This window comes from Bradyrhizobium sp. CCBAU 11434 (genome assembly GCF_028128895.1).
GTDB classification, from domain to species: Bacteria; Pseudomonadota; Alphaproteobacteria; order Rhizobiales; family Xanthobacteraceae; genus Bradyrhizobium; species Bradyrhizobium zhengyangense.
The window spans coordinates 285017-340369 of sequence record NZ_LBJX01000099.1 but is presented as its reverse complement, the minus strand read 5'-3'; the positions used below and the strand labels follow the sequence as shown (position 1 = coordinate 340369).

General features: G+C 62.4%; 59 protein-coding genes (2 of these 59 only partly in view). 26 read left to right on the top strand and 33 right to left on the bottom strand.

The window, feature by feature from the left end; genetic code table 11:
* The 3 genes from dctP to XI06_RS32435 all read left to right on the top strand — a co-directional run.
* A protein-coding gene (dctP, locus tag XI06_RS32445; RefSeq protein WP_237872889.1) for a TRAP transporter substrate-binding protein crosses the window boundary here: on the top strand, positions 1–709 show its 3' portion. 284 nt of this gene lie to the left of the window's left edge; 709 of the gene's 993 nt are visible here — the last part of the coding sequence; the start codon falls outside the window, past its left edge; the stop codon is at positions 707–709.
* An 88-nt stretch (positions 710–797) separates the two neighbouring features.
* The gene (locus XI06_RS32440) at positions 798–1313 is read left to right on the top strand and encodes a TRAP transporter small permease (protein WP_237872890.1); all 516 of its coding nucleotides are present in this window, start codon (positions 798–800) and stop codon (positions 1311–1313) included.
* A gap of 16 nt (positions 1314–1329) precedes the next feature.
* A complete protein-coding gene (locus tag XI06_RS32435) occupies positions 1330–2619 on the top strand; it encodes a TRAP transporter large permease (RefSeq protein WP_237872892.1) in 1290 nt (429 codons plus the stop codon).
* Between the two features lie 50 nt (positions 2620–2669).
* On the opposite strand, the gene XI06_RS32430 is transcribed toward XI06_RS32435, so the two are convergent.
* Complete coding sequence (locus tag XI06_RS32430; RefSeq protein WP_237866807.1) at positions 2670–3398, bottom strand: Crp/Fnr family transcriptional regulator; 729 nt, start codon at positions 3396–3398, stop codon at positions 2670–2672.
* Positions 3399–3881: 483 nt separating this feature from the next.
* On the bottom strand, positions 3882–4595 hold the full coding sequence (locus XI06_RS32425) for a helix-turn-helix domain-containing protein (protein ID WP_237866809.1): 714 nt from the start codon (positions 4593–4595) through the stop codon (positions 3882–3884).
* Positions 4596–4751: 156 nt separating this feature from the next.
* On the opposite strand from XI06_RS32425, the gene XI06_RS32420 reads away from it, so the two are divergent.
* Entirely contained in the window at positions 4752–5069 is a 318-nt protein-coding gene (locus XI06_RS32420; RefSeq protein ID WP_237866810.1) for a c-type cytochrome, read from the top strand.
* 2 nt (positions 5070–5071) lie between these two features.
* On the opposite strand, the gene XI06_RS32415 is transcribed toward XI06_RS32420, so the two are convergent.
* Genes XI06_RS32415 through XI06_RS32405 form a run of 3 tightly spaced genes read right to left on the bottom strand, consistent with a single transcriptional unit; the run spans position 5072 to position 8088 of the window.
* Positions 5072–6175 carry an ABC-type transport auxiliary lipoprotein family protein gene (locus XI06_RS32415; protein ID WP_237872893.1) on the bottom strand — a complete coding sequence of 368 codons (1104 nt, stop codon included), beginning with the start codon at positions 6173–6175 and terminating at the stop codon, positions 5072–5074.
* Between the two features lie 3 nt (positions 6176–6178).
* A complete protein-coding gene (locus XI06_RS32410; RefSeq protein WP_237866814.1) occupies positions 6179–6949 on the bottom strand; it encodes an ABC transporter ATP-binding protein in 771 nt (256 codons plus the stop codon).
* Positions 6950–6951: 2 nt separating this feature from the next.
* Positions 6952–8088: an ABC transporter permease gene (locus tag XI06_RS32405; RefSeq protein WP_237872894.1), complete on the bottom strand. Its 1137-nt coding sequence runs from the start codon at positions 8086–8088 to the stop codon at positions 6952–6954.
* Between the two features lie 174 nt (positions 8089–8262).
* Between XI06_RS32405 and XI06_RS32400 the strand changes: the two genes are divergently transcribed.
* Both XI06_RS32400 and XI06_RS32395 read left to right on the top strand, forming a co-directional pair.
* Positions 8263–8538: a hypothetical protein gene (locus XI06_RS32400; protein WP_237866818.1), complete on the top strand. Its 276-nt coding sequence runs from the start codon at positions 8263–8265 to the stop codon at positions 8536–8538.
* Positions 8539–9027 (top strand): phage holin family protein, encoded by a 489-nt coding sequence (locus XI06_RS32395; RefSeq protein WP_237872895.1) that lies wholly within the window; start codon positions 8539–8541, stop codon positions 9025–9027.
* A gap of 9 nt (positions 9028–9036) precedes the next feature.
* Here the strand turns inward: XI06_RS32395 and XI06_RS32390 are convergent, their stop codons facing one another.
* Positions 9037–11727 (bottom strand): bifunctional acetate--CoA ligase family protein/GNAT family N-acetyltransferase, encoded by a 2691-nt coding sequence (locus tag XI06_RS32390; protein ID WP_237872896.1) that lies wholly within the window; start codon positions 11725–11727, stop codon positions 9037–9039.
* 71 nt (positions 11728–11798) lie between these two features.
* A complete protein-coding gene (locus XI06_RS32385) occupies positions 11799–12638 on the bottom strand; it encodes a universal stress protein (RefSeq protein ID WP_237872897.1) in 840 nt (279 codons plus the stop codon).
* Positions 12639–12840: 202 nt separating this feature from the next.
* Between XI06_RS32385 and XI06_RS32380 the strand changes: the two genes are divergently transcribed.
* Together XI06_RS32380 and XI06_RS32375 are read left to right on the top strand one after the other, a co-directional pair.
* Positions 12841–14364, top strand: coding sequence for a bifunctional aminoglycoside phosphotransferase/ATP-binding protein (locus XI06_RS32380; protein WP_237872898.1), 1524 nt, complete (start codon positions 12841–12843; stop codon positions 14362–14364).
* Between the two features lie 25 nt (positions 14365–14389).
* Positions 14390–15364 carry a CHAD domain-containing protein gene (locus XI06_RS32375; RefSeq protein WP_237866826.1) on the top strand — a complete coding sequence of 325 codons (975 nt, stop codon included), beginning with the start codon at positions 14390–14392 and terminating at the stop codon, positions 15362–15364.
* On the opposite strand, the gene XI06_RS32370 is transcribed toward XI06_RS32375, so the two are convergent.
* Positions 15361–17205 carry a PHA/PHB synthase family protein gene (locus XI06_RS32370; protein ID WP_237873011.1) on the bottom strand — a complete coding sequence of 615 codons (1845 nt, stop codon included), beginning with the start codon at positions 17203–17205 and terminating at the stop codon, positions 15361–15363. The genes XI06_RS32375 and XI06_RS32370 overlap by 4 nt on opposite strands.
* Before the next feature lie 207 nt (positions 17206–17412).
* Between XI06_RS32370 and XI06_RS32365 the strand changes: the two genes are divergently transcribed.
* Positions 17413–18141: a CBS domain-containing protein gene (locus XI06_RS32365; RefSeq protein WP_237872900.1), complete on the top strand. Its 729-nt coding sequence runs from the start codon at positions 17413–17415 to the stop codon at positions 18139–18141.
* Between the two features lie 27 nt (positions 18142–18168).
* On the opposite strand, the gene XI06_RS32360 is transcribed toward XI06_RS32365, so the two are convergent.
* The 3 genes from XI06_RS32360 to XI06_RS32350 form a co-directional block, all read right to left on the bottom strand.
* Positions 18169–18627 (bottom strand): RidA family protein, encoded by a 459-nt coding sequence (locus tag XI06_RS32360; protein ID WP_237872902.1) that lies wholly within the window; start codon positions 18625–18627, stop codon positions 18169–18171.
* Between the two features lie 21 nt (positions 18628–18648).
* Entirely contained in the window at positions 18649–20340 is a 1692-nt protein-coding gene (locus XI06_RS32355) for a benzoate-CoA ligase family protein (RefSeq protein WP_237872903.1), read from the bottom strand.
* 149 nt (positions 20341–20489) lie between these two features.
* Positions 20490–20981 carry a MarR family winged helix-turn-helix transcriptional regulator gene (locus XI06_RS32350; RefSeq protein WP_128954804.1) on the bottom strand — a complete coding sequence of 164 codons (492 nt, stop codon included), beginning with the start codon at positions 20979–20981 and terminating at the stop codon, positions 20490–20492.
* A gap of 277 nt (positions 20982–21258) precedes the next feature.
* Here XI06_RS32350 and XI06_RS32345 point away from each other — a divergent pair, with 277 nt between their 5' ends.
* Both XI06_RS32345 and XI06_RS32340 read left to right on the top strand, forming a co-directional pair.
* Positions 21259–22434 carry an ABC transporter substrate-binding protein gene (locus XI06_RS32345; RefSeq protein WP_271607232.1) on the top strand — a complete coding sequence of 392 codons (1176 nt, stop codon included), beginning with the start codon at positions 21259–21261 and terminating at the stop codon, positions 22432–22434.
* Between the two features lie 30 nt (positions 22435–22464).
* Complete coding sequence (locus XI06_RS32340; protein ID WP_128950646.1) at positions 22465–22923, top strand: cupin domain-containing protein; 459 nt, start codon at positions 22465–22467, stop codon at positions 22921–22923.
* Positions 22924–22986: 63 nt separating this feature from the next.
* On the opposite strand, the gene XI06_RS32335 is transcribed toward XI06_RS32340, so the two are convergent.
* The 3 genes from XI06_RS32335 to XI06_RS32325 form a co-directional block, all read right to left on the bottom strand.
* The gene (locus tag XI06_RS32335; RefSeq protein ID WP_271607231.1) at positions 22987–24237 is read right to left on the bottom strand and encodes a flavin-dependent oxidoreductase; all 1251 of its coding nucleotides are present in this window, start codon (positions 24235–24237) and stop codon (positions 22987–22989) included.
* Between the two features lie 140 nt (positions 24238–24377).
* Entirely contained in the window at positions 24378–25214 is an 837-nt protein-coding gene (locus XI06_RS32330) for an enoyl-CoA hydratase family protein (protein WP_237866836.1), read from the bottom strand.
* A gap of 40 nt (positions 25215–25254) precedes the next feature.
* Entirely contained in the window at positions 25255–26016 is a 762-nt protein-coding gene (locus tag XI06_RS32325) for an SDR family NAD(P)-dependent oxidoreductase (protein WP_237873013.1), read from the bottom strand.
* Positions 26017–26229: 213 nt separating this feature from the next.
* Here XI06_RS32325 and XI06_RS32320 point away from each other — a divergent pair, with 213 nt between their 5' ends.
* From XI06_RS32320 to XI06_RS32300, 5 genes are read left to right on the top strand one after another with little or no spacing between them, the layout of a single operon-like run.
* Positions 26230–27039, top strand: coding sequence for an alpha/beta fold hydrolase (locus XI06_RS32320; RefSeq protein ID WP_237872906.1), 810 nt, complete (start codon positions 26230–26232; stop codon positions 27037–27039).
* A complete protein-coding gene (locus XI06_RS32315) occupies positions 27036–28325 on the top strand; it encodes an acyl-CoA dehydrogenase family protein (protein ID WP_237872907.1) in 1290 nt (429 codons plus the stop codon). Before XI06_RS32320 ends, XI06_RS32315 begins: the two co-directional genes overlap by 4 nt.
* Before the next feature lie 2 nt (positions 28326–28327).
* Complete coding sequence (locus XI06_RS32310; protein ID WP_237872908.1) at positions 28328–29854, top strand: class I adenylate-forming enzyme family protein; 1527 nt, start codon at positions 28328–28330, stop codon at positions 29852–29854.
* On the top strand, positions 29851–30939 hold the full coding sequence (locus tag XI06_RS32305) for an NAD/NADP-dependent octopine/nopaline dehydrogenase family protein (RefSeq protein WP_237872910.1): 1089 nt from the start codon (positions 29851–29853) through the stop codon (positions 30937–30939). The genes XI06_RS32310 and XI06_RS32305 overlap by 4 nt, the downstream gene beginning before the upstream one ends.
* A gap of 3 nt (positions 30940–30942) precedes the next feature.
* A complete protein-coding gene (locus tag XI06_RS32300; RefSeq protein WP_237872911.1) occupies positions 30943–31935 on the top strand; it encodes a 3-hydroxybutyryl-CoA dehydrogenase in 993 nt (330 codons plus the stop codon).
* On the opposite strand, the gene XI06_RS32295 is transcribed toward XI06_RS32300, so the two are convergent.
* The 6 genes from XI06_RS32295 to XI06_RS32270 form a co-directional block, all read right to left on the bottom strand.
* On the bottom strand, positions 31932–32978 hold the full coding sequence (locus tag XI06_RS32295) for a peptidase M29 (protein ID WP_271607230.1): 1047 nt from the start codon (positions 32976–32978) through the stop codon (positions 31932–31934). The two genes, XI06_RS32300 and XI06_RS32295, sit on opposite strands and share 4 nt — an antisense overlap.
* 35 nt (positions 32979–33013) lie before the next feature.
* On the bottom strand, positions 33014–33775 hold the full coding sequence (locus XI06_RS32290) for an ABC transporter permease (RefSeq protein WP_237872915.1): 762 nt from the start codon (positions 33773–33775) through the stop codon (positions 33014–33016).
* Positions 33772–34557: an ABC transporter permease gene (locus tag XI06_RS32285; RefSeq protein WP_237872916.1), complete on the bottom strand. Its 786-nt coding sequence runs from the start codon at positions 34555–34557 to the stop codon at positions 33772–33774. The genes XI06_RS32290 and XI06_RS32285 overlap by 4 nt, the downstream gene beginning before the upstream one ends.
* A complete protein-coding gene (locus tag XI06_RS32280; protein ID WP_271607229.1) occupies positions 34554–35399 on the bottom strand; it encodes an ABC transporter ATP-binding protein in 846 nt (281 codons plus the stop codon). Before XI06_RS32280 ends, XI06_RS32285 begins: the two co-directional genes overlap by 4 nt.
* 123 nt (positions 35400–35522) lie before the next feature.
* Complete coding sequence (ilvD, locus tag XI06_RS32275) at positions 35523–37217, bottom strand: dihydroxy-acid dehydratase (RefSeq protein ID WP_271607228.1); 1695 nt, start codon at positions 37215–37217, stop codon at positions 35523–35525.
* A gap of 78 nt (positions 37218–37295) precedes the next feature.
* The gene (locus XI06_RS32270; protein ID WP_237866847.1) at positions 37296–38279 is read right to left on the bottom strand and encodes an ABC transporter substrate-binding protein; all 984 of its coding nucleotides are present in this window, start codon (positions 38277–38279) and stop codon (positions 37296–37298) included.
* Positions 38280–38457: 178 nt separating this feature from the next.
* Here XI06_RS32270 and XI06_RS32265 point away from each other — a divergent pair, with 178 nt between their 5' ends.
* Entirely contained in the window at positions 38458–39366 is a 909-nt protein-coding gene (locus tag XI06_RS32265) for an NAD(P)-dependent oxidoreductase (protein ID WP_237866848.1), read from the top strand.
* A gap of 24 nt (positions 39367–39390) precedes the next feature.
* Here the strand turns inward: XI06_RS32265 and XI06_RS32260 are convergent, their stop codons facing one another.
* The 6 genes from XI06_RS32260 to XI06_RS32235 form a co-directional block, all read right to left on the bottom strand.
* Positions 39391–39954, bottom strand: coding sequence for a flavin reductase family protein (locus XI06_RS32260; protein ID WP_271607227.1), 564 nt, complete (start codon positions 39952–39954; stop codon positions 39391–39393).
* Between the two features lie 9 nt (positions 39955–39963).
* Positions 39964–41193, bottom strand: coding sequence for an acyl-CoA dehydrogenase family protein (locus XI06_RS32255; RefSeq protein ID WP_271607226.1), 1230 nt, complete (start codon positions 41191–41193; stop codon positions 39964–39966).
* A gap of 64 nt (positions 41194–41257) precedes the next feature.
* Positions 41258–42526 carry a CaiB/BaiF CoA transferase family protein gene (locus XI06_RS32250; protein ID WP_237866851.1) on the bottom strand — a complete coding sequence of 423 codons (1269 nt, stop codon included), beginning with the start codon at positions 42524–42526 and terminating at the stop codon, positions 41258–41260.
* A 618-nt stretch (positions 42527–43144) separates the two neighbouring features.
* Positions 43145–43465 (bottom strand): hypothetical protein, encoded by a 321-nt coding sequence (locus XI06_RS32245; protein ID WP_237866853.1) that lies wholly within the window; start codon positions 43463–43465, stop codon positions 43145–43147.
* A gap of 482 nt (positions 43466–43947) precedes the next feature.
* Positions 43948–44106, bottom strand: a complete 159-nt coding sequence (locus tag XI06_RS32240) for a hypothetical protein (RefSeq protein WP_237866855.1) — start codon at positions 44104–44106, stop codon at positions 43948–43950.
* Between the two features lie 74 nt (positions 44107–44180).
* The gene (locus XI06_RS32235; RefSeq protein WP_237866857.1) at positions 44181–44318 is read right to left on the bottom strand and encodes a clathrin light chain; all 138 of its coding nucleotides are present in this window, start codon (positions 44316–44318) and stop codon (positions 44181–44183) included.
* Positions 44319–44455: 137 nt separating this feature from the next.
* On the opposite strand from XI06_RS32235, the gene XI06_RS32230 reads away from it, so the two are divergent.
* Complete coding sequence (locus XI06_RS32230; protein ID WP_237872925.1) at positions 44456–44800, top strand: response regulator; 345 nt, start codon at positions 44456–44458, stop codon at positions 44798–44800.
* Between the two features lie 135 nt (positions 44801–44935).
* Here XI06_RS32230 and XI06_RS32225 read toward each other — a convergent pair whose 3' ends face one another.
* Positions 44936–45079, bottom strand: coding sequence for a hypothetical protein (locus XI06_RS32225; protein WP_237866861.1), 144 nt, complete (start codon positions 45077–45079; stop codon positions 44936–44938).
* Between the two features lie 183 nt (positions 45080–45262).
* Between XI06_RS32225 and XI06_RS32220 the strand changes: the two genes are divergently transcribed.
* The 3 genes from XI06_RS32220 to XI06_RS32210 all read left to right on the top strand — a co-directional run bounded on the left by XI06_RS32220 (position 45263) and on the right by XI06_RS32210 (position 47465).
* A complete protein-coding gene (locus tag XI06_RS32220; RefSeq protein WP_271607225.1) occupies positions 45263–46777 on the top strand; it encodes an FAD-dependent monooxygenase in 1515 nt (504 codons plus the stop codon).
* A gap of 275 nt (positions 46778–47052) precedes the next feature.
* The gene (locus tag XI06_RS32215; protein WP_237866863.1) at positions 47053–47253 is read left to right on the top strand and encodes a hypothetical protein; all 201 of its coding nucleotides are present in this window, start codon (positions 47053–47055) and stop codon (positions 47251–47253) included.
* Positions 47250–47465 carry a hypothetical protein gene (locus XI06_RS32210; protein ID WP_237866865.1) on the top strand — a complete coding sequence of 72 codons (216 nt, stop codon included), beginning with the start codon at positions 47250–47252 and terminating at the stop codon, positions 47463–47465. The genes XI06_RS32215 and XI06_RS32210 overlap by 4 nt, the downstream gene beginning before the upstream one ends.
* 128 nt (positions 47466–47593) lie before the next feature.
* Here the strand turns inward: XI06_RS32210 and XI06_RS32205 are convergent, their stop codons facing one another.
* The 4 genes from XI06_RS32205 to XI06_RS32190 form a co-directional block, all read right to left on the bottom strand.
* Positions 47594–47779, bottom strand: coding sequence for a hypothetical protein (locus tag XI06_RS32205; protein ID WP_237866867.1), 186 nt, complete (start codon positions 47777–47779; stop codon positions 47594–47596).
* A 336-nt stretch (positions 47780–48115) separates the two neighbouring features.
* Entirely contained in the window at positions 48116–48373 is a 258-nt protein-coding gene (locus XI06_RS32200) for a hypothetical protein (protein ID WP_271607224.1), read from the bottom strand.
* A gap of 107 nt (positions 48374–48480) precedes the next feature.
* Positions 48481–48729, bottom strand: coding sequence for a hypothetical protein (locus XI06_RS32195; protein WP_237866870.1), 249 nt, complete (start codon positions 48727–48729; stop codon positions 48481–48483).
* Between the two features lie 236 nt (positions 48730–48965).
* A complete protein-coding gene (locus tag XI06_RS32190) occupies positions 48966–49226 on the bottom strand; it encodes a hypothetical protein (RefSeq protein ID WP_237872928.1) in 261 nt (86 codons plus the stop codon).
* Positions 49227–49566: 340 nt separating this feature from the next.
* On the opposite strand from XI06_RS32190, the gene XI06_RS32185 reads away from it, so the two are divergent.
* Positions 49567–49767, top strand: coding sequence for a hypothetical protein (locus XI06_RS32185; protein WP_237864666.1), 201 nt, complete (start codon positions 49567–49569; stop codon positions 49765–49767).
* Between the two features lie 658 nt (positions 49768–50425).
* A complete protein-coding gene (locus XI06_RS32180; RefSeq protein WP_237872930.1) occupies positions 50426–50611 on the top strand; it encodes a hypothetical protein in 186 nt (61 codons plus the stop codon).
* 46 nt (positions 50612–50657) lie between these two features.
* On the opposite strand, the gene XI06_RS32175 is transcribed toward XI06_RS32180, so the two are convergent.
* Positions 50658–50831: a DUF3606 domain-containing protein gene (locus XI06_RS32175; RefSeq protein ID WP_237864669.1), complete on the bottom strand. Its 174-nt coding sequence runs from the start codon at positions 50829–50831 to the stop codon at positions 50658–50660.
* A 344-nt stretch (positions 50832–51175) separates the two neighbouring features.
* Between XI06_RS32175 and XI06_RS32170 the strand changes: the two genes are divergently transcribed.
* Positions 51176–51907, top strand: a complete 732-nt coding sequence (locus XI06_RS32170) for a Crp/Fnr family transcriptional regulator (protein ID WP_271607223.1) — start codon at positions 51176–51178, stop codon at positions 51905–51907.
* Positions 51908–51943: 36 nt separating this feature from the next.
* On the opposite strand, the gene XI06_RS32165 is transcribed toward XI06_RS32170, so the two are convergent.
* Positions 51944–52552 carry a phytanoyl-CoA dioxygenase family protein gene (locus XI06_RS32165; protein WP_333909380.1) on the bottom strand — a complete coding sequence of 203 codons (609 nt, stop codon included), beginning with the start codon at positions 52550–52552 and terminating at the stop codon, positions 51944–51946.
* 310 nt (positions 52553–52862) lie between these two features.
* On the opposite strand from XI06_RS32165, the gene XI06_RS32160 reads away from it, so the two are divergent.
* On the top strand, positions 52863–54182 hold the full coding sequence (locus XI06_RS32160; protein ID WP_442869482.1) for an NRAMP family divalent metal transporter: 1320 nt from the start codon (positions 52863–52865) through the stop codon (positions 54180–54182).
* Between the two features lie 500 nt (positions 54183–54682).
* Positions 54683–55353, top strand: the 5' portion of a protein-coding gene (locus XI06_RS32155) for a mandelate racemase/muconate lactonizing enzyme family protein (protein WP_271607221.1). It continues 544 nt past the right edge of the window; only the first 671 of its 1215 coding nucleotides appear in the window; it begins with the start codon at positions 54683–54685; the stop codon falls past the right edge of the window.

The window sequence follows — 55353 nt, the reverse complement described above, 5'->3', positions numbered from 1 at the left end:
CGGCGCGGTTGGCCCGATCGTCGACGACATCAACGTCGTCAACATGCCGTTCCTGTTCAAGAATGTGGCCCAATCCTGGAAGATGATGGACGGCGACGTCGGCCAGGAGCTGCTCGAAAAGATCACGGCGAGCCCGAACGCCAATCTGGTCGGTTTGTGCTGGATGGATTCCGGCGCGCGCAGCTTCTACAACACCAAACACCCGATCAAATCGATCGCCGACATCCACGGGCTGAAGCTTCGCGTGATCGGCAATCCGATCTTCATCGACATGGTCAACGCGCTTGGCGGCAACGGCATCGCGATGGGCTATGACCAGGTGTTCTCATCGCTCCAGACCGGCGTGATCGACGGCGCGGAGAACAACCCGCCGAGTTACGTGTTCAGCAACCACTACACCGCGGCGAAATACTACTCGCTGACCGAGCACCTGATCATCCCCGAGATCCTCTGCTTCTCCAAGCGATCCTGGAACGCGCTGTCTGCCGACGACCAGGCGCTGATCAAGAAGTTTGCGCGCGAGGCCCAGCTCGAGGAGCGCGAGCTCTGGAAGAAGTATGAGACGACGGCGATGGAGAAGGCCAAGGCCGCCGGCTGCGAGATCGTGGAGATCGCCGACAAGAAGCCATTCCAGGATGCGGTCAAGCCGGTCTGGGACAAGTATGGCCCGAAATACCAGGCCATGATCCAGCGCATCCAGGCGCTCTAAGCTTGCTCAAACAGGAGCCAAAGCGCGGCGATCACTCACCGCGCTTTGGCCTTCACAATCCGGACCACCGACAGAGCAGGAAACGAGGATGGCCGCACTGTTTCGCCGAGCGATGGACTTTCTCTACCTGTTGTGCGTGATCGTCGGCTGCATCGCACTGGTGCTGATCTCCGCGGTGATCCCGTGGGCGGTGTTCACGCGTTACGTGCTCAACAGCGCGGCTTCATGGCCGGAGCCAATGGCGGTGCTGCTGACGATCGTGCTGACCTTCATCGGCGCCGCCGCCGGCTATCGGCTCAACCTGCACATGAGTGTCAACTATTTCGCCAAGAAGCTGCCTCCGCTGCTGCAGCGGGCGACGGACATTCTGGTCCAGCTTCTGATGGCGCTGATCGCACTGTTCATGGTGATCTGGGGCGAGAGCCTGGTCGAGGTCACCTGGCACAACAGCATCGCCGACTTTCCCTCGCTGTCGGTCGGCGTCACCTATCTGCCGATCCCGATCGGCGGCGTCTGTCTGCTCCTGTTCGTGATCGAACGGATTTTCCTCGGCGTGCCGCCCGACCCGATCGGCAAGCATTCCGAAACCGCCCCCTTCGAGTGAGCCGGGAGTCATCGCAATGGACATCTTCATCCTCCTCGGCACGATGATCGTATGCTTCCTGATCGGCATGCCGATCGCCTATTCGCTGGCAATGGCGGCGATCGCCGGTGCGCTGTCGGTCGGTATCCCCCTGGAAGCGTTGATGCTGAAAATCTCGGACGGCGTCAGCAAGGTTGCGATGCTGACGATTCCATTCTTCGTGCTCGCCGGTGCCATCATGGCCGAAGGCGGCATGGCGCGGCGGCTGGTTGCCTTTGCCGACGTGCTGGTCGGCTTGACGCGCCTGCGCGGCGGCCTGTCGATCGTCAACGTGCTGGCGACCACGTTCCTCAGCGGCATCTCCGGCTCGGCGGTGGCCGATACGTCGGCGATCGGCTCGGTGATGATCCCGCAGATGGAGAAGAACGGCTATCCGCGCGTCTTCGCCACCAACCTCACCATCTCGTCCTCGGTGCAGGCGCTGCTGGTGCCGCCGAGCCACAACGCCGTGCTCTATTCGCTTGCCACCGGCGGCACGATCTCGATCAGCGCGCTGTTCATGGCGGGCGTTTTCCCGGGACTGCTGATCGGCTTCTCCCTGATCATGCTGTGCCTGGTGATTGCCTATCGTGAGGGCCACCCGCAGGGCCGCACCGTGCCGGCCAAGGATGCCATCAGGATCACGATCGATGCGGCCTGGGGCCTGATCACGCTCGTCATCATCCTCGGCGGCATTCTGGGCGGCATCTTCACCGCGATCGAAGCCGGCGCGGTCGCCTGCATCTGGGCGTTCTTCGTCACCATGTTCGTCTACCGCGACTACAAATGGCGCGACCTGCCGGTGCTGCTGCACCGGACCTTGCGCACCGTCGCGATGGTGATGACGCTGATCGCCTGTGCTTCCGCCGTCGGTTACATCATGGCGCTGACGCAGATGCCGGCGAAGATGACGGCGTTCTTCCTGTCGATCTCCAGCAACAAATACGTCATCCTGTTGCTGCTCAACGTCCTATTGCTGCTGCTTGGCACGCTGCTCGACATGGCGCCGTCGATCCTCATCGCCACGCCGATCCTGCTGCCGGTGATGCAGAATTTCGGCGTCGATCCCGTGCACTTCGGCATGATCATGCTGCTCAATCTCGGCATCGGCCTGTGCCATCCGCCGGTCGGCGCGATCCTGTTCGTCGGCTGCGCCGTCGGCAAGGTCTCGCTCGAGGAGGTCATGCGCAAGATCTGGCCGTTCTACGGCGTCATGCTGTTCGTGCTGATGCTCGTCACCTACCTGCCGGAGATCTCGCTCTGGCTGCCGCGTCACATCCTGCACTGAAGCGGACCGCGCCGGCTTGACGTCGCCGGCGCGTCCCTCGATCGGCAGGATCACTCGCCGTCGAGACCGCTCTCGGCAAGCTCGCGCAGCGCCTCGGTATCGAGCACGACGATGGCGCCATGCTCAAGGCGGACCCAGTTACGGCCGGCCCACGCGCGTAATTGCTTGTTGATGCTCTCGCGCGTCATCCCCACCATTTCGCTGATCTCCTGCTGGGTGATCGCGAGGGTGCCGCTGCCGGAATCGAACTTACGCTCCTCGGTGAGGCCGAGCAGCGCACTCGCAAGCCGCCCCGGCAGATTCTGCAAGATCACCTGCTCGACCTGCTGGCTGGTCCAGCGCAACCGCGCGCAAAGCAATTCGATGAATTTCATCGCGAGTGCCGGCTGACTCTTCACGAACGGAAGGAAGTCGCGGCGGTCGATAATGTAGAGCTCGCAATTGGTGTTCGCGGTCGCATCGGCCGACCGTGGTGCGCCATCGAGCACCGCGATCTCGCCGAAGATCTCTCCGGGACCGATCAGATTGAGAATGGCGTTCCGGCCATCGGGGGATGAGGAGGAAATTTTCACTGTTCCCGTGATCACCGCGAACAGATTGTTTCCGGGATCGCCCTTGGCGGCGATCGTCGCTCCGCGCTTGACCGTGGTGTGCTTGGCGTAGCGGCAGAGTTGATCGAGCGCGTCCGGCTCCAGATCTGCGAAGATCGGATGCTTGCGCAGGACCGACAGTTTGTTACCCGACGACTGCCGGGGGTCGCCGGTCTTGTCCTGAGGCACGCCGGGACTCCTAAGACTGCGAGCGCTGGAGTTCCTGCGTAGTCAGTGTTGCCCGTCTTTTCAACCGGAAAGCGGGGGACAGTTTGAGGCAAGTGCCGTTAAAATGCCGCGGTCGCGCCACGAGTCTGCACCTGCAGGGTGCGTCGCTGCGATCCAAACCATGCAGAGTTGCAGAGAAGGCAGATAGCGATTAGTCGCGAGCACCGCGGAACAGGCCGACGGCCACCTGGAAGACGCATCCAAGTGATCTCGGGAACTTCAGCCCTTCGTATTTGAACCGCGCCTGCCAGCACTGGTCTGTCGGTCCGCCCAAGCCAGCGCCCAGGCAAATGCGACAAAGACGGCCACAACGGCCATGGTCACCAGCAGCGCGTCAGTCGGCATCATGCCCTCCCGAACTTTGTTGTGGGCATTATTGGCGAGGCACGATTGCCGTCATTGATCCGGATCAAAAATCAGCGGAGGCCCGGGCAAGGCCGGGATTCAGGCTGCGGCCAAAGCTTCGACCCGGGCGGGGTCGCGCAGGCTGATTCCACCATGGATGATCTCGATCGCACCGTGCCGTTCCAGCTTGGTGAAGGTGCGGCTGACGGTTTCGATGGTCAGGCCAAGATAGTCCGCAATGTCCTGCCGGCTCATCGGCAAGGGGACCGTATTCGACGCGCCCTTGAGCGAGACCAGTCGCTCCCGCCAGCCGAGCAGAAAGGTCGCGACTTTTTCATCCGCCGAGCGACGGCCGAGCAGGACCATGTGGTCGCGCGCCTGGCTCAGCTCGCGGATCGCCAGCTCGTTGATCCGCTTGAGGAGATGGGGTCGGTCCTCGATGAAGCGGCCGAACGGTGCCTTGGCGAATTGGCACACGGTCACAGCACCGATCGCATCGGCCGAAAAATTGTGGCGGCCGGATAAGTTCATCCCAAGGAAATCACCGGGCAAGGCAAAGCCCACGATCTGCCGCCGACCGTCAGGCAGCAGCTTGTAGAGCCGCATCACGCCTTCGAGGAGGTTGTAGAACGAGGTCGTGATATCCTCCTCGGAAAACACGGTCTCGCCCGCCCCGAAATGAACGCGGCGCCCGAGATGCTCGAACTCCCTGAGCTCGGCCGGGTCCATCGACGCACAAACCGCGATACCGCGGACCGCGCAGTCGCTGCAAAAATGACCGTTTGGCTCAATCATCGTCACGGAAGCCTTCATCCCACCGCTCCAGGCGTCACCGAATCTCCGCCCCTGACAGAGATCCACCGCGCCAAGTGCATTTTACTGCAACCTGCCAAAGCCGATTGACGCAGATCAAATTTGACGCCCACCCCCGCCCTACTCTGCGCCGAGAATTCAACGGGACCAATTTCCATGCTGCATACCGCGTTGCGCCACGGCCTGATTGGGCTGCTTCTGGTCACTCCCGCCCTCGGCGCGCCGACCGCCGAACAACGCGGCAAGGCCTATGCGCGCGCCAATTGCGCGCGCTGCCACGCGATCGACCGTCGCTCAGAAAGCCCGCTTAAGATCGCTCCGCCGTTCAGGACCTTGCACCAGCGTTACGCGATCGATTCCCTCGAGGAAGCGCTCGCCGAAGGCATCTATACCGGCCACGCCGACATGCCCGCTTTCGAGCTCGAGCCTGACCAGATCCATGATCTGCTGTCCTATCTCAAGACGCTCGAGTAGCTTTACACCGCCTGCACGGTCCAGCCGATCAGCTCCCTGGCGACGCGCGCGAAAGCTGCGTCGAACGCCGTGACCGCGGCAGCTGGCTCGACCTTGTCCAGTTTCTCGCTGGTCTCGATCAGGCGTGATGCGATCACCTTGCCATTCTTGTCGACGAGCCGTGCCGACAGTCCGATTTCGGCCCGCGGCTCCCCCTCCGTGGCAATGCGGAAGCGCCTGATGTCGATCAATAGCTGATAGTCCGCCTGCCCCAAGTCTGTCGTCCGCAACGGGGCGTGCGCGATATCGTAATTCTCGAAGCTATCGATCAGCCGCGCCTGCACCAGCTTTGGAATGCTGTCGGCCCACAGGAAGTCGGCGAAGCCCTTAATATCGCCAACCGGCGAGAACAGCATGCGCTGCGTCTGAAGCATCGCCACCGCGGTCGGCTCCGGAATAGCCAGCGATGCCGAGAGTGTCTTGCCGACCTGTCCAAGCTCCAGCGGCGTGCGGAGATCATAGGTGATCTTCTGCGCGGGTGCGCCGCCGCCCGTCATTTTCTCGAGGCCCGCCAGGATGCCGTCAATCTTGCCCGTGTTGCGCGCGAGGCCATCCGAGAACGTCTTGAAATTGGCGATGGTGTCCTTGAGTGGACCGGAATTGTCCTCAAGCACGGAATCGACGCGGCGCAGCGCATCGCGTGCTGCCTGCGTCATGCTCTGGCCCGCGCCGGCCTCGGCGATCAAAGTCAGGGGTTCGCCGGACTTCGCGACGATCATGCCGCCCTCCAGCGTCACCACCGGCACGCCCGTCAGCCCTTGGAACTCAAGCCCGACCTTGGTGTCGGTCCGCACCGGCGTTGCCGAAGCGACCGAGATCGTCGCGTTGACAAAGCGCGGGTTGTCGGGCGCGAGGCCAAGCTGCGTCACCTCACCGACGCGGATGCCGTTGAATAGCACCCCGGCACCAACCAGAAGACCTGGCACCGGTCCCTGGAATTGTACATGGTAGTTCGCGCGCGGCCCGATGCCACCGCTGTTGTTCAGCCAATAGACGAAGCCGAATACCGCGAGGATCGCGGCCAGCACGAAGGCGCCGATCAGCACATAGGGAGCGCGGGTTTCCATGTCTCATCTCATCTGTGGTTGCAGCATCTGCGAGCGCTTGCCGTGGAAATAGGCCCGCACCCAAGGATGCTCGGATTGCAGCAGGTCGCGCATCGGTCCGATCGCCACGATCCTGCCGTCGGCAAGCGCAGCGACGCGGTCGCAGACCGTGGTGAGGCTTGCGAGATCATGGGTGACCATGAAGACGGTGAGCCCCAGGGTCTTTTGCAACGTCCGGATTAGCGTATCGAAATCGCCTGCGGCGATCGGGTCGAGGCCGGACGTCGGCTCGTCGAGGAAGAGGATTGGTGGATCGAGCGCGAGCGCGCGCGCCAGCGCCACGCGTTTGGTCATTCCGCCCGAAAGTTCGGAGGGATATTTGTCGCCGTCCTGCGCGCGTAGTCCAACCATCTCGAGCTTGGCGATCGCGATCTCGTCCATCAGCTCCTGCGACAACACGAGATTTTCGCGAAGCGGAAATTGTACGTTCTGCCTGACGGTGAGCGAAGAGAACAGCGCGCCCTGCTGGAACAGGATGCCCCATGTCGCTGCGCGGCTGCCACCATGCGGGCCGCCAATCGGCTGTCCCATGACTTCGATGGTGCCGCTGCGACGCGGGATAAGACCGATGATGGTACGCATCAGCACCGACTTGCCGCCACCAGACGCGCCCACCAGCCCGAGGATCTCGCCGCGGCGGACATCGAGCGATAGATGGTCGAGCACGGTCTGACGGCCAAAACCGACCACGAGGTCACGGACCCGGATCGCGAACTCTGCTTGCGGCTCGGGCATCGTCACATTCCGATCGACGCGAAGAAGATCGCGAACAGGCCGTCGAGCACGATCACCAGGAAGATCGACTTGACCACCGATGTCGTCGTCTGGCGCCCAAGGGATTCAGCGCTCCCTTTGACGCGCAATCCTTCGCTGCAGGCGACGATCCCGATGACCAGAGCCATGAACGGCGCCTTCAGGATCCCGACCTCGAAATGAGTGACGGAAATGGCCTCGTGCAGGCGCGCGACGTAGATCGCAGGCCCCATGTCGCCGTAGAATTGTGCAACCAGACCGCCGCCATAGAGCGCGGCCATCGATCCGATGAAGGCGAGAATTGGCAGCGCGATGACGAGGGCGGCCACGCGCGGCAAGATCAGGACGTCGACGGGATCGAGCCCCATGGTCGAGAGCGCGTCGATCTCTTCACGCATTTTCATCGAGCCGAGCTCGGCGGTATAGGCGCTTCCCGAACGTCCTGCGACCATGATGGCCACGATGAGCACGCCGAGCTCACGCAAGACGAGGATGCCGACCATGTCGACTGTGTAGGACTCCGCGCCGAACCTGCGAAAATGAAAGAATCCCTGCTGGGCGATGATGGCGCCGATCAGGAAGGTGATCAGTACGACGATGGGAATCGCCTGCAACCCGATCCGGTTGAGCTGGTAGACCAGCGACGTCAGCCGCAGCGAGCGAGGCCGCCGCAAGACGCCGACCATCGCCATGAACAGGGCGCCCAGCATTTGCAGAAAGATCGCGATATCTTCACGGGCACCGATCGTGGCCTTGCCGAGGTCATTCAGCCTCTGCAGGACCGGGTTGGAGGCAGCCACTGGCGGCGGCGTGTGACGATTGACCTGCCGCACCTCTTCCAGCAGCCCACTGAAGTGATCGGCCACGCCCACGACCTCGGCTGGCCTGCCAGATGACGCAGCCTTGCGCGAGAGCTTCTCCAGGATCCAGGCACCGAGCGTATCGAGCGCGCTGATGCCCGACATGTCCAGGGTCACGGCTCTGGATCGATCGACCTCAGCGCCGACCGAGCGGGACAATGTCTCCAACGTCGTCACATTCGCCGCAGTCCAGGGCCCTTCCGGGCGCAATTTTAGCACATCGCCAGACGGCGTCGCCAGCAACAGCGGTTCTGGGTTCACGCTTCCACCTCATCGGGACAATTGGGTCCCATTCAGCCGCCATTTCTAGGCCAGCATGTGGCGGCGGGTTTGACCTGTCTCAAGACTGCGACTACCCGGCCCGCTTGACGCAAATCAAGCGCGGGCACACCGGCGCGACTTAGGTTTGGTCCATTCAATGGAGACATCAAATCCATGTTCGACAGCGACAGGATGAGCGAAGAATTGCGGACGCTGAAGGTGGACGTCGCCCGGCTGCTGAGCACGGCTGGCGAGGAGATGTTCGAGAGTTCAAAGGACCGGGCCGAGATCCTCGCCGATCAGATCAAGGCGGCACTGGCCGAACTCGGCGAAACCGTCAGCGAGGAACAGGAGCAGCTTCATGACTTTATCACGGAGCGCCCCGTAGCCTCGCTCGCTTCCGCATTTGCGCTCGGCGTGGTCGTCGGCTTCATGCTGAGGAGGCATTAGGTGAATACCGAGAATGTGGTCAAGCATCTGCGCGTCTTGTGGCGCACTGACAGGATCATCGCGGATATCCGGCTGCGCCACTTGCTGGTCGGGCTTGGACTGCGGGCCTTCGCGGCACTGATCGCCGCATTCGGTCTGTTGATGCTGGAGCTGTCGGCCTACTTCGCCCTGGTCCAGATCTGGAGTGCGATCGCCGCGGCGGCCGTCCTTGGAGCGATCAACTTCGCCATCGCGGCGATCCTGTTCATCGTCGCCGGGCGCCCGCCGTCCGGCCGCGACATCGAGCTCGCCAATGAAATCCACGGCACTTCAATCGAGGCGCTTCAAATCGAAGCCCGGGCGTTTCAGACCGAATTGAACGGCGCGGTCCACCATCCGCTCAGCACGATCGTGCCGGTGCTGGTGCCGCTCATCGCGATCATCGTCAAGAACATGCGGAGGACCGCCAGAGAGAGTGGAGCAGACGTAACGTCCGAGGCGCGTTCGTAGCGACGCGCCTCAGAGCTTCAGCCGGACGTCGCAGATGTCTGGCTCGGTAGGATCCGGCTTGATTTCGAAGCCGAGCTGGCGGCACATCTCGAGCATGACGACGTTTTCCTTGAGCACGTCGCCCGAGATGGTCTTGAGGCCTTCCGATTTGGCGTATTCGATGATCAGCTGCATCAGGGCCCAGCCGAGACCCCTGCCCTTGAGGTCGGACCGCAGCAGGATCGCGTATTCGCCTCTCTCGTAGATCGAGTCGGAGTGCAACCGCACCACACCAACCATCTCGTTGCTGTCGTCGAACGCAATGAACGCCATGGCCCGCGCATAGTCGAGCTGGGTCAGGCGCGCGATGAACTCGTGGGTAAACTCCTTCATCGGCGCGAAGAATCGCAGGCGAAGATCGTGAGGCGTGACGTGACGCAGAAATTCGTGGATGGTCGGCTCGTCCTCGGGGCGCAGGGGACGCACCGAGATGTGCCAGCCGTCCTTGAGCGTAAGGCGGCGCTCCCATTGCGACGGATAGGCACGAACGGCGAAATTTGCAGGGCCGGAGCCCGCGAATTTCCGCTGCGGCGGCCCCACGGCCACGCGGGCATCGACGGCCGTTACGCCGGTTTCGTCTGCGAGCAGCGGGTTGATATCGAACTCGCGGATTTCGGGAATGTCCGCCGCGATCTGCGCCAGCTTGACCAGGACCAGAGCGACTGCGTCCTGCTTGACGGCCGGCACGTCCCGGTAGGCAGGCAGCAACCGCGACACGCGCGTGCGCTCGATCAGATCGCGGGCGAGCTGCAAATCAAGCGGCGGCAGCCCCAGGGCCTTGTCATTGATGATCTCCACCGCCGTCCCACCGCGGCCGAACACGACGACGGTGCCGAAAGTCGGATCATCGGCGAGACCCATGATCAGCTCGCGCGCCTTGGCCTTGACGACCATTGCCTGCACAATGATGCCATCAATGCGGGCTTCGGGCCGCAATGTCTTCGCCCGTGTCAGAATATCAGCGGCGGCCGCGCGTACCGCGGCCGGTGTCGTCAGATTGAGCACGACGCCTCCGACATCGGACTTGTGAACGATGTCGCGCGACAGGATCTTGAGCACGACGGTGGCGCCTTGCGCGAATATCTCGTCCGCGTAACCGACCGCCTGCTCGACATCTTCAGCCGCATAAGTCGGTACCATGGCGATGTCATAGCACCCAAGCAGATGCTTGATCTCGACAGGCTCGAGCCATTTGCGTCCGTCAGCGAGGGCCGTCGAGACGATCTGCTTCGCAGCGGCGACGTCGGGCACGAAACTGTCGGGCATTGCCGGGGGAACCTGGCTCAGCTCGTCGACCACCTCGCGATGCCGGACGATATGCATGAAACCGCGCACCGCATCGTCTTCAGTCGGATAGTTCGGAATGCCGGCGGCGGATAGCGTCGCGATGATCTCCTGATCGGCCCCGATCCAAGCCGCAAGCACGGGCTTGGCCCAACTTCGGTGCTTCTCGCGGTATCTTCTGATGACTTCGGTCACGGTCGTCGCGATCTCGGCGGCCGATGCGATCGCGGTCTGCACGTTGAGCACCAGGACCGCGTCATTGCCGGGATCGTCAAGCAGAACCTCCAGCGCTGCGGCGTAACGCGGCGCATCGGCGTCGCCGACGATGTCAACGGGATTTGCGCCTGACCAGGCCGGCGGCAGCACCGCGTCGAGTCTCTGGCGCGTCTGCGGTGTCATGGGCGCGGGAACTCCGCCAAGGTCCGCGAGCCGATCAACCGCGAGGACACCGATGCCGCCGCCATTGGTCAGAATCGCAAGGCGCTTTCCTGCCGGGGACCCGACCCGGCCCAGGGTCTCGGCACAATCGAACAGCTCGCGCAGATCGGATACCCGAAGGACGCCGGCGCGGCGGAAGGCGGCATCATAGACCGCGTCGGCGCCAGCGAGCGCACCTGTATGCGTGGCAGCCGCCGTCGCCCCGTGCGCCATGCGGCCGGACTTCACGACCACGACTGGCTTCACGCGCGCCGCGGCGCGCGCCGCCGACATGAATTTCCGGGCGTCCTTGATGGCCTCGATGTAGAGCAGGATCGCCCGCGTCTTGTGGTCCATCGCGAAATAGTCGAGCAGATCCGCGATATCGACGTCGATCTGATCGCCAATCGTGACGATGCCCGAGAAGCCCACGCCACGTTGCGTTGCCCAGTCTACCATGCCGGCTGCGATCGCGCCCGATTGCGAGATCAGCGCGAGGTTGCCTGCCGCCGGCATATGCGCCGCGAAGGTCGCATTGAGGCTTGTGCCGGGCATCATGATGCCGAGACAGTTGGGGCCGATCAGCCGCATGCCATATTTGCGGGCGGCGGCGACGGTGGCTTCCTGAAGCGATCCAGGTCCCTGGCCGAGCCCCGCCGAAACGATTAGAGCTCCGGCCGAGCCACGACGGCCGGCCTGATCGATGATGTCGGGAATCTCACCTGCCGGCGCGGTGACGACGATGAGCTCGGGCACGAAGGACAGTTGCGCCAGGCTGGCCACTGCAGCCATGCCGCCGATCTCCGCATGGCGCGGGTTCACCAGGCCGAACGGCCCCTTGAACTTCGCCTTGCGAATGTTCTCCAGGACCGCACGCCCGACGGAGACCGGGCGGGAGCTTGCGCCGACCAGCGCGACCGACTGGGGCGACAACAGGTTTTTCAGGCGGTAAGTCGACATAATCACAATCGTCCGATCGGGCAACGGGTCCGACAGAAGCTAGACCGGATAGGATAAGAGTTGAAACGCACCTAGTGCGACATCATCACCCAACATGGTGGCTGGCCGATGACGGTCTTGGTCACCCCGCCCCAGACGGTCTCGTTCAGGCGCGAATGGCGATAGGCCCCCATGACGATGGCGTCGACGGCGTGAGATTGTGCCCAGCTCCCGAGCACCTTGCCGATCGAACTTCCGTTGCCCTTCACCGTTTCGAAGGATGCATAAATCCCATGTTCCCTGAGATGATGGACGAGACTGTCGCCGGATTGCGCAATCGCCTCGTCCTGATCGTCTGCCACGGTGACGACGTGTACCATAGTTGCCGCTTGCAGGATCGGCAATGCATCGCCGACCGCGCGTGCGGCGCGCGCCGAGTGGTCCCAGGCAATCATGACATTCTCGAATTCCGGCCGCAACGTCGCCGCGTACTGCTCCGGACATAGCAGCAGCGGCCGGCCGGATTGGAACAGGAACGTTTCAACGAGGTTTTCGGTTTGGCTGTCGTGCGGCTTCACGGGAATCAAAGCGAGATCGCTGAACCGCGCATGCTCGGCCAGGGTCGACGCGATCTGGTCCGCCGGCACCCTGCCCGCGCGGCTTTGGGCGCGAATGCCGACCCGCGAGGCAGCGTTGGTGAATGCATTCAAGAGCTGCTGCATCTCGCCCGCCTCGCGCGCACGGCCAAGTTCGGCGGGCTCCGGGTCGCCGGGAAACACCACTTTCGGCCGCACGAAGGCATCGTCCTCGAACGCGAGGCCGGTGATCCTGGCACCGAGATCGGCGGCAACGGCGACGCACTTCTCGATTGCAGCCAACGTAGGGGCGCGCGCCTCGCCAAACAGCGGCAGAAAGACGTCCTTGATGGGCATCGGATTCTCCTTAAAAATCAGAATAGGCCGCCTTCGGTCTGGACGCTTGATCCTCCTCAAGCCGGGAAAACTCCGCTCCGGGCCGGTCGAGCCGAGGCCAAGCCTTGACGGAAGTCAAGGACTGGTCTCAGCCCCGGAGTAAGGGTTACCCTGGTTTGTGGCCGGACCGTTTGGGGCGCCCATCCGCATGATGCCGGCAGGGATGACAGACAATTCTGCGACCCAGGAAAGGATCTTTGCGGCACTGACCGCGGATCCCGGCGTGAAGCGGATCGACACGCATGCAGCTTCGGTCTTCCTCGACGGGGCGCGCGCGCTGAAGATCAAGCGGACGGTCAAGTTTCCGTTCCTCGACTATTCGACACTCGATAGGCGCAAGGCGGCCTGCGAAGAGGAGATCCGGATCAACCGGCCGCACGCGCCACAGATCTATCATCGCGTTGTGGCCATCACAGAAGAGCCGGACGGATCTGTGACGATCGACGGCCGCGGTCGGCCGATCGAGTATGCCGTCGACATGTCGCGCTTCGACGAGAATCAGACGCTGGATCATCTGGCGAAGGCCGGACGGTTCGATTCGGACTTTGCGTCCGCGATCGCCGACGCGATCGCCGCCTCGCACGCGGCCGCAACGCCCACCGACAGCGCTGCATGGGTTTCCTCAATCCCAGACCTGATCGACATCAACAGCAATGGCCTGCGCAGCGGCGATCGTGTCCAAACCGCGGAGATCGAGCAGCTTGCACAAGTCTCGCACGCGACATTCCACCGCATTCGTCCGCTGCTCGAAGAACGCGGCCGGCGGGGCTTCGTCCGCCGTTGCCACGGCGATCTGCATCTTGCCAATATCGTATTGATCGAACAACAGCCTGTGCTGTTCGATGCCATCGAGTTCGACGCGAAGATGGCGACTGTCGACGTGTTCTACGACCTCGCATTCACTCTCATGGATCTGTTGCACCACGATCAGCCGCTGGCGGCCAACGTCATCCTGAACCGGTATCTTGCCGCGACAACGCCCGAAAATCTCGACGCGCTCGGCGCGCTGCCGCTGTTCATGTCCATTCGCGCGGCAATTCGCGCCCAGGTGGCGCTGGCGCGGACGAAATCGTCGCATCTCGACGATGCCGGCATTCTTGACGAGGCACGCCGCTATTTTGACCTGGCCCGGGCGCTGATCCAGCCTCCCGCTCCTCGTCTGGTCGCTGTGGGCGGACTGTCGGGCACCGGCAAAACGGTTCTGGCGCACGCACTCGCGCCGACTGTGACGCCACAGCCGGGTGCCGTCGTGCTGCGCAGCGATGTCATACGCAAGCAGATGCTCGGGGTCGCAGACACAGACCGGCTGCCACCATCCGCCTACACGCCCGAGCTTGCCGAGCGGGTCTACACGACCTTGGCCGAGCGCGCCCGCCGTGTATTGACCCAGGGCCATTCGGTGATTGTCGACGGGGTGTTCGCCCGCGATTTCGAACGAGACGCCTGCGCCAGGCTGGCCCGCGAATGCCACGTGCCTCTCACCGGCCTCTTCCTGGTCACAGATCTTGCGACCCGGCAGGCCCGAATCGGCGATCGCCGCGACGATGCGTCGGATGCCACTCAAGAGGTTGCCGCGTTGCAGGAGCACTATAATATTGGCCATATCGATTGGGCGACCATCGACGCATCCGGAACGCAAGCGCAGACGCTCCAGAGCTGCCGGGACGCGATCGCTAAGGGTAGTTAAGGCAATCTGATTGGCGCGGGCTAGGATGGCGCGACCCACCAGGAGTTCGAAGGCGACCGTCGATGCAAAGCCGGCAGCGAGCCGCAATACGTTGCCCGGCCGCCTGAGCCCCGGCATGGCCTGCGACACAGCTTTCCGAATCATCGCACGCCGTCATCTCACGGCCGTCCTTGCCCAACACGACGGCACCTGCCGTGGCGATCCGGACGCGCTGCACGAGATCCGAATCGCGCTGACCCATTTGCGGACCGCGATTCGCTTCTTTTCGCCTATGGTCGATGATGCGCTGCGCTCCAAAGTCTGGGCCGAGCTGAAGTGGCTGAATAGCCAGCTCGGCATGGTGCGCGATCTCGACGTCGCCATTGAACGCATTTTGGCCGAGACCGGCGGCGAGCTCGCTGTGATCGCCGAACTCCGACATTGGGATGAGAAGCGCGCAGAAAGCCATCGTTTGCTGGCCCGTACGCTGCAATCGGCACGATATCGTCGGCTGATCGAACAGACCTCGAGCTGGATCGAGAGGGGCCCCTGGGCGACGCGCCGTAGCAAAATGGCCATCAGGCTACGCCGCTGCCCGCTCGCCGACCACGCGACGGCACAGCTGACCGAATGGGAGAGGACGCTACTCAGGAAGGCCAAAAGGTTGCGCAAGCTTGACGTGGAGAAGCGGCACAAGCTGCGGATTCTCAACAAGCGGCTGACTTATTCGCTCGAGTCGCTGGAGGATCTGTTCACCGACAAGTCGCTGACGAAGCAGAAATCGGTCCTCAAGCAATTGCGCAAGGCGCAGAAGTCTCTCGGACAGCTGAACGACGATGCGCGCGGCCAGACACTGGCCGCGTCGTTGAACGAGGCGGCCCCCGAAGCCGGCATTCGCTTTCTCAACCGCAAGCGCGAGAAGAAACTGTTGCAGACCGCGTCGACCGCGTATCGCAAGCTGAACAAAGCCAAGCCGTTCCGCTGCTCCGATCTAACGCCGGATGCGGAGCCGGAAGACTAGGTGTGGACGTAGTCGCCGGGAGCGTCGGGCAGGCCACTAAGGTCACCATATCCGATCCGCGGCGGATCACAGAGCGCGCCGGATCTCGCGACGAGCCAGCGGGTCCACTCCGGCCACCACGATCCCTCGACATGGGGGGCGAGCTTTAGCCATTCATCCGGGCCGACATAGGGCGAGTCCGCAGCCTTGGTCATCACCTGATAGCTGTGCCCGGGCTCATCGGGCGGCGCGACGACGCCGGCATTGTGGCCGCCACTGGTCAACAGGAAGGTCAGGTCAGCGTCGACCTGATAGTGGAGCTTGTGCACGGATCGCCACGGCGCCACATGATCGGTGATCGTACCGACCACGAACATCTGGACATGTATGTCGGACAGCGAGATGTCCCTGCCTTCCACAAGGTAACGTCCTTCGGCGAGGTCGTTGTCAAGGAACAGCTTACGCAGGTATTCCGAATGCATGCGATAAGGCAATCGCGTTGCGTCCGCGTTCCAAGCCATCAGATCACTCGGCGGCGCCGCGTCGCCCATCAGGTAATCGTGCAACAGCCGCGACCAGATCAGGTCGTTCGAACGCAGCAGCGCAAACGCGCTAGCCATCTGTGCCGTATCCAGATAACCCCGCTGCCACATCATGTCTTCAAGGAAGGCAACCTGGCTTTCGTTGATGAAAAGCGTCAGCTCGCCCGCCTCGGTGAAGTCGGTCTGTGCAGCCAGGAGCGTGATGGTGCCGAGACGGTCATCACCGTCGCGCGCCATTGCAGCGGCAGCGATAGATAGCAGAGTTCCGCCAAGACAATAGCCGAGCGAATGGACCTTCTGCCCGGGCAGGATTCGGCCGATCGCATCCAGCGCGGCCATCACCCCCAGCTTGCGATAGTCGTCAAACGCAACATTCCGATCCCTGGCATCCGGATTGCGCCAAGAAATCGCGAACACGGTAAAGCCCTGATCGGTGAGAAATTTAACCAGCGAATTCTGCGGCGACAGATCCAGGATATAGTACTTCATGATCCAGGCCGGCACGATCAGGATCGGCTCGGGCCGCACTTTTGCTGATGTCGGATAATACTGGATCAGCTCGATCAGCGCGTTGCGGTAGACCACCTTGCCGGGCGACGCCGCAACCGTTTGGCCGACGACAAACTGATCGCTCCCGACAGGCTTTGCGGCCAAGAGCATCCGCATGAAATCGCCGTACCAGTTCTGCCAGCCAAAGACAAAATTCTCTCCGCCGCTTTGAAACGCCTTCTCCAGCACTTCCGGGTTTGTTGCTGCGAAATTCGACGGCGCAAGCATGTCCAGCATCTGGCGCATCGAGAATTCGACAATGGCTTCATTCGCACGCGAGACGCCTCGCACACCCGTCGTGGCATCGTGCCACCAGCGCTCGCCGAGCAGAAACGCCTGCGCCAGAAGATTGAAGGGCGCGGCCTCCCATTGCGGTTCCTTGAAACGGCGGTCTCGTTTCTCTGGCCGGATCACGGACCAGGGCTCCAGCCCCGCTGTCGTCACGTGCGCAGCTGCTTCCAGCAACCGGCTGCTATCACGAATGACGTTGTTAGCGATCTCCATCCGTCGCTGCGGCGCCCACGCGAGATGGGAACTCCAGTCGAGCCAGGCAAGCATCAAGGCGGTCGGCGAAAGTCCGCCCGTGTACCGCGCCAGCCTCGCATGGAACATGCGGTCCAGAGAATAACGTTCATACGCCGGCTCGGCGGCTGGCATCTCGGCGATAGGTTTGTTGTTCGTCGCAGACGGCGCGGCGCCAACAACCGGTTCGACGGATGACACTGGCAACACCGGCTCTCCGGTCCGGGGAAGGATCTGTACGACGCTCATGGCCAAGGATTCTCGTGCGCTTCTGGTCTTCGCAGCGCAGGATATGGCCTCCGGCCCGGCAAACGTTGAGCTGCATCAATTGCAGAGATTGATCACAATCGCTCAACCAGGACGGACCGAGCTCGTCGCTTGACATGCGTCAAACCATACCGCCGGGCACCATCTAGATTTGACCTGCAAAAATTTGACAAGCCAGCGGAGCACCCCATGCGCGCCCACCAGATCATGACCCGGTCGGTCATCTCAGTTACCCCCGACACCAGCATCGTCGAAGCCGCGAATATCATGCTGAAGCGTCACGTCAGCGGCCTGACCGTGGTCGACGACAGCGGCAAGCTAGTCGGCGTGGTCTCGGAGGGTGACTTCATCCGCCGCAGTGAAATCGGTACCGGGCGCAAACGCGGACGCTGGCTGCGGTTCATTCTCGGCTCCGGCAAGTCGGCCAGCGACTTCGTCCACGAACACGGCCGCAAAGTTTCCGAGGTGATGACCACATCGCCCGTAACCATCACCGAGGATACCGCGCTTGCCGAGATCGTCGATCTGATGGAGCGAAACAATGTGAAGCGTCTTCCGGTGATTCGCGGCGACAAGGTCGTCGGCATCGTGTCACGCGCCAATCTGCTACAAGCGGTGGCAGGCCTTGCCCGCGAGGTGCCGGACCCGACTGCCGACGACGATCACATCCGCGGACGCATCATCGATGCCATGGAGAAATACGACTGGTGCCCGTTCGGGCTAAATGTCATCGTGCGCGATGGTATCGTTCACTTGAGCGGCGTCATCACCGAGGAGCGGGCACGACAGGCAGCGGTCGTAGCCGCCGAGAACGTCGAGGGCGTCAAAAAGGTGCACGACCATCTCTGCTGGGTCGACACCATGTCGGGCGTCTATCTGAATTCGCCCGAGGATGACGATCTCGCCAAAGCAAGCTGAAACGGCGAGCTGCGCGCGAGAAGCGGCTCAGTGAGGAATGATGGCGGTGGCCTCGATCTCGACGCGCGCCGCCTTCTCGACCAGACGCACCACCTGAACCAGCGCCATCGCGGGATAGTGCGCACCGAAGATCGCACGGTAGATTTTGCCGAGCTCCTTCAGGTTTGCGAGGTACTCCTCCATATCGACGACGTACCAGGTCAAGCGCACCAGATGCTCGGGCCGCGCGCCGGCCTCGGCCAGGATCTCGGCGATGTTGCTCAGCGTCTGGCGCACCTGCGCGACAAAGCCGTCAGCGAGACGCTCCTGGGCATCCCAGCCGATCACGCCGCCGGTGACGACAATGCGTCCCTCGACGGCCATGCCGTTGGCATAACCCTTCGGCATCGGCCAGCCGGAGGGCTGGAGCACCTGCGCCCCGCGGCTGGTGTTATCCTCGGCAGCAGTCGGTAGCACCGCAAGCTGTGGGCCCTTCGGCGTTGTCACGGACAATTCTTGATCCTCATCTCATTCTGCCGCAACGCCCGAGGACGTCGCGGCCGCCTGCGCCAGTTGTCGCAAGGCGAAGCGCTTCAATTTGCCGGTTTCGGTCTTGGGCAGCTGTGTCACGAACTCGATCGCGCGCGGGTACTTGTACGGGGCGATCTCGCGTTTAACATGCTCCTGCAACTCGGTCGCGAGCTCTGCATTCGGCGTCACACCCGGGGCAGCTATGACATAGGCCTTCACGATCATCCCGCGCGCCTCGTCCGGCGCACCGACGACACCGCACTCGACGACGGACGGATGGGTGAGCAGCGCCGCTTCGACATCCGTACCCGCGATATTATACCCGGATGACACGATCATGTCGTCGGAGCGCGACTGGTACCAGAAGTAGCCATCAGCATCCATCAGGTACGTATCGCCGGTGATGTTCCAGCCGTTCTGGACGTATTTGCGCTGACGCTCGTCGGCGAGATAGCGGCAGCCGGTCGGCCCGCGCACCGCGAGCTTCCCAATGGTGCCCGCCGGCAAGTCATTGCCATCATCATCGACGATCTTCGCCTCATAGCCGGGCACGGGCTTGCCGGTCGCGCCTGGGCGAATCTCATCCTCGATCGCACTGATGAAGATGTGCAGCAGCTCAGTGGAGCCAATCCCGTCCATCAGCTTGATGCCGGTCGCCTTCAGCCAGGCATCGAATGTCGGCTTGGGCAGCGTCTCGCCGGCGGAGACGCACTTTCGAAGGGAGGAAATGTCGCGGCCTGGAAGCTTGCCGATCATGGCTCGGTAAGCTGTCGGCGCCGTAAAACAGATCGTGGCCTTGTACTGCTCGATTGCCGTCAGGAAGTCATCGGGCGTCGTCTTTTCGAGAACGACGAAGGAGGCGCCGATATGCAGCGGAAACAGCACGCCGCCGAAACCGAAAGTGAAGGCGAGCGGCGCCGAACCGATAAACCGATCCGTCTGTTCTGCCCGCAGGATGTTGCGCGCATAGCCATCGCACACCGCCAGCATGTCCCGGTGGAAATGCATGGTGCCCTTGGGATCGCCTGTTGTACCCGATGTGAAGGCAATCAGGCAGATATCGTCGGAGGCGGTATCGACGGCCGTAAATTCAGAGCTCGCATTCGCGATCAGTGCCTCGAGCGATTCGGCCGCACCATTGCCCCAATAGACGACGTGCTTGAGACCGGGCGCGGCTACCCTTGCCTTCTCCATCTCGTCGGCGAGTTTGCCGTCGCAGAGCGCGAGCGTGATCTCCGCCTTCTGGATCGGATACGATAGCTCCTTGGCGCGCAGTAGCGGCATCGTTGCGACACAAATGCCGCCGGACTTGATCACCGCGAGATAGGCCGCAACCATCATCGGGCTGTTGGCGGAGCGCAGCAGCACGCGGCCACCGGTGACAAGTCCGAGCTTGCTGACCAGCACATTGGCGATGCGGTTCACCAGCGCCTGCAATTCGCGATAGGTGTAGCTGACGGCGGGACTGATGACGCAAGGCGCATCGCCGTGTCCTTGCTCGACCCAGCGATCGAGGAAATAGCTGACGCAGTTCAATCGCGCCGGATAGCACAGCTCCGGCCGCGTGAAGATGAACTCCGGCCAGAGATCTGGCGGCGGCAGATGCTGCCGCGCGAACTTATCGACATGGGCGGTCGCAGCGTTTACGGCCTGCGAGCCCGAGACTTGAACCTTGGCGGCGTTGGCCATCGCACGCTCCTTTGCGCATGGAAAGCACCCGGCAGCACTCACAGGAAAACATTTTAGGCTTAAAACAATTTTGCGCAATAGCGGATTTGGGGCAAACCATGCATTTTGGTGCAGCAAGCTGGCATTGGCGAGCGCCTCGGCCCGTAGACCTAGGGCTTGCGACGCGCAGCCGATTTCTGCGCCGACGCCTTGGTCTTGGCCAGGAGCCGCATCAGCTCGCGCACATCCTTGGGCGTCAGGTCAGCAAAGAGATCGGCGATCCAGGTCTCGTGCTCCGCGGCCATCCTGCGAAATTCGGCACGGCCGAGCTTTGTGAGGCGGATCACTTGGACGCGGCGGTCGGTCTCCGAGGTGCGGCGGTCGAGATGTCCGGATTCCACGAGGCGTTCAACCAGACCGGTGACGTTGCCGTTGGACACCATCATCCGCTTTGAGACATCCGACAGCGTCATGCCGTCGGGCGCCTTGTCGAGCTGCGCCATCAGATCGAAGCGTGGCAGCGTGACATCGAAGCGCTGCCGCAGCCGGCCGCGAACCTCGCCTTCGATCAGGGTCGTACAGGTGAGCAGACGCAACCACAGCCGGAGCTCTTCGGCATGGTCCTCCGGCGTTTCGACGGCCTTGGTCTCGGAATCGAGCATTTCGATGAGCCAATCACGGCCGGCATTGGCGCCGGCCCGGATTCCCAACGTTTTGAGCTTCAAATAAATCGACGCCGGCCGCAAGCCCAAAGCTGCAACAATCGACCGCACGCGAATTTCTTTAGGCTTCAAATAATTGGCGCGCCGTTTGCATGCACCGCTGCCCGCACGATGACGGCGCCTTGAGCTTGGCTTGCCGCGAGCGCCGTCATCGGCATAAGCTTGGGTCGGAGTACGCAGCCTGCAGCGCAGGCGCAATCGTTACGGGGGATCAATCATGAAGACGCAACTGACCTTGACCGCAGCCGCATTTCTTCTCGGCACCGCGATGAGCCCTGCCCTCGCGCAGGAGAAGATCAAGCTGGGCGTGATCGTGACCCTCTCCGGACCCGCCGCCGCGCTTGGTCAGCAGGTTCGCGATGGCTTTGCGCTCGCGGTGAAGGATCTCGGCAGCAAGATGGGGGGTCGTGATGTCGAAGTGGTCGTGGTCGACGACGAGCTCAAGCCCGATGCGGCTGTGACCAAGGTCAAGGGTCTGCTTGAGCGCGACAAGGTCGACTTCGTGGTCGGACCGATCTTCTCCAACATCCTTCAGGCGATCCACCGGCCGGTCACGGAATCCAAGACCTTCCTGATCAGCCCCAATGCAGGTCCTTCGACATTCGCCGGCAAGGACTGCAACCCGTTCTTCTATGTGACGTCTTATCAGAACGACCAGGTCCACGAGGTCCTCGGCAAGGTCGCGCAGGATCGCGGCTACAAGCGGATGTATCTGATGGTGCCGAACTATCAGGCCGGCAAGGATTCGGTTGCCGGCTTCAAGCTCGACTACAAGGGTGAGATTGTCGACGAATCCTACATGCCGCTCAACACGCTGGATTTCCAGCCGGAGCTTTCCAAAATCTCGGCGCAAAAGCCCGATGCTCTCTTCACGTTCATGCCGGGCGGCCTCGGCGTCAACCTCGTCAAGCAGTACAAGCAGGCGGGCCTCGCCGACAGCATCCCGGTACTCTCGGCCTTTACGGTGGATGAATCGACCCTGCCGGCACAGCAGGATGCGGCCGTCGGCATGTTCGGCGGCGCGAACTGGGCACCCAATCTCGAGAATCCACAGAACAAGAAGTTCGTCGCCGCCTACGAGGCCGCCTATAACAGCGTGCCTGGCACCTATGCCATGCAGGGGTATGACGCTGCGATGCTGATCGACAGCGCGGTCAAGGGCGTGAAGGGCGACCTCTCCAACAAGGAGGCCGTCGGGACAGCCCTGAAGAAGGCGGACTTCACGTCGCTGCGCGGGTCGTTCAAGTTCAACACCAACGGTTATCCGATCCAGGATTTTTACCTGACCAAGGTCGCCAAGCGTCCGGACGGCAAGTTCCAGACCGAGATCGTTCAGAAAGTTTTTGAGAATTACGGCGATCGTTACGCCAAGGAGTGCAAGGCGGCGAACTAAGGCCGCGCATCGCGTCAAGGGAGGATTATCATGAAGAGCGAAATCACCGGCATCACGCGGGCCAACGAGGGCATCCAGGGCATTTCCTGGAATATCCTGGGCCAGACCTATGTGCCGAAGAGCAACAGCGAGAACAGCTTCTCCTGGCATGCGACATTGCCGCCGGGCACATTCGTGCCGCCGCACATTCATCCTGACCAGGACGAATATCTCTACATGCTGGAGGGTAAGCTCGACTTCGTGCTCGGCAATTCAGAGGCGCAGGCAACCCCCGGAGACCTGATCCGGCTCGGCATGGGCGTGCCGCACGGCATCTTCAACAAGTCGGACCAAACCGCAAAAGTGCTGTTCTGGGTGTCTCCGACCAAGAAGCTGTTCGACCTGTTCTGGGGCCTTCACAACATGAAGGAACAGAAGCCGGAGGACGTGGTGGCGATGGCCGCCGAGTTCAACATCCACTTTTTGCCACCGCCTCCCGGCGCTGGCTAGGAGCGTGACCCCGGAAAAGTGTGAAACGGTTTTCCGGAAGGGTCGCGCTCAATCAAAACAACTTCAGGCGCGCACTGCCGCCAGTCCCGGCACGGCGGCGAAGCCCGCTTTGCTGGCGTAGCCCCGCACGATGGCCTCGCGCTGGGAATAGCTCAGGACGTTATCGACGTTGTCAAAACCGTCGGGCGCCAACTGCTCGACGGCGTCGATAACGCCCTCGGGGCCGCCGCGGCGATTGGAGCGAACGATATCCGCTGTCATAGGCAGGCGTTTCTTCTCGTATTCCATCAACGCCTGACGCGGATGCTCGGCCCGCACCAACGCGTCCGCGAGGCAGCGCGCGTCAAGGATCGCCTGGGAGGCGCCGTTGGAGCCGACCGGATACATGGGATGCGCGGCATCGCCGAGCAGCGTGATGCGTCCAGACGACCAATAGGGCAAGGGATCGCGGTCGCAGGTCGGATATTCATAGAACTCCGGCGTCGCCGAAATCAGGCTCTTCACGTCGATGTAGGGCACCGAGAAGCGCGCGACGTGAGGCATCAGCTCCTCACGCCGGCCCGGCCGTGACCAGTCTTCCTTCCGCGGCGGCGGCGCATTGCCCTCGCCCAGCTTCACCAGCACCGCCCAATTGGTCAGACGGCTCGCCGGGCTCGATCCCTCGGCGATTGGATAGACGACCACCTTGGCATTGAGGCCACCGGCCACGATCATCGATTTGCCGGTGAGGAACAGCGGCCAATCGCGCGCACCGCGCCACAGCATCAGGCCGTTCCAGCACGGCGGTCCCTCGTTCGGAAACAACGTGTCGCGCACGCGCGAATGGATACCGTCGGCGCCGATCAGGATATCGCCGCGCGCGGTGTGGATATGCGCACCCGCGCGATCGAAGAAATATGCGGTAACACCGCTCTCGTCCTGAGTGAAGGCGCCGAGCCGGCAGCCGGTGTGAATCGCTTCGGATCCGAGCCTCTCCTCGACGGCGCGATGGATGACGCCTTGGAGGCGGCCGCGATGAATCGAGAATTGCGGCACGTCGTGGCCGGCGTCGACGCCGCGCGCTTCGCGCCAGACCTCCTGACCGTGGCGGTTGAGGTAGTACAGCTGATCGGTACGGATTGCGACGTCGTCAAGCTTTTGCAGCAGGCCAAGACTGGCGAGCTCGCGCATGGCGTGTGGCAGGGTGTTGATGCCGACGCCGAGTTCGCGGATCGTATCGGATTGCTCGAAAATCTCGCACCCAATGCCGCGAGCCCGCAGCATCAAAGCCGTGGTGAGACCACCGATACCGCCACCGACGATAATCGCCTTCATCGCCCTCTACTCCACTCGATACACAGGCAACCGGGTTAACGTCGCACGGCCGGTCACCCTGCGGCAAGCGGCTTTGTGGCCTCCGCCTCGACCTCGGCCACCGTCTTGGGCTTAGCCTTAATTGCGGTCGAAACTGCCACTCAATCGCCCCTGAAGACCGGCTTGACCTTGTTGGCGAAGGCATGAAAGGCGCGCTCAAAATCGGCCGTCGTCATGCACAGGGCCTGGGCAACGGCCTCCGCTTCGATAGCCTCCTCCACCGACATCGCCCATTCCATCGCCAGCATGCGCTTGGTCATTGTGTTGCCGAAAGTCGGCCCTTCCGCCACCTGCTTGGCGAGCAGCTGCGCCTGGGAGAGTACCTGCTCAGGCGTCACGATGCGGCTGAAGAAGCCCCACCGCTCGCCCTCCTCCGCAGTCATGAAGCGGCCAGTGTAGAGCAACTCGGAGGCGCGCGACTGACCGATGATCCGCGGCAGGATCGCGCAGGCGCCCATGTCACAGCCGGCAAGGCCGACCTTGTTGAACAGGAACGCCACCTTGGCTCCGCTCGCAGCGAGCCGCATGTCCGACGCCATGGCAATGATCGCGCCGGCACCGGCGCAGATGCCTTCGACCGCGGCCACGATCGGTTGCGGGCAGGCCCGCATCGCTTTAACCAGATCGCCTGTCATCCGCGTGAAGGCGGTCAGCCCCTTTGTATCCATCTTCACCAGTGGGCCGATGATCTCGAACACGTCGCCGCCGGAAGAGAAATTACCGCCCGCGCCGGTGACGACGATGGACTTGACCGCGTCGTCAAACGCGCACGCGCGAAAGAAATCCGTCAGTTCGCGATAGCTCTCGAATGTCAGCGGATTCTTCCGCTCCGGACGGTTGAGTGTTACGGTGGCAACGCCCTCAACGACAGCCAGTAGGAAATGTTGCGGCGAATAGTCCGCAAGTGGTACGGTGACGGGATTGGCTGGTCTGCTCATGCGATCTCCTTGGCTTCCTTGTTCCGCACCTACCACGACGCTAAATTTCGCCACCGGCGACCGCAATCGCCTGCCCGGTGATCGCACCGGCATGCTCGCTACATAGCCACAGCACGGCATTCGCTACTTCCTGCGGCGTGATCAGGCGCCCCTGCGGATTGTGCTTCGCGAGCTCGGCGATCGCCTGCTCGCGGGTTCGCCCGGTCTTCCTCATGATGTTGTCGATGCTGCCAGCGACAAGATCCGTATCCGTGAAACCGGGGCACACAGCATTCACGGTCACGTTGCTGGCAGCCATTTCCAGTGCAAGCGAGCGCACGAGACCGACCACGGCGTGCTTGGCCGCCGTATACGCGCTCACATAGGCATAACCCTTGAGCCCCGCTGTCGATGCAATCGCGACGATACGCCCGTAAGGACGATCCTTCATGCCGGGCAACACAGCACTGACGGCATGGACAACGCCCATGAAATTGACATCCATCATACGCGCAAAAAGTGCACTGTCCGATTTCGCGAACGGCGCGGATTCGGCGCTGCCGGCATTCGCGATGAGAATATCAATCGGCTTTCGCGCATGCGCTGCGGCGATGGCTGCCCTCAGCGCAGCTTCATCCGAGACGTCCGCAACGGCGGCATGATGCGCGGCACCGGCTTTGATCGCTTCCTCGAGAGAAGCAGCATTCCGGCCAAGCACTGTCACGGTGGCACCAGCGCCAACCAGAGCGGCGGCAATCGCGCGGCCGATGCCGCGACCGCCTCCGGTCACCAGCGCGGTCGGCGAATGCGGCAACCCGGACATGCGTTGGCTCCCTAGGATCTGCTGATCGTTTCTCCGATATATTTTAACCTTCAAATTTTTGCAACGAAAGCGCCGATCGATGTAGCGCATACCGTTACGCGGGCGATCGGCCCGAAAATTGCTTTAAGTATAAAATTATCTCTTCCCATCCCCCACAGGCCTGTTAGCATCACCGGGGCAAGCCAAAGGATGTCGCGTGTGCAGCCTTCGCCAATGATAACAAAGGATGGACGCTTCGCCTATGAAGCCGCTGGCGATCCGGGCGCAACACCCCTGATCTTCCTGCATGGCATCGGTGGTGCGGCGCGGGCCTGGCGGCAACAGCTTTCGACATTTGGCAATCGTTACCGCGCGATCGCGTGGGACATGCCGGGCTATGGCGGATCGGCGCCGCTCCCCAGCGTCAGCATCGCTGCCCTGGCCGAAGCGCTCCAGCAATTCATCGAGCAGCTCGGTGCGACAAAGCCCATTCTGGTCGGCCATTCGATCGGCGGCATGATCGTCCAGAAATGGCTGGTGCAATCGCCAAAACTGGCGCGCGCGGTGGTTCTGGCACAGACAAGCCCGGCCTTCGGCAAAGCCGACGGCGACTGGCAAAAGTCGTTCATCGCGGCACGGCTGGGCCCACTTGATCGCGGCGAGACAATGAAGTCGCTGGCACCTTCATTGGTAAAGGAGCTCGTCGGCGACGATCCTGATCCCAGGGGAATGGAGCTGGCGCGCGAATGCATGGGAAGCGTCCCGGAGGCGAGCTATCGCGCTATGATGTTGGCGCTAATCGGGTTCGATCAGCGCAGCACGCTCAAAGATATATCCGTCCCGACGCTGCTGCTGTCTGGTTCGAAGGATAACAACGCCCCGGCGCCAATGATGGCGAAAACGGCGACCTACATCCCAGCGGCAGAATATGTCGAGCTCCACGGCGTTGGCCATCTCGCCAACCTTGAACGTCCCGATGCCTTCGACCAGGCTCTCGGCAGCTTCGTCGATTCCATCGCTGCAAAACGGATAGTTGCGCCATGACCATGCAAGTCAGCAAGACGATCGGCGCAACCGACAAGGTCGCGCTGGATGCACCGATCTTCGATCCCGTGGCGTTCCGACTGAGCGACGAGCAGGCCAGCATCATTACCCGGGCGCGTGAGATCGGCCAGAGCGTGTTCGCCGGTCGCGCCGCCGCCTACGATCGCGAGGCGGCCTTTCCGACCGAGAACTATCGCGACCTGCATCGCGTCGGTCTGCTCGGCATCGCTGTGCCAAAGAAGCACGGCGGCCTGGGCGCGAACTACCAGACGTACGCGCTGGCGGCCGCCGAGATCGGGCGCTATTGCGGCGCAACCGCGCTGACCTGGAACATGCACGTCTGTTCGACGCTGTGGTCGGGCCCTTTGGCCGATGATCTCGACATGGACGCGGAGACCCGCGCGGAGCACGAGCGCCGACGGGCGGTTCACTACAAACGCATCGTCGAGGACGGCGCGATCTATTCGCAACCATTCTCGGAGGGCGGCGCGGCAGCTGCCGGCGGCGTTGCGTTCGGCACAGAAGCAAGGCCCGTCGCAGGCGGCTGGATCGTCAACGGCAAGAAGATCTTTGCATCGCTCTCCGGCCATGCCGACTATTACGGCGTGCTCTGCACCGAGATGGAGGAAGGCGAAAAGGCATCGCGCCGCAATACGCTTTACCTCGCGATATCAGCGAAGTCACAGGGAGTTTCCGTCGTCGGCGATTGGGATCCCCTCGGCATGCGCGGCACGGTCTCGCGAACGCTCCTGTTCAAGGAGGTCTTTGTTCCGGAAGATGCCGCGCTAATGCCGCGCGGCGTCTATTTCCAGGCGGCGATGCGCTGGCCGCACATGTTCCTGACGCTGTCACCGACCTATATGGGCCTTGCACAAGCCGCCTATGATTTCACCCTGCGCTATCTGCGTGGCGAGGTGCCGGGCATGCCGCCGGTCAAGCGCCGGATGTACCCGACCAAGCAGATTGCGGTCGCTCAAATGCAGATCAAGCTCGAGCAGATCAAGGGAATCTGGTTCCAGGCCGTCACCGAAGCGCGTGCCAATCCGAGCAAGGAGCAGGTGCTGCGCGCCTATGCCGCGCAATATTCGGTGATGGAAGGCGCCAATGAACTCGCGGCGCTCGCGATCCGCACCTGCGGCGGTCAGGCCATGCTCCGCTCCCTGCCGCTGGAGCGTATCTATCGCGACAGCCGCTGTGGCTCGCTGATGCTCCCCTGGACGGCCGAGCTCTGTCTCGACCGGATCGGCCGTGAGGCGCTGTACGAGGCTGGCGAAACGGACGACTAACGGTGGACCTCTGCAGCCTAATCGATCGCAATGCGGCGTTCGCGCCAGACAAGACGGCCATTGCCTTCGAGGGGCGGCGGCTGAGCTACGCGGCGTTCGCCCGTCGGATTGAACGAACGGCAACAGCCCTGAAGCAGGAGTTCAGCGTCGGGCGCGGCGACCGCGTTGCGATCCTGAGCCTTAATCGGCCGGACTATCTGGTCCTGCTCTACGCTTGTGCTCGGCTCGGCGCGATGCTGGTCCCGCTGAACTGGCGGTTGGCGGTCGCTGAGCAGCTGTTCATTCTCACCGATTCCGGCGCCAAAGTGCTGGTGCTCGAGCAGGCATTTGAAGACGTTCTTCCTGAACTTGCGCCGGGGACAGCCGTCGTCGGCCTCGATTTTACACCGCCCCGCGGCAAGACCTACGAAAGCTTGCTGGCTGGCAGCGAGGGCAGCGCACGTAACCCGCACACCGATCTCTCCTGTCCGCTGCTGATCGTCTACACCTCAGGGACGACGGGACGGCCGAAAGGCGCGGTGCTGCGTCAGGAGGCGCTGTTCTGGAACGGGGTCATGAGCCAGCATATGCACAACATGACATCGGACGATCATGTGCTGACGGTGCTTCCGTTCTTCCATGTCGGTGGGCTCAACATCCAGACGACGGCGGCACTTCAGCTTGGCGCGACGGTTACGATCCACGCCCGCTTCACGCCGGACACGGCGCTTGCGGCCATTGAACGGGAGCGACCGACCTTGACGGTCATGGTGCCCACGATTCTCCAAGCCGTCAGCGAGCATCCTGCGTGGGCCACGACCGATCTCTCCTCGCTGAATGCCGTTGCCACAGGGTCAACCATCGTGCCGCCGCACCTGATCGATCGCTTCGTTACGCGGGGCGTCCCGGTGCTGCAGGTCTACGGCTCGACTGAAACCTGTCCTATCGCGGTCTACACCCGCTTGGGCGGCGACCTGTCGCGCTCCGGATCAACCGGACTTGCCGGCCTCTGCTGCGATGCGAAGGTGATCGATCAGGCCGGCAACGAGGTCCCTGCGGGTACGCCGGGTGAAATCGCAGTGCGCGGGCCGAACGTGTTCTTCGAATATTGGGGCAATGCGGACGCGACGCGCGATGCGCTCCACGACGGCTGGTATCGCACCGGCGATATCGGCCTGTGCGACACCGACGGCTACTTCTGGGTCCGCGACCGCAAGAAGAATACGATCATCTCCGGCGGCGAGAACATCTATCCGGCCGAGGTTGAGCGGGTCCTGCTCGAACATCCCGATGTCAGTGAATGCGCGGTAATCGGAAGGCCGGACCCGCGCTGGGACGAAGTGCCCATCGCTTATGTCATCCGACGATCCGGCTGCCGTCTCGAAGCAGACGAGCTGAAAGCGCACGTTCAGACACAGCTTGCTCGCTACAAGGTTCCACGCGACATCGTTTTCGTCGCCGATTTGCCGCGCACGGCGCTTGGCAAGGTTCAGCATTTTCTGCTGAAACAACTTGATGCGCAGTCGCGCGCGCAGGGAGAAGCATCTTGAAGATCGCGGTTCTGGGTGGGGGAAACGGCTCTTTCGCGGCCGCGGGCGATTTTGCGCTGTCGGGACACGAGGTTCGGCTTTGGCGCCGCGACGCGGAGCAGGTCGAGGCACACCTTGTCGCGGGATCTCGCATCCTGGTGAAGGACCACAACGGTCGCCACGACGTGAAGCTGGCGCTGGTGACCACCAATATCGCCGAAGCCGTCAGTGACGTCGAGCTGGTCGTGTGTCCTGCCCCCGCCTTCGCGCAGCAGGATATCGCCCGGCTCCTTGCGCCACACCTCCGTGACGGCCAGGTGGTTTTCCTGCCACCCGCGACATTTGGCTCGATGATCTTCGCGCAGGCCGCACGCGACGCAGGCAACCGCGCCGAAGCAAGCTTCGCCGAAACCGGCACCCTGCCCTGGCTCACCCGCAAGCACGGACCATTCGAGGTCGCGATCACCATCCGTGCGAAGCGGCTGCCGGTCGGCGTATTCCCACTCGATCAGGCCCCGCATGCGCTCGAGGTCATCGGGCGCGCCTTCCCCGACGTGATCGAGCCCTGCGGCGACGCGCTGTCCGGCGCCCTGATGAATGCAGGCTGCATCATTCATCCGCCGCTGATCGTGATGAACGCGGGCCCGATCGAGCATTTTGAACGGTGGGACATCCATAAGGAGGGCACCCAAGCTGCGATCCGGCGCGTGACCGACGCCCTCGATGCCGAGCGGATTGCAGTGCGCGAGGCGCTGGGATATGGCGCCCCGCATTTCCCTCTCGCTCACCACTATGCGCGGGAAGGCGAGATCTGGATGTATGGCCGGGGTTCGCACGATCGCCTGACCGATTCCGGCGATTGGCGCGAGCGGATCGTGCTGACCGAGCACCGCTACATGCGCGAGGATTTACGGCTTGGGCTATCGCTGCTGGTGTCCGTCGCTAAGCTGGCGGGCGTCGCCACACCGCTTGCCAAGGCATTCCTCGCCATCGGCGGCGCAATCTGCGACGAAGATTTTGAGCAAACTGGCCGAACGCTGGAGACCTTGGGACTTGGCCAGCTTCACAGAGCTGAATTGCAGACGCTGCTTCGTGAGGGATTCTGATCGATGAGCAGCCGCGCCAATATTGCCTGTCTCGGAGCCGGTCGCATGGGGCGCGGCATTGCCGTTGCGTTTGCCTATGCGGGACACACGGTCACGATGGTCGACATCAAAGCCCGTTCGGCAGAGGAGTTCGCCAAGCTGGAGGCTGATGCGCTCGGCGAAATCAGCAAGACGTTTGCCAGCCTGTCCAAGCTCGGACTGCTGACCGAGGCGAACGTTGATCCGCTGATCGCGCGGGTCTCGGTGGTGCCGGCCAGCCGGAGTGGCACCGCCCTTTCCGAGGCGGGAATCATCTTCGAAGGGGTTCCTGAGGTGGTCGAGCTCAAGCGCGAAGTGCTGGGGACGGTTTCAAAACAAATCGGCCCGGACACAATCATTGCCTCGACCACGTCGACCATCCTTGTCGACGATCTGTCGGGCGCTATCGTAAATCCGCGCCGCTTCCTCAACGTGCATTGGCTGAATCCGGCCTATTTAATCCCGCTGGTAGAAGTGTCGCCCGGCAAAGCCACTGACGTTGCCGTCATCGACGAGGTCAAAACGTTGCTCGAAGGGATAGGCAAGGTGCCAGTGGTTTGCGCAGCGACACCCGGCTTCATCGTTCCGCGCATCCAGGCGCTAGCGATGAACGAAGCCGCCCGCATGGTCGAGGAAGGCGTCGCCAGTGCCGAGGAGATCGACAAGGCGATCCGCTACGGTTTCGGCTTCCGCTATGCCGTGCTCGGGCTGCTCGAATTCATCGACTGGGGCGGCGGGGATATTCTGTACTACGCCAGCCGATATCTCGAAGGCGCGCTCGGCAGCGACCGCTATCGCGCGCCAGACGTCATTTCGCGCAACATGCATGAAGGCCGGATCGGGCTGCGCACCGGCGCAGGCTTCCTCGACTATTCCGACATGGACGTCGATGCCTATCGCACAAAACGGCTCCAGGCCATGGTTGATCTGCTCCGGCACTTCGACCTGGCCCGCCCACCGGTGCTCGACCGCAACTAGCCGAAGACGTCCTGAAGCACGCCTTCGCGAACAACTGCCACGCCATCGAGCTCGATGGTCGTCCCCATCATCGGTAGATCGAAATGGCCCGCAGTGTAACGTCCGGCAAACTCGTTCGCGCCCGTCGAGAATAGGAAGTTGCCGGAGACAGCGCGAATCTCCGTGCCATTGGTGTCACGCTGGTCGTACATCGAGAGCGCCTCGTAGCGCGCGGCCGGATTCATGCCAAAACCGACATGTGAGACGGCATAGGCCTCCCGATCACCCCAGGCGGCGAGATAGGCGCGCATCATCGCGGCATCCGTGCCGTAGCCTTCCAGCTCGACGACGTAATCATCCTTTAAGGTCATCTTCACCGGTGACGTCAGGTAGCGCTTGAAGGTGAGATTGATATCGCCGGGCGCCATCACCAGCGTGCCGTTGATCGCCCCGCTCTTGGGAAAGCTGACGACGATGCCGCCCGGCCAATGCGCCAGCGTGCCGGGCTTGTCCGTCCAACCCCAGACGCCAACCGTGGAAGCGCCCACCATGTCCACATCAAGGGCCGTGCCGGCTTTTGACGTGACCCGCATTCGCTTGCTTGCGCGCAGCATCTTCGCGGCCGCGCGAACGCGCTTCTCCAGCGCCAGATCCGGAACCATGCGCTCCAGCGCCTCGGGATGCTCGTTGGAGATCACCAGAATGCGCGCGCCGGCCTTCAGAATTTCGGGCGTCTCCACCGCGTGCATCAGGCCCTCGATGGTGCAGTCCACCACGAAGCCAGCCTGCTGAAGCGCGCTGATGACAGGACCCAGCTTTTGGATCGCTTCGCTCGCTCCGGTCGAACGGACCGGAACGATGTTCCGGTTACGTGGCGTCGGCATCACGACGTGGAACGGCCTCGCTCCCATCCGCAGCAAGGCCAGCTCCGCCAGGTGCACATTCAATGCTCGTGACTGGGTCTCCGAGAGGATCGCCGCGGTATCGCCGGACTTGACGGCGCAACGTTCAAAGATCTCGCAAAACGCGTCGATCCATTTTGCCTCGATGCGATCAGCCAGCATGGTTCACTCCCGGTCTTCTGCTTTTGTTCGTCAGGTCACGCTTCGGGGAAGCCTCGCAAGAGATACGATCGCACCGCGCCTAACAACGCATTGAGGATCAACCCAAGCAGCGAGATCGTGATCAGCGGCACGAACATGTCGACCGCTTGGAAGGTGCGGGCCGCCGTCACAAGGGCATGGCCCAAGCCGTCCGTCGACGTGATCATCTCGGCCAGAAACACCACGATGCAGGAAATAACAAGGCCGATTCGGCATCCAGTCAGGATCGATGGCATCGCCGCCGGCAACACCACCTTGAACAGGATTTTATAGCGCGGCGTTCCCGCCGCCATGGCGGACCAGATCAACTTCTGCTCGACGGTTGACGCACCGTAATACGTCGAGAGCAAAATCGGGAAGAGTGCGTCCGCCGCGACCAAGGTGATCTTCGATCCGTGGCCGAAACCCAGCAGCAACAGCAGCGCCGGGTAGAGCGCGACCTTCGGCAACGGTGCCAACACGCGCACGATCGGCCGAACCACGGCATTGATCGCGGGACTTGCGGCAGCCGCGATGCCGATGCTGACGCCGAGGACGACCGCAATCGCGAATCCAGCAAACAGCCGGATCAACGTCGCTGCGACTTCCTGCTGAAACGCCCATGTCACGAGCTGCTCGAGCAGCCGCGTGAAGACGAAGCCCGGCGCCGGCAACAAAACCGCCGGAGCGAAGCCGAACGTCACCAGGGCCTGCCATAGCGCGACCACCAGCACAATCGGCGCGAGCCCTAAGATAGCGTTCGCAGAACGTGACATCATGAGAAGCTCAGCGGCATGTCGAATTGAGGCTCGGACCAGCGCACAAGCCCCGCACGAACCCGCTCGAAAACAGCATCGAGACAAATGCCCATCGCTCCGACGACGATGATCATCGCGTAAACCGTATCGTACTGTCCCATGTCGAGCGCGTTGAACAGGATGTTCCCTGCCCCCGACTGGCGCGCAATCATCTCGCTTGTGATCATGGTGATCAACGCCAGCACCAGGCCGGTCCGGCACCCGGTTAGAATTTCCGGGAGCGCGGCCGGGAGCACGATCCGGACCAGACGTTGCAAGGCCGACAGCCCCATCGCCGCGCCCGACCACAGCATCTTCTCCTCGACGGCCTTGGCGCCTTCAAAACTGTGATAGATCACCGGCAGGCTGACACCGAGAAAGATCACGAGAATCTTCGTAGCTTCGCCAACGCCAAGCCACAGCATGATGATCGGCATCAGAGCTGCCTTCGGAACAGGATAGATCACCATCAAGAGTGGATTGAAGAAGGATGCGACGGCCCGACTACGGCCCATCAACAGGCCTAGTGGAATCGAAACCAGCACGGCGATGCCGAACCCGATCGCCATGCGGCGGAGCGAGGCCAGGATATTGATCAGAGATTCCTTGTCACCGAGGATATCCGGGACCGCGCGGATCGCCTCGAGCGCCGTCGGGAAGCTGTCGTTCTTCAAGCCGAGCGAAGCGACCTGCCAAGCCGCCAATAATCCAATGCAAGCCAGCACCGGCGCAGCACGTCTCGCCACGGCAGCCGGCGATATCATAAAAGCGAACCGGCATGGTCGCTTTCATCGAACATGCGCTCGATGTCGACGACGTATTTTTGATACCGTGGATCGAGCAACAGCTCGTTGCGGCGCCGCGGCCGCGGCAGATCGATATCGATAACCTCCCTGATGCGACCGGGAGACTTCGACATCATCACGACCTTGTCTGAAAGGAAGACCGCTTCGTCGACCGAGTGGGTGACGAACAGCACCGTCTTGCGGTCGCGCTCCCAGATGTTCAGGAGATCGTTCTGAAGGCGCGTCCGGGTATGAGCGTCGAGCGCGCCGAACGGCTCGTCCATCAATAGTACCTCCGGGTGGTAGGCCAGTGTCCGTGCCAGCGCGACGCGCTGCTTCATGCCGCCCGACAACTCCTTCGGGTAGAAGTTTTCATAGCCCTTGAGCCCGACCATCTCGATCAGCGCGCGGCTCTGTGCATCTGCCTCGGTGGCACTTACCCCCTGCTGACGAGGACCGTACATCACATTGCCCAGCACCGTCTTCCAGGGAAACAGCGCGAACTCCTGGAACACTGGCCCGCGATCCGGCCCCGGCCCCGTGATGGCCTGTCCCTTCATCTTCGCCGCGCCGCTGGTTGGGCTGACGAAACCACCGACGATATAAAGCAGCGTCGACTTGCCACAGCCTGAGGGACCAAGGATGGAGACGAACGCTCCCTCCTCGATCGTCAAGGAGATGTCCGATAGTGCCAAATGATCCTTGCGCGCCGAGGTCTGAAAGACCTGCGAGACGCGGTCAATCTCGATGATCGCAGATGCCGGCTTTTGTGACTTCACCGGTTTCACCCAGTCGCTCGATCTCGAAGGCACTACCTTCATCCCGCCTCTCGCTTCACTCACGCGCGAACGTCACGCCACCGATCTACTGAATGTCTCCGTCAGCCGCATGAGCTTAGCAAGAAACCTGCCAAACCAGTCGTCATTTCGCGCGCGCGGGACGCCTCAATCGAACCATGGCCACTCCGCGGGTCCTTCGTGCGTGACTGCGCCGCCCGGCGCCTGACCGACCAGTCGCGCATATTTTGCGAGCGCACCAGCACGATGACGAGGCGGGCGCTGCTTCCAATCGCGTCGTCGCGCCGCGAGTTCCTGTTCATCGACCAGCAGGTCCATGCGACGGCCAGCGGCATCAATCCGGATCTTGTCGCCGTCGCGGACCAGCGCCAGCGGGCCACCAACAAACGCTTCCGGCGAGACATAACCGATGCACATGCCACGCGTGGCACCGGAAAACCGCCCATCCGTGATCAAGGCAACCTTCTCGCCCATGCCCTGGCCATAGATCAGCGCTGTCACGCCGAGCATCTCGCGCATGCCGGGACCGCCGACCGGCCCTTCGTTGCGGATCACAAGGACCTCGCCAGCCTTGTAGCTGCGGTCGCGAACCGCGGCGACGCAAGCCTCTTCATCCTCGAAGACGCGCGCCACGCCTTCGAAGAGTTGACTCTTCAAACCTGCAACCTTGATGACGGCGCCATCGGGGCAAAGACTACCCTTCAGCACCGCAACACCGCCGTCGGGCATGATCGGCGCGCGGGCCGCATAAACGACCTCCCCGTCGGGGGCATTGGCCGTCCTATATTCTTCCGCAAGCGTATGGCCCGTGATGGTCAGGCAACCTCCATCGATATGCCCACTCTGGATCAATTCGCGGATCACGACGGCCGCGCCACCAATGTCGTAGACGTCCTTTGCAGTGTATTTGCCGCCGGGCCGCAGGTTTCCGATCAGCGGCGTCCGAGCAAAGACCTCGCCGACATCATCGATCGTGAAGGCGATGCCGGCCTCGTTTGCGATCGCCGGCAAATGCAGCGTGGCATTGGTCGAGCCACCTGTCGCAGCAACGATCGCCGCGCCGTTCTCCAGGGATTTCCGTGTCACGACGTCGCGCGGCAGCGGCCCGCCACGTTCGAGCATCTCCATGATCAATCGCCCCGCGCGACGAGAGATCTGCGCGCGCTCAGCATAGACGCCAGGCACCATCGACACGTTGGGAATGGTCAGGCCCATAGCCTCCGACACCATCCCCATGGTGTTCGCAGTGAACTGACCGGCGCAGGCGCCGATCGTCGGCAGGCAGGCGCGCTCGATCCGTTCGAGCGTCGCGCCGTCGATCTCGCCCGTCATGAAGCTGCCGACAGCCTCGTAGGAATCGAGGACGGTCAGCGTCCGTCCATTCAGGCGACCCGGCAGCGAACTGCCGCCATAGATGAAGATGGAAGGCACGTTGCAGCGAACCATTCCCATCATCACGCCCGGAAGCGTCTTGTCGCATCCGCCGTATCCGATCAGCGCATCATAGGCGAGACCATGAACGACAGCCTCGATGGAGTCGGCGATCAGCTCACGTGAAAACAGGGAGAATTTCATCCCCTCGTGATTCATGCTGATGCCGTCTGACACCGAGACGGTCGAGAATTCGCGCGGCGTCCCGCCGGCTTCCTCGATCCCGGTCTTGGCCGCAGCCACCTGGAAATCATGGGTCATATTGCAGGGCGTCTGCTCGCCCTTCATGCTGACAATGCCCACCATCGGCTTTGCAATGGCCGCGTCGTCCAGCCCCATGGCGCGCATGAAGGCGCGGTGCGGCGCCCGGTCGAGCCCGTCAGTGGTAATCCGTGATCGCAGCTTCTTCATGCTTGCATCATCTCGATGCAATGTCCCGCATGTGGCGGGGCACTGCGACTTCGTTCATCTTGCGAACCGCTCTATCGCTTATTGCAGCGGCGCGACGATGGTCGGGTGCCTGAACTGCGCGACATCCAGTTTTGGCAGCATTCCCGTGTCCGCATAAATGTCCAGCATCTTCTGGATCGCAGGGAAGTTCGGTGCCGCACCGGGATCGCGACCGAAATCGTTGTCCTTGAGCAGGTAAGTATCGAGCACTGGAACGGGCGCCTTCAGCACCTCGGACACCACCTTCAGGGTCTCTTCGCGGTTCGCGAGCGCCTTCTTCATACCCGACGTGATGTCGCGGACATAGGTCTTCACCAGTTCTGGGTTCTTGTCGACGAAATCGGCACGGCAGGCCTCTAGGATATGCACGATGTTCGGCATCGCCTGCGACAGCGAGAACAGCTTACGCGTACCGCCCTTCGCCTCAGCCCGTGCTGCAAACGGCTGATTCATGTTGACCGCATCGACCCGGCCCTGGCGCAGCGCATCCTCCGAGACGGCAAAACCGACCTCGACCAGCTTGATATCCTTGGCGGGATCGACGCCGTTCTGCTTCAGAAGCAGGTTGAACGGGCCTTGCGTGCCGCCGCCGATCACGGAAATACCAACCGTCTTGCCCTTAAGGTCCGCAATCGTCTTGATCGGCGAGTCATTCATCACCGCCCAGTAGACCGAGAAGCCACCGGGCTTCTCGAAGACGTGCTGCGCCACGATATAGGCCTTGAGGTTGCCGCCGACCACGCCGTTAGCCAGCGACAGCGGCGCCTGCGTCGCGCAATCCAGTGCGCCGGCCGCCAGTGCCTGCGTCATCGGAGCGGTGCCCTGAAATTGGGTCCACTCGATATTGTAGGTCTTGCCGATATCGGGAAACTCGGCCGGCCTACGCATCATCCAGTATTTGGATTCCTCGGCCGGGATCGTCCAGCCCACGCGGATCGTCTGCTGCGCTCGTGCGGGGCTTGCGCCCGCAATCATGGCTGCCATAGCCCCTATCGCCAGCGTCAACCTCGAAACTGCCCGCATCGTGCCCACTCCGTTGCTCCGGCGCCGACCGACGCCACCCAACCCGACCGGCCCAAATGTTTCATGGTTCAAACAATCAGGCAAGCCATGCAAGCCGGCACGGTTTCGCCGCGACATCCGTTGTGTATGGTGCGGCAGCGGTCGCGCGCCATTGCGCTGCGGCAGGAGGAGGCAACCTATGGCTGCTGCGAGCAAGGCAAACCCGCAAGGCGTCGAGAGGCTCGGCTATCTCGGCCTGGGACTGATGGGAACGCCGATGACCCGGCGCCTGCTCGAGGCCGGCTATCACGTCAGCGTCTGGAACCGTTCTGAGGGCAAGGTCGCGCCGCTTGTCGAGGCCGGCGCCAACCGCGCGAGCACGCCGCGTGACCTCCTGACGAACTCCGACATCGTTTTTATGTGCGTGACCGACGCCGCCGCCGTCGAAGAGGTGATCTTCGGACCGGAGGGGCTCGCTGCGGCTCCCGGGGCAGGCAAGCTCGTGGTCGATTTTTCGTCGATCCATCCCGACGCCGCGCGCGAGCTTGCGGCGCGATTGAAAGCTGCGAACGGCGCAAACTGGATCGATGCGCCGGTGTCCGGTGGCACCAAGGGTGCCGAAGAAGGCACGCTTGCCATCATGGCTGGAGGAGAGACCTCTGATATCGAGCGGGCACGGCCTTATGTGCTGGCCATGGCGCGCAGGTTCACCCACATGGGTCCGACCGGCGCCGGCCAAACCACGAAACTCTGCAACCAGGTGATCGTCGGATGCGCGATGACCGTGCTTGCGGAGGCAACGCGCCTTGCCTCGAACGCGGGAATTGACGCGAGCCGGCTGCCGGAGGCGCTCGCTGGCGGCTTTGCGGATTCGATCCCGCTTCAGCTCTTCGTACCGCGCATGGTCCAGGGCATTCACTCACCCCCGCTCGGGCACATTGCAACGATGCTGAAGGATCTCGACACGGTCGCCGATGTCGCGCAAGCAACATCGACGCCGGTGCCAATGGCGACCCTCGCGGGTCAGATCTTCAGGCTGGCAAAGGCTGCACGCGGCGCAGACGCCGACGCTCTGGAAATCTACAAGCTTTCGGCGGCGGACCGTTGAACTGACCAGCGTCCCTGAATCGCACTATGGCGTCTTCTTGCGCGCGTCGTCGGCCAAGAATCGGCCATAAGTCCCTCGCGCGAACAGCAGAGGCTCTCGTGCGTTGTAGGCATAGGCCTCGACCGCGCCGAGAAAGATCACGTGATCGCCACCATAATAGCGATTGACGGATCGACACTGAAAACTTGCCACACTTTCGGCCAGCACGGGCGCATTGCCGAGGCCCGGCGTCCAGTCCACACCGGCGAACTTGTCTTCCGACGACTTGGCAAACTTGTCCGCAAGCGCCTGCTGCGAGGTGCCCAACACATGCACCGTGAAATGGGTGGCGTTTTGAAACACGGTCAGGCTCGATGAATAGACGCCAAGGCTCCAGAGAACCAAAGGAGGATTCAAGGAGACCGAGGCGAACGAGTTGCAGGTGATGCCATACGGCTTTCCATCAGCGGCTGTAGCCGTGATGATGGTTACACCCGTTCCGTAGGTGCCGAGCGCGTTGCGGAAATCACGCGGGTCGATCGGCGAGTTGTCGCTCGCGAACTCGTTGGCGGGATCGGAGGCGGCCGGATGCTTTGGCTGGTCATTCATCGGCCGGCCTCACAAGGTGAGATTCTCGGACGGCAGGCCGAGGGCCACGCGTCCATAATTGGTTCCGGCCGCATCGAAATTGAATGCGAGGTGCGAATTAATCGCGTGCGCATCGCGAAACTGCCGCTGTAGCACACCGGTCGTGAACAGGCCGCGCGCCCCGCTCGCCGCGAACAGCATAGAGACGGCGTCAGTGCACAGATTGACCGAGAACGCTCCATCGCGCCGGTATCTGGTCTTGGTGACCATATCGGGCGTGTGGTTGCGCCGTGCGTCCTCCATCGCCTCAGTGCAGGCCGAGCGCATGATGAGGCGCGCGGCATCAATCTTGGCGGAAGCTTCCGCGATCTTGATTTGCGTGCTCTGGAAGTCGCTCAACTTGGCGCGGTTGTACGTCGAAATGCGGTGACGCGCGACCTCCGTATAGTCGTCCAGGCACGCCTGCGCGTTGCCGAGCGCGACGCCGGAGAGAACATAGGGAAACAGCGAGAAGACGGGAAGGGCGTACAGCGGATTGGGGTTCACCTTACTGCCGGGCGTCGCGCCGCCTGCGAGATCACCCACCGCGACGGTCATATGATCGGGCACGAAGGCATCCCTGACTTCGACATCCGACGACCCGGTGCCGCGCAGTCCGGCAACATTCCAGGTATCGAGGATCTTGTAGTCAGCCTTTGGCAATAGAAAGATGCGGTATTCGATTCCGTCAGCCTCGTCGTCGGATGCGACGACGCTTGCAAGCATGTTCCATGCGCACGAGCCGACGCCCGACGAGAACGGCCAGCTTCCGCGCAGCTGGTATCCGCCTTCGACCTTTCTGGCACGGCCGGCAGGGAAGATGAACGACGATGCGATCAGCACGTCCGGCTCTCGGCCCCAGACCAAATCCTGCGCACGCTGCTCGAACATACCGAGCATCCAGTGGTGACTTGCCAGATTAGCCAGATTCCAAGCCACAGATGCGTCGGCCCGCCCAAGCAACTCGGCACAATCGATAAGGGCAACATAATCGAGCTCGGCGCCGCCGACACGCTTCGGCTGCAGCATCCGGAATAGACCGGCTTCATGCAAGTCGCTCTCGGTCTCCGGCGGCAGGTGCCGCAGCTCCTCAGTTCGAGCCGCGCGTTCCCGCAATTGCGGCACCAGCGCTCGGGCCTTGGCAATCATCGCTGCATAGGCTCGTTCGCCGGAGTCTGTCGCCACCGACTGACCCATGCTCGGCTCCTGACCAGACACCATTCGCGTCCCTCGCTCTCATGCATTTATGAGGCTGGAACCTTGCCAAATCAAGCTGTTGCTGCACTCAGCCCGATGTCGCGGCCTTACGCAGCCCGAACGCGCCTTTTTCGGCCAATGCCGCAATCCGCTTCTCGTCGTAACCAAGCGTTTCGCGCATCACGCCCTGAGTATGCTCACCCAGCAGCGGTGCCGCCACAGGATCAATTGCAGACGTTAAACTCATGCTGATCGGCGGTTCGATATTCGGCACCCACTGCGCGGTACGATGCGGGATCCGGCTCAAGCGCGCGCGTTCGCGCGCTTCCGGTGCATTGAACCCTTCCTCCACGGTTCGGAGATAGCCGACCGGAATATTGGCCAGCTTCATCTTCGCCATCCAGTTCTCGAGCGTGTCGCTTGCAAACACTTCAGCGATGGCCGCGCGCAGGAGCTCCTTGTTCTGAGACCTTGCTTTACGCGTGGCGAACTGTGGCGCGTTGAGGAGATCCGGGCGGTTGAGCACCTCGACCACCAGCCGTCGATACAGCCGATCATTGGCGCACGCCATGTAGAGCGGACCATCGGATGCCTCGTAGACACCAACAGTGGGAGACCCGGCCGGCGAATTGCCGAACCGGCCCGGATTCTCGCCGTTGATCAGATAGGCCATGCCGTAGAAGCCCGTCATCCCCATGGCGACATCGAACAGCGCAACCTCGACATGCTGCCCGCGGCCGAGACGATCCCGCGCTAACAGTGCCAGCAGGATCGCGTTGCAAGCCGACATCCCGGTCGCCATGTCGACAATCGGCGGGCCGGTACGAACTGCCGGGCCATCCGCGAACCCGTTGAGCGACATGAAGCCGCTTTCGGCTTGCGTGATGGGATCGAATCCCGGGCGTGAGGCAAATGGCCCGGTGCGCCCATAAGCGGAGATCGAGCAATAGACCAGCCGCGGGTTGAGCGGCGCGACGGCCTCGTAATCCAGGCCGAACTTCTTCATGACGCCGCTCGAAAAATTCTCCACGACCACGTCCGCCTTGCGGATCAGATCCAACGCAATCTCCCGCCCCTCTTGAACTGCAAGATCGAGCGCTATACCGCGCTTGTTGCGGTTCAAGCTGAGATAGGCTGCGCTTTCGCCACCGATCTCGGCATGCTCATAGGCGCGCGTGTCGTCGCCGCCATCGGGATTCTCGATCTTGATGACGTACGCACCGAAATCGGCCAGCGTCTGTGTGCAAGCAGGGCCCGCAACCACGCGCGTAAAATCGACGACCAGCAAGCCGTCAAGCGCGGTTGGTCTTCCCTCCGACCGCGACGAACGTTCTGGCAATTGAGGCTTAATGGGCATCTCGAGCTCCCTTACATCGGCTTATGTTCGCCGAATTCGCTGCAAGCGAACTTAAAGCCCGGCCGGACGACTTCGCAAGTGCTTCAACAAGAAGGCCTTAAAAGAGGCCCAGCAACAGTGAAGCTAGTGAATGGACGTTCCGCGTCACGTGACACCCCACTTAGCGAAGCGACGTTCGACCATTGAGCGCATGCGACCAGGCGCAGGTAACCTCGGCTCGCAGTGCCGATGGCCCACCTTGATGAAGTTGTTCGCCGAGACCAGGTTGTCCGTCGTATCGGAGACGATGCCGTGCCATCCGACACGCCGCCCGTGCGCTTCGGCAGCCCGCATCAATCTGAGTTGAAGCCCCCCGCCCCCATGCCGCGGCAAGACTCCGACCCTGGAGAAGTAGCCGAAATTCCGTTCGCGAGTGGATCACGCGTGACGCCTGCGAAGGCGACCGCATCGTCGCCTTGATCGACAAGTTATCACGCTTCGAGGCCGAACTCCGGTGTCGCCGCAGTGTCGAAGCCAGTGTGTCGGCAACGTCATCATCACAGCGTCGATTACCAATTATGTGCATAGCACGACTCATCGAACGGATCGCAGTGCAGCGGTGCCGCCGTCATGAGAATCTCACTTGCTCAGCACGACCTTCACTCCGAGCCAGACGACCTCCATCAGGCCGGTCGCTATCACAATAATCACGGCCTTAAACGCATAGATCTGGGCCCGCTCCACGCTTTTTCGCCACCGTCGGAGGCACTGGAAATCCGCCCTTATCTCCCTCCGGTCGTCATCTTCGAGCCCAAAGGAGGCCAGCACCGACGCCTCCGCCTTCAACACGATCGCATCGACACCGTCCAACCGCTGCCTTTGCTGCTCGGCCGGCGTCTCGGCAATGATCGTCCTGATCTCGGCATCTGGTATCTTCCAGCTCGATGATCCTTGAAACATTCTCAAAACCACATTTGGCTAGATAGAAGGACGACGAGATTGCAGTGATCGCCGCGAACCCGGTCAGAGGACCCGTTGATCCGACAACGATAACCTTGTCCTAAACGGGAAGCTTGCCCAGCCGCGACTAAAGATCGTGCCGGCTACTCGTTTGATGAAACCATTTTCTCAGTGTTTTGCCCGACGGGTCAAGTCATTTTTTGATAAACCGAAAAAACGGCTCCAGCGCATGACGGGGGGCTTGGTGCGCCGGAGCCGCCATTCCAGCCGGCCAATCGGCGGTAGGCCGGCACGACACCAAATCCGGCCTGGAACTGAAGGTTCCTATTCCCTCGCGATCCGGACTTGCGCGGGCCGCGTTACCAACTGCCGCCCTCCACGACCGGCGCGGACCAGCGGGGTCAGCCGACGGCAAACGCGATCCAGGTCGCTCCGCGACCAAGGCGATCATCACGCCTCGTTCAGCCCCGCGCCGCGATTGATCACGGCCGCTTCGCCCTTGGCGGTGAGCTCGTAGGTGTCGCCATCCTTCTGCCGTAGCCGTCGGCAATCAGCCGGAACAGCTCGCCGTGCCGGTCATCGCTGAAGGCGATGGACTGGCCGATGTTGCAGAGCATGGCGATATCAGAATCCGACAGCATGGCTCCTCCGGATCCTACAAATTCCGGGGCTGCAGTCCGTTCCTGCCGGGGATGCAGCCGGCGCCGTTTCGACATCAAAAAAACCCGCGGCGAATTGCTTCGCGCGGGCTGATCAGAATTTTTCGATGGTGCTGTTGTGCCGGTGTTTTGCCCGACGTGTCAATCAACCGATGGAGCCGCCGCCATTCGGTCGCATCGCGCGTGAAGGGCATCCACATTTCATGCCTGCACGCGCACAGGAGGACACAACGAAGTCACACCCGAACCATTCGTTGTACACGCCTTGCGGGCGCGCGTTCGGAACCCGGAGGGAGCGGCGCGCGTTTCATCACCGGAGGATTAATCACCCATGAGTCATGTTGTACTCGTCGTCGACGACGACGCCGGCGTTCTGGATGTCGTGGCAAGCATGCTGCAGGAGCTCGGCTGCGAAGTGGTCGGTGCGCAGAGCGGAGCGCAAGCTCTCGAGCAACTCGTCCAGAACGAGCGCATCTCGATCCTCATCACCGATATCAACATGCCGGGCATGGACGGACACGAGCTGGCCGAGCGCGCCAGGCGCGTGCGACCGAGCCTGAAGGTGCTTCAACTGTCAGGCCGGGAGCCGCGGCGTGGCGGCCTTCCCATGATCCGCAAGCCCTTCTCCCTCGAGGATCTCACCAACACTATGAAGCAGACGACAGGTGTCTGCTGAACGTTTGCCGCCATATAAAAAGCCCGCGGCGGATCCGTCCCGCGCGGGCTGAAGCAACTTTTCGATGATGCTATTTGCCAGTGATTTGCCCGACGAGTCAAACGAACGATCCGGGTGGCTCCGTGCGTTGGTGAATCAGTAGGATCGGCATGACTTCAGGCGGGCGAGACCGGCGACGTCGGCCGGGACCTCGTTCACGGCGATGGCGGCACCATCGACCTTCCCACCAAGCCCGGCGATCTGTCGCAGGACGACTAGGCCGCCGGTGACGGCGCGCATCTCGACGGTATCATTCCTTCGGCGATTGGCCGCCGTTGCCTGCCCGACGCCTCACGAAGGCCGAACGCAAGCGAAACAACGCCCCTCCTCCCAGCTCTATATGTGGTGCGCAAGGGGCTTGCTTCAAGCTCCCCATCCCCGTGTACACCCCCGCGCCTCAAGCTACCTGAGAGGGGTCACCACATGCCTGTCCTGCTGCCGACGTCACGTGCGCGCGCCCGCACCTTGCCAAGGCGCACCGCACATACGCCCGACCATGCCGTCGTGATCGCCGGCGGCGGGCCGACCGGATTGATGCTGGCGGCGGAGCTGGCGCTGGCGAAGTGCGATGTCGCCATCGTCGAGCGCCGCGCCAGCCAGGATCTCACCGGCACGCGGGCCGGCGGCCTGCACGCGCGCAGCATCGAGATCCTCGATCAGCGCGGCATGGCCGATCGCTTCCTGCGCGAAGGGACCATCACCCAGCTCGCGGGCTTTGCCTGGACGCGGCTCGACATCAGCGATCTGCCCACAAGGCACCCTTACGGGCTGGCGCTGCGGCAGAGCCATATCGAACGTATCCTCGCCGGTTGGGTGGAGGAAATAGGCGTCCCCATCTATCGGGGCCGCGAGGTGAGCGATGTCGTGCAGGACGACACCGGCGTCGACATCACACTCGCAGGCGGCGAGAGCTTGCGTGCGGACTATCTGGTCGGCTGCGACGGCGGGCGGAGCCTGGTTCGCAAGGCAGCACGCATCGATTTTGCCGGCACGGATCGGACGCTCAGCAACCTCATGGCCGACGTCGAGATGCGCGAGGCGCCGGCATGGGGACTGCGTCACGACGAAATCGGCTTTCACGGCCTCAGCAAGACGGAGAATGGACGCGTGCTGGTCGTCATGACGGAAGCGAGGCTCGAGCGCAGCGGCGAGGCTTCCTTGCGCGATCTCAGCGAGGCGCTCATCGCTGTCTACGGCACCGATTTTGGCGTCCACAACCCGTCCTGGATCTCGCGTTTCACCGACGCGGCACGGCAGGCCGTCTCCTATCGCAAAGCACGCGTGCTGCTCGCTGGCGACGCCGCGCATATCCATCACTCCGTCGGTGGACAGGGCCTCAACACCGGCCTGCAGGATGCCGTCAATCTCGGCTGGAAACTCGCGCAGGTGGTGAAGGGCATTTCGCCCGAGGGCCTGCTCGACAGCTATCATGTCGAACGCCATCCCGTGGCCGCGCGCGTGCTACGCAACACCAGGGCGCAGATCGCCCTGCTCCGCCGCAACGACGACGGCCGCAAAGCCGCACGCGAGATCGTCTCCGAGCTGCTCGCGATGGACCAGCCGCGCAAACGTTACGGCGCGATGATGAGCGGGCTCGACATCCGCTATGATCTCGGCGGCGGGCATCCCTTGCTCGGCTGCCGCATGCCCGATCTGACGCTGACCGTCGCGGGCCGCCGGATGCAGCTGTTCACGCTCCTGCACGATGCGCGCGGCGTGCTGCTCGATTTCTGCGGCGGACTAGACATCTCGCCATGGGCCGATCGCGTGATACACATCGGTGCCACGTACGATGGCGCGTGGGAGCTTCCTTCCATCGGAGCGATCGCCGCGCCGGGGGCTGTGCTGGTCCGGCCCGACGGGCATGTGGCGTGGGTGGACGATGAGAGCGCAGGCGGCCTTGCGGAAGCTCTGACGATCTGGTTCGGCGCGACGTAACACCGTCGGAAGCTCCAAAGGAGCAAGCCCCCGCGGGCTTGCTCCTTTGTTCAAAAGTGCACTTTCGATTCAGCCGTCACGCAAAATGAGTAAGTGTCTCAAAAGGCGAAATAGCGTGTTCAAAACGCGCGCTGATTTCTTTCCCGACCTATCAAATGATGATGACTCCTTGCGAGACGAGTCGTACGGTTAACCATCACCGCAAGGCCCGTGGCAGATATCGGTGATGAGAACGCCAGTCGCGCTTCCGCCTTCCACGCACAGAGAGCAGCGCCATGTTGAAGCGGCGTCGTTTCAAGCAGACCAAGACACTCCATCAGAGGCTCGCGGAGGAAGCCGCGCATTTGCGCGAACAGGCGCGCGCGCTTGCGCCGGGACGTCGCCGCGAGATTTTGTTGCGCCGTGCGCGGCACGACGAGATGGCAATGCAGATCGACGCCTGGCTGCATTCGCCGGGCTTGAGGGCGCCGTCATGAGCGAGCAGTATCGCGCCTACTTGATCGGCGAAAACGGCATCTTCCGCGCCGCCGAAGCCTTCGAGGCACCCAGCGACTCGTCGGCACTTGCCTTTGCAGAGCGGTTTGCGCGCCGCGGCGACGTCGAGGTCTGGCAGCTCGGCCGGAAGATCGGCGTGTTGAGGGGGCCCTCTCCGCCCGAGGTCCAAAGTAGATCCTTACGCCCGAACTGACCTAAGGCCTTAGCCTTTCGACCTCAAACTTGAACTTAACCTGCATCAGCGGCCCGATGTCGTCGCGGACCTCGCCTCGCGGCGGAACACGCCGGGCTGGTTACGGACCGTAGTTTCTCGAAACGACCTTAAGCCGCAGAGCCGGACGTGCGGTCGCGCATGGCCAGCTCGACCTGGTCCGCAAGCACGGTCAGATGGCCCGCGAGCTTCTCGAACAGCTCGCGCTTTTCCCTGTCGGTCGCAAGATCGCGTATCAGCGCGCATTCGGCAGCATCCCTGCGGAGCTTCTCGAGCTGCGTCTGGAAATCCTTCATGGCATCGCCTCCCTCGACATCACTGCCAGATTTCATCGCGACACGTATCGCATCGGTAGATCAAGACGGACCGGTCGCGGCTGACGTCGAGCACCGACGTGATGTAGCGCGACGGCGTCTTGCATGTCGGACACGACGGGCCAGGCTGTGGGCGGCCGGGCCCGTGGTGCTCTGCTTCACCCTTGTAGGTCACGACTCGAACTCCCGATGGCGGAGTTCCTAAGTAGCAAAGTGCACACTGGTTCCAAAAGCCGACGCGCAAGCTTATGCAACGGATCGATACTAACCTATGTTAGATCGTCGAAGCGTGCATCCGGACCGCGGCCCGACTTTAGTCTACGCCGCGCGCGGCATTTCCGCCGCCCGCTCGACCCGTGCTTCCAACAGAGCGATCGAGGTCCGTAAATTGTCACGGCGCGCCCGCAAGGCCTGCGCCAGCATCGAATAGGTGGGGCTGCGAGGATCGGCATTCCCGGCATTGCGCTCCTCCTCGGCAATGTCGCCATCCAGCATCTGGATCCGCCAGTGCAGGTCGGAGATCAGAGCATGGAGCTGCAGGGACGCGGTCGCTTCGAAACGGGACGTTGACTGCATGGGATCGCCTCAATCTGAAACGGCCCGATTGGCCGGGCCGTGATTAAGACCTCTCGTAGCAAGACAGATGCCAGCTCTTGGAAGAAACCCGGGAGGTTAACCTCCCCTCATTCCTCCGCCAGCTTCCGCTCGATATAGGCGTCCACCGTTTCCGCGAACGAGCGCTGCACGCCAACCGAGGTGACATGAAGCTCAAGCGCGTCCTGCTGGAGCACGCGCAAGCCGCGCCGGCGTGCGCTGACCGGGGCCATGGCGAGGTAATCGTCGATGGCGCCCCTCGCCAGCGGGATGCCTTTGGGATCTCCGCGGGCAATCAGCAAACGCAGAAAGCTCAGGCAATCGGCCAGACCCGGCATGGGTTCGTCTTTACCGCTGCTGCGATTTCGGCTTCGGCTTGCCGGCGGGCTGGGTATGGGTCCCGAACAGCGCCAGCAGCAACGCGATTTCTTCCTTCGAACCGACCTGGATCATGACTTGTCTCCTTCTCGCTCCGTTGGTCGGGGCAATCAGCGACGGAGTTCAGGACGATCTGGTTTCAGGATTGTTTCAGGACGGTTTCGTCGCTGGCAGAGGTCGCGGCGATGTCGAATGTTCAGCTGCCCGGCTGCCAGCCGACGATCGCACCGACGAGGCATAGCAGCGCCCCGCCGGCCGTGCCGACCATCTGCATCCAGTAGCGGATCGGCATGGTGTCGCGGTAAAACTCCTGCCGCGACCATCTCGACCAATCCCACCAGTCGTCGCTGACGAACAGGATCTTGCGCTCGACATAGCCATACCAGGCCTTGCGAACGCAGTAGATGCTGATCCCGAAGGCCGCAAGGCGATAGAGCAGATCGAGGGAGGGGTTCATGCCAGCATCCGGCAAAAAGTAACAGCGACCAAGGCAACATCTTTGCCTGTCTTGGTGTCGCCGGAGGCGATGCAGGTTCAATCGGGCTGTTGTCCCCGATCGACATCAGATGATCCCGCCCGCTCACTGGGACCGCGGGCACTTCGTTGGTGCTGCGGCGGACATGGGTCGGCAGGCAAAAGGGGCCCGCCTCCGGAGTCTAAGGGAAGAACGGTGGGAACGTTGCCGCACCCAACGCTACTAGAGGCACCCGAAGGCGGGGCCGCAAAGGGCTTAAGTTTACCAACGGAGGACGACTGCAATATTTTCGCCGGCCTCCGTGCAAACGATACCAAGCCTGATGGAAGAGCTCAAGATCGAACCGGACCAACAGGATATTTCAGGGCTGCAGCAGGGAAAGCAGCCTTTGACGGTCCTGATCGCGGAGGCGCTGAGCTTCACGCAGCCGTTCCAGCTCCCTTTCGGCGCTCGAAGTATTCTGACCTTCCCGTTTCAAGTCGAGAACCAGCCGCTCCTGCTCTGCAAGCTGACGCTCTCCTGAAACCACGTCGCGCTCGACACGGCTCAACTCATCGTAGATCGAGGTTCTGTCCATCGAAGTGCTCCTCGGTGCTCGATCAACCCGATCCGGATTTCACCGTTCCTTCTCCCGTTGCCAAATTTTCCCGATGCTGGCACGAGGTCGGACGACAATGGGAGAGTCTTTGGAACGCTGCTTCATGGTAATGATTGAGCAATGGAGCGAACTCTTCGGAGGAAGAAGGCGATGCGTTCGTTTTTGGCCTTGAGCGTTCTGATAAGCCTGTGCGCAATCGCGAACGCGGCAAGCGTTCATCATGGGCACCACCGACACGCGATGGTTCGTCCCCATCATCACATGGATCCGTCAGCTCGGGCTTCGGGTTTTGCCTATGCGCCGCGCCAATATCATCGGTCCGCCAACCCCTGTGACAGGCCAGAGCCATATTTCGGCGCTTGCCAGGGTTACGCGCCCGGCGAAAAGCAGCAATTTCTCGAGAGCGTGCTCAACCCCTACTAGTTGAGGCCGCAAGCGGGAGCCCGGTAGGGCCGCGTTCTCCGAGGGCGATTTGGTCTCTCAGGATCAGATCAAACTTTAATCGAATGCATTGATGCGGATTCGGCGAGATGAAATCTCTTCGCGCCAAGCTGGCACATGTCCGTTCTCGCGTGAGGGAGCCATGTACTACGTCGCTGGCCTATTGCTTGGACTGTCGGGACTGTTCTATTCGGCGGGCCACCACGAGCTCGGCTCGTTCGGTGCCGATGTGTGCAGTTACGGCGGCATGTTCTGCGACAGCCCGGGTGTCGTCTTCACGGGCGCGGCGCTCTCCGCGGCCTGGGGCATGTTCGTCAGCATCAAGTAGCGACCCACGAGGTGCCCGTCTGATGCCGGGCCCGAACGTCCGCGGGTCACACCGCGAGCTCCTTGCGAACTGCGGCCGCTGAATTCCCCACCTTGTCGACGGCCTGTTGCAGCTCCTGCCTGGAGACGCCAAGCGCGTGGCTCCAGTACTTGACCTCCCAGGCCTCGTCCATGTTAATCTTGCTGCGATCCGGCTGCTCGCGCTTCGTCAGACGGTCCATTGCGACGTCCTCCTCAGAAAAGAAGAACCCCGCCACGCCCGCCCCGTTCCGAAGCAAAGCCGCGTGAAATCTTGTACAGCACGCGCGATTCGGAAAATCGCACAGACCTCGGTCCGCCGCATGGCGCCGCGAACGACGCGCCAGCCAGACTTGATAAATGTTAAGTCGCGCAGTGGGCCGCCCCTTGCCCTTCTTAACATTTGTTGCGTTTGCCCATTTCGCTAACGCATCGTCCACAATGTTGAGAGGCGGGAGCGGCTTCATTTAACCTTTGTTTTCAACAGCAAGCCGGGGTCTATGCTTTTTGGCCCTCACGCGCTCAGTCGCGTGGGGGGCCGACTGCCGTGACAAGCGAGATGATCTGGGCGCCGCTGTTTCAGCGCCTGAAAACCACGACCGGCGCGGACGACAGGGATTTGGAATCCCTCGCAGCGTTGCCGTTCACGCTCCGCAATTTTCGCGAAAACCAGACCGTGCTGCGCGACGGCGAACAGCCGACCGAATGCTGCCTGATCGCCGACGGCTTCTGCGTCCGCTCCAAGACGGTCGTGGACGGCAGGCGCCAGATCCTCTCTATCCACATTCCCGGCGACCTGCCAAACCTACAAAACCTCCACTTCCCCTCCGTGGACCACGACCTGATCGCGCTGTCCGATTGCACGCTAGCCTTCATCGCCCACAAGGCCCTGAACGACCTCATCGGCGAGCGATCCGGCGTCGGCGACATGTTCTGGCGCGACACGCTGGTGGATGCCGCCGTGTCGCAGGAATGGATCGTCAATGTCGGCCAGCGCTCCACCTACGTCAGGCTTGCACATCTGATCGTCGAGCTGCGCGAACGGCTGCGCCTGATCGGCCGCGTGATCGACAATACCTTCGAAATCCCGCTGACGCAGGAGCAGTTCGGCGAAGCCATGGGCGTGACGAGCGTTCACACCAACCGCATCCTGCGCGAATTGCGGATCGACGGCGTGCTGGAGCTGCAGCGCGGCACGGTGCGGATTCTCAACGAGCACAAGCTGCAGGAGCTCGCCCAGTTCGACGGCCGCTATCTGCAGATGTCGCCGTCGTCCTAGGGCACACTCAAAGCAACCAAACCAAACGCGCGGGGTTCAGGGGACAAACACCTCGGAGGTATCCATGCGCACGCTACGGATCGCGCGGCAGGACTCCTGTGTCTCCCGCATGCGCTCCGGCATGAAGCTCAGTAGCAGCGAACGCCGCCGTGCGCCGGAACGATTGCGGGTCGCACCGTGCGGCAGATCGGCGTCGAACACCAGGATGTCTCCCGCCTCGCCCGACGTGATCAGGGACGCGGCTTCATCCGGCTCGCCCTCGTCGAGGTGACGCGGAACGAGGCGCGTGGCGCCGTTGTCCGGCCCGTAAGCGTCCAGGAAAACCAACGCGGCAACGGCCCTGCTGCCCACTCCGTCACGGTGGAGGGGCTGATGGCCGCCGCCCTGCAGCGGCTCACGGCCCTCGACCTGCGACAGAAAGAACGGACCTGCCAGCATCTGCGCGCCCGCCGCCAGCAGCGGCGGCAGTCGGCAGGTTCGCTGCACGATCGGATCGAGATCGACCAGCGCGTGGCGCCAGCCGGCGCCGCGGGGCACGGCCCATTGGTCGCCGGTCCCGACACCGGCATCGAAAGCGGCACGCAGCGCCTCGCGCCAGGCTTCGGGCACGGCGCCGCGAAGCAGGAGATAACCGTCGCGCGCCAGTGCCGCCGCCTGATCCGGCGCGAGCGGGGGTGACCTTGGTGGGCGCCAGGCGATGGCTCATGACGCCGCGTACAATCTCAACGTGTTTTTCGCAAGAGCGGTGCGCATCGGGCGGGAGTCACGCCGTTGTCTTCAAGCGGAGCTAGCAGAAGCTAGCGTACAGGTCCGCTGACGAGGGCGGTTGCGATGGTCCGAATCCGACCGGCGTGGCATGATCGGCGCGATGCGTCGCGCATCGTTGGCCCGCCATGGAACTTTCCGCCTATGCCCGCGCTTAGCCCTTGAATTCGCAATTTCCGGAAGGTCAGCCTTGTCGAACCGATCCAGACTTCAAGCCTCCGCGCGCGGCAGCGCCGTCGCTCCGACCAAGGAGGAGCCGACGCTCCTGAAGCGACTCGGGCCAGGCTTGATCACGGGAGCGGCCGACGACGATCCATCGGGCATCGCCACCTATTCCCAGGCCGGCGCGCAGTTCGGCTACGGGCTGCTCTGGACGGTATTCCTGACCACGCCGTTCATGATCGCCATTCAGCTGGTCAGCGCGCAGATCGGCCGGGTCACCGGCAAGGGGCTGGCAGCTAATGTCAAGGAGCTCGCTCCGCGCTGGATCGTGATGGCACTTGTGGGGCTGCTCGTTGCCGCGAACACCTTCAACATCGCCGCCGACATCGCCGCGATGGCGGAGGCGCTCTCGCTGGTCATCGGCGGGCTCAATCACGAACATGCACTGATCTTCGCAGCCGGCTCGACCTTGCTCCAGGTCTTCCTGCCCTATCGCCGCTACGCGCCAGTGCTGAAATTCCTGACATTGACGCTGTTTGCCTATGTCGCGACCGCCTTCACGGTGGAGATTCCGTGGAGCACCGCGCTGCTTGCCGCGGTGTGGCCGAAGGCGAATGTCAGCGCCGATTATTTCATGATGGTGGTCGCGGTGCTCGGCACCACCATCAGCCCCTATCTCTTTTTCTGGCAGGCCTCCCAGGAGGTCGAGGAAATGAACCTTGGCAAGCGCGACCGACCGCTCCGCGAGGAGACGCGACGCGGCGGCGATCCCGAACTCACGCGCATCAGGGTCGATACGACGCTCGGCATGCTGCTGTCGAACGGCATCGCCTTCTTCATCATTCTGACCACCGCCTCGGTGCTGAACGCCAACGGCGTCACCAACATCAACTCGGCGACGCAAGCGGCCGAAGCGCTGCGGCCGCTCGCCGGTGACTTCACCTTCGCGCTGTTCGCGCTTGGCATCATCGGGACGGGCCTGTTGGCAATCCCGGTGCTGGCCGGTTCGGCGGCTTATGGCGTGGCGGAAATCTTCGGCTGGCGCGCGACGCTGGAGGCAAGGCCGGAGAAGGCAGTCGGCTTCTACACCATCATCGCGGCCGCAACCATCATCGGCTTTGGGCTCGGCTTTACCGGGATCGACTCGATCCACATGCTGGTGTGGAGCGCCGTGCTCAACGGCATCGTCGCGGTCCCCATCATGGCAATGATGATGCTGATCGTCTCAAGCAGGGCCATCATGGGCCGCTTCGCGGCGAGACGCTGGCTGGTTGCGCTGGGCTGGCTCGGCACCGCGCTGATGGCGCTGGCCGTCCTCGCTCTGCTCGGCTCGTCCGCGATCGGCTGATCAGACCGGCGACAGCGCCGCCGAGATCTGCGAGGGGATGATGAAGGCCGCAATCACGGCCGGCACGCTGATGAACCGCAAGAACTGGTCGACTGAAAGCATCGTTGTCTCCCCAAAGACAATGCACCCTCGCTCGTGCGCGCTACTCCACCCCTTGCGCGACGTGCTGATCGGCTGTGAGCAACCGATCGGAAACGGCGGCCCCACTCATCGTGAGGAGCGCCAAAACCGAAATCATGGCTAGAAACTGCATGCGTCCTTGATCGGGTCCGATTGTGGCCAAAAAAGTCTGGGCTTGGCGCTTTTTCGGGATGATCCCAAGAAACATGATGCTCCCCCGGATTCTACGGGCTTTCTGCCGGCACGGCCAAACTCGATACCTGGCCAAGCGTCTGCAGACTTCACGGCACTCGGTCGTTAGCTTAACAATTGTAGCTGGGCCGGAGCTTGCGACCCGGTCCACAAAAACCAATAACCCGCGGCCAGGCAAAGGGAGCGACATGGCAAAATCATCAAAAACAACAAGTCTCGAGATCCTTGCCTGCGATGCCGGCTGGAGAAACTATCACTTCGTCAAGGTGACGACGGAAGACGGCGTCGTCGGCTGGAGCGAGTTCGACGAGGGCTTTGGCTCACCCGGCGTCGGTGCTGCGATCCAGCGCCTGTCGGCGCGCGTGATCGGCCAGAACGTCTTCCAGCATGAGCGCATCCATGCCGAGTTGTTCGCCGCCACCCGACCTGCCGCCGGCGGCGTCGTGGCGCAGGCGCTCGGCGCGATCGAGAACGCGCTGCTCGATGCCAAGGCAAAATGCCTGGGCGTGCCCTGCTACGAGCTTCTCGGCGGAAAAATCCGCGACCGCGTCAGGGTCTATTGGTCCCATTGCGCGACATGGCGGATCAATCACCCCTCCTGGTACAAGCCGCCGATCGAAAATCTCGACGGCGTCAAGGCAATGGGGCGTGAGGTGCGCGAGAAGAAATTCACCGCGCTGAAGACCAACATCTTCTCCTATGATGACGGCAAACCCACGGGTTGGCGGCCTGGCTTCGGCTCGCCGTTTGCGCCCGAGATCAATGTCGACCGCAAGATCCTGCGCGACCTGCACATGCATCTCGAGGCAATCCGCGACGGCGCGGGCCCTGATGTCGACATCTTGCTCGACTGCAATTT

What these genes read in the sequence shown, in the direction of transcription:
- XI06_RS32440 (WP_237872890.1), top strand. Translation starts at nt 798, where the DNA reads ATGGCCGCACTGTTTCGCCGAGCGATGGACTTTCTCTACCTGTTGTGC.
- XI06_RS32435 (WP_237872892.1), top strand. Translation starts at nt 1,330, where the DNA reads ATGGACATCTTCATCCTCCTCGGCACGATGATCGTATGCTTCCTGATC.
- XI06_RS32425 (WP_237866809.1), bottom strand. Translation starts at nt 4,595, where the DNA reads ATGAAGGCTTCCGTGACGATGATTGAGCCAAACGGTCATTTTTGCAGC.
- XI06_RS32420 (WP_237866810.1), top strand. Translation starts at nt 4,752, where the DNA reads ATGCTGCATACCGCGTTGCGCCACGGCCTGATTGGGCTGCTTCTGGTC.
- XI06_RS32415 (WP_237872893.1), bottom strand. Translation starts at nt 6,175, where the DNA reads ATGGAAACCCGCGCTCCCTATGTGCTGATCGGCGCCTTCGTGCTGGCC.
- XI06_RS32410 (WP_237866814.1), bottom strand. Translation starts at nt 6,949, where the DNA reads ATGCCCGAGCCGCAAGCAGAGTTCGCGATCCGGGTCCGTGACCTCGTG.
- XI06_RS32400 (WP_237866818.1), top strand. Translation starts at nt 8,263, where the DNA reads ATGTTCGACAGCGACAGGATGAGCGAAGAATTGCGGACGCTGAAGGTG.
- XI06_RS32390 (WP_237872896.1), bottom strand. Translation starts at nt 11,727, where the DNA reads ATGTCGACTTACCGCCTGAAAAACCTGTTGTCGCCCCAGTCGGTCGCG.
- XI06_RS32385 (WP_237872897.1), bottom strand. Translation starts at nt 12,638, where the DNA reads ATGCCCATCAAGGACGTCTTTCTGCCGCTGTTTGGCGAGGCGCGCGCC.
- XI06_RS32380 (WP_237872898.1), top strand. Translation starts at nt 12,841, where the DNA reads ATGACAGACAATTCTGCGACCCAGGAAAGGATCTTTGCGGCACTGACC.
- XI06_RS32375 (WP_237866826.1), top strand. Translation starts at nt 14,390, where the DNA reads ATGGCGCGACCCACCAGGAGTTCGAAGGCGACCGTCGATGCAAAGCCG.
- XI06_RS32370 (WP_237873011.1), bottom strand. Translation starts at nt 17,205, where the DNA reads ATGAGCGTCGTACAGATCCTTCCCCGGACCGGAGAGCCGGTGTTGCCA.
- XI06_RS32365 (WP_237872900.1), top strand. Translation starts at nt 17,413, where the DNA reads ATGCGCGCCCACCAGATCATGACCCGGTCGGTCATCTCAGTTACCCCC.
- XI06_RS32355 (WP_237872903.1), bottom strand. Translation starts at nt 20,340, where the DNA reads ATGGCCAACGCCGCCAAGGTTCAAGTCTCGGGCTCGCAGGCCGTAAAC.
- XI06_RS32350 (WP_128954804.1), bottom strand. Translation starts at nt 20,981, where the DNA reads ATGCTCGATTCCGAGACCAAGGCCGTCGAAACGCCGGAGGACCATGCC.
- XI06_RS32345 (WP_271607232.1), top strand. Translation starts at nt 21,259, where the DNA reads ATGAAGACGCAACTGACCTTGACCGCAGCCGCATTTCTTCTCGGCACC.
- XI06_RS32340 (WP_128950646.1), top strand. Translation starts at nt 22,465, where the DNA reads ATGAAGAGCGAAATCACCGGCATCACGCGGGCCAACGAGGGCATCCAG.
- XI06_RS32335 (WP_271607231.1), bottom strand. Translation starts at nt 24,237, where the DNA reads ATGAAGGCGATTATCGTCGGTGGCGGTATCGGTGGTCTCACCACGGCT.
- XI06_RS32330 (WP_237866836.1), bottom strand. Translation starts at nt 25,214, where the DNA reads ATGAGCAGACCAGCCAATCCCGTCACCGTACCACTTGCGGACTATTCG.
- XI06_RS32325 (WP_237873013.1), bottom strand. Translation starts at nt 26,016, where the DNA reads ATGTCCGGGTTGCCGCATTCGCCGACCGCGCTGGTGACCGGAGGCGGT.
- XI06_RS32320 (WP_237872906.1), top strand. Translation starts at nt 26,230, where the DNA reads ATGATAACAAAGGATGGACGCTTCGCCTATGAAGCCGCTGGCGATCCG.
- XI06_RS32315 (WP_237872907.1), top strand. Translation starts at nt 27,036, where the DNA reads ATGACCATGCAAGTCAGCAAGACGATCGGCGCAACCGACAAGGTCGCG.
- XI06_RS32300 (WP_237872911.1), top strand. Translation starts at nt 30,943, where the DNA reads ATGAGCAGCCGCGCCAATATTGCCTGTCTCGGAGCCGGTCGCATGGGG.
- XI06_RS32295 (WP_271607230.1), bottom strand. Translation starts at nt 32,978, where the DNA reads ATGCTGGCTGATCGCATCGAGGCAAAATGGATCGACGCGTTTTGCGAG.
- XI06_RS32290 (WP_237872915.1), bottom strand. Translation starts at nt 33,775, where the DNA reads ATGATGTCACGTTCTGCGAACGCTATCTTAGGGCTCGCGCCGATTGTG.
- XI06_RS32285 (WP_237872916.1), bottom strand. Translation starts at nt 34,557, where the DNA reads ATGATATCGCCGGCTGCCGTGGCGAGACGTGCTGCGCCGGTGCTGGCT.
- XI06_RS32280 (WP_271607229.1), bottom strand. Translation starts at nt 35,399, where the DNA reads ATGAAGGTAGTGCCTTCGAGATCGAGCGACTGGGTGAAACCGGTGAAG.
- ilvD (WP_271607228.1), bottom strand. Translation starts at nt 37,217, where the DNA reads ATGAAGAAGCTGCGATCACGGATTACCACTGACGGGCTCGACCGGGCG.
- XI06_RS32270 (WP_237866847.1), bottom strand. Translation starts at nt 38,279, where the DNA reads ATGCGGGCAGTTTCGAGGTTGACGCTGGCGATAGGGGCTATGGCAGCC.
- XI06_RS32265 (WP_237866848.1), top strand. Translation starts at nt 38,458, where the DNA reads ATGGCTGCTGCGAGCAAGGCAAACCCGCAAGGCGTCGAGAGGCTCGGC.
- XI06_RS32260 (WP_271607227.1), bottom strand. Translation starts at nt 39,954, where the DNA reads ATGAATGACCAGCCAAAGCATCCGGCCGCCTCCGATCCCGCCAACGAG.
- XI06_RS32255 (WP_271607226.1), bottom strand. Translation starts at nt 41,193, where the DNA reads ATGGTGTCTGGTCAGGAGCCGAGCATGGGTCAGTCGGTGGCGACAGAC.
- XI06_RS32250 (WP_237866851.1), bottom strand. Translation starts at nt 42,526, where the DNA reads ATGCCCATTAAGCCTCAATTGCCAGAACGTTCGTCGCGGTCGGAGGGA.
- XI06_RS32245 (WP_237866853.1), bottom strand. Translation starts at nt 43,465, where the DNA reads ATGTTTCAAGGATCATCGAGCTGGAAGATACCAGATGCCGAGATCAGG.
- XI06_RS32240 (WP_237866855.1), bottom strand. Translation starts at nt 44,106, where the DNA reads ATGCTGTCGGATTCTGATATCGCCATGCTCTGCAACATCGGCCAGTCC.
- XI06_RS32235 (WP_237866857.1), bottom strand. Translation starts at nt 44,318, where the DNA reads ATGCCCTTCACGCGCGATGCGACCGAATGGCGGCGGCTCCATCGGTTG.
- XI06_RS32230 (WP_237872925.1), top strand. Translation starts at nt 44,456, where the DNA reads ATGAGTCATGTTGTACTCGTCGTCGACGACGACGCCGGCGTTCTGGAT.
- XI06_RS32225 (WP_237866861.1), bottom strand. Translation starts at nt 45,079, where the DNA reads ATGCGCGCCGTCACCGGCGGCCTAGTCGTCCTGCGACAGATCGCCGGG.
- XI06_RS32220 (WP_271607225.1), top strand. Translation starts at nt 45,263, where the DNA reads ATGCCTGTCCTGCTGCCGACGTCACGTGCGCGCGCCCGCACCTTGCCA.
- XI06_RS32215 (WP_237866863.1), top strand. Translation starts at nt 47,053, where the DNA reads ATGTTGAAGCGGCGTCGTTTCAAGCAGACCAAGACACTCCATCAGAGG.
- XI06_RS32210 (WP_237866865.1), top strand. Translation starts at nt 47,250, where the DNA reads ATGAGCGAGCAGTATCGCGCCTACTTGATCGGCGAAAACGGCATCTTC.
- XI06_RS32205 (WP_237866867.1), bottom strand. Translation starts at nt 47,779, where the DNA reads ATGAAGGATTTCCAGACGCAGCTCGAGAAGCTCCGCAGGGATGCTGCC.
- XI06_RS32200 (WP_271607224.1), bottom strand. Translation starts at nt 48,373, where the DNA reads ATGCAGTCAACGTCCCGTTTCGAAGCGACCGCGTCCCTGCAGCTCCAT.
- XI06_RS32195 (WP_237866870.1), bottom strand. Translation starts at nt 48,729, where the DNA reads ATGCCGGGTCTGGCCGATTGCCTGAGCTTTCTGCGTTTGCTGATTGCC.
- XI06_RS32190 (WP_237872928.1), bottom strand. Translation starts at nt 49,226, where the DNA reads ATGAACCCCTCCCTCGATCTGCTCTATCGCCTTGCGGCCTTCGGGATC.
- XI06_RS32185 (WP_237864666.1), top strand. Translation starts at nt 49,567, where the DNA reads ATGGAAGAGCTCAAGATCGAACCGGACCAACAGGATATTTCAGGGCTG.
- XI06_RS32180 (WP_237872930.1), top strand. Translation starts at nt 50,426, where the DNA reads ATGTACTACGTCGCTGGCCTATTGCTTGGACTGTCGGGACTGTTCTAT.
- XI06_RS32175 (WP_237864669.1), bottom strand. Translation starts at nt 50,831, where the DNA reads ATGGACCGTCTGACGAAGCGCGAGCAGCCGGATCGCAGCAAGATTAAC.